Source organism: Candidatus Eremiobacterota bacterium, assembly GCA_031082125.1.
Classification (GTDB): Bacteria; Vulcanimicrobiota; CADAWZ01; order CADAWZ01; family Ess09-12; genus Ess09-12.
Window position 1 is genome coordinate 115,038 of record JAVHLM010000006.1, and the last position, 57,671, is coordinate 172,708.

Below are 57,671 nucleotides of genomic sequence, written 5' to 3' on the forward strand. Positions count from 1 at the left end.
CTTTCCTTCTACCTGCCCATAGTGCTTCTCAAGATGAGCGGCATCTATTACCGCGCGAGAACCAGGGTGACTGGCGGGAGCGGCAGGGGAAAAGCTCCCCTTGTGGCCCTTCTCCAGGCTTATCTCAAAGGGGCCGATGTGCTCATGGCGCCCATGGACCTGCTCTTGACACCCCTTTCAAGGCACCTTGAAAAGAGCCTGAAAGGTGAAGAGCTTGTGATAGTGGCCCGGCACTGCTCTGGGAAATGAAAAGAGGAGGCTTGAGGCCTCCTCTTTAACGTGCTGGTGACGGCGTCTACTGACCTGCGATGCGGAAGGGGATCTCTTCCGCCATCTTGAGGTACTCCTGGCCTTTCTCCTGGACCACGGCGCCTGCCTTGTCGGTCTGCACGCCCTTGTCAACCTCCTCGGTGCCTTCGCGCTTCTGCCTGGTACCGTCAGCAATCTTGGCTTCGCCTTCCTTGACCTTCTCCATACCCTCGTGCTCCTGGGCATCGCCGGTTTTCACCTTGCCGAGGCCGCCGGTCTGGAGGGCAATTCCCTCATCCTCAAGCTTGTCGCCCGAGGTCATCTGCTCCAGGGCCTTCTTCTTCGCCACGAGGGCAGCATCAGTCTCACCGCTCCCGGTCTTGACCTTCTCAAGCCCCTCCTTCTGCTTCCCGAGGGCATGGGCCTGCTGGCCGTGGGCTGCCGTTATCTTGGCGGCACCGGCCTGCTTCTGCTCAAGCCCCTTCGTGACGAGGGCATCGCCTGCCTCGACATCAGAGAGAGCCTTCTTCTGCTCAGCCTGGGCGCCCTTTTCCTTCTCAACGCCTGTTTTCATCTGCGTCTCGCCCGTGGTCTTGTCGGTCATGCCCTTGGCCATGAGCTCGTTGCCCTGCTTCTCTTCTGCTATGGCCTTCTTCCTTGTCTCGTTGGCCATCTTCTTCTTCTCCTGGGCGGTATCCTTGAGCTCGTTGGATTTGCCCATCTCATCTTTCGCTTCAAGGGCAAGCTTTTCAGCCAGGACGCGCAGCTCCTTCGCCTCCTGGGTGAGGGTTCCCGCCTGGGCCTGGAGCGCCTCGGCCTCTGTCTGCAGGGCCACGGCCTTCATATGGTAGGTTTTTGCCTCTTCGCCCCTCAGGGTCCCCACGTTCTGGAAGAGAATCCCCTCGGCAGTGGACGTGGCGCCTTCACCGGCAAAGAGAGGGAGCCCGGAGAGGTCCTGGCCTGCCTTCTTGTCAACCTCGGCCTTTTTCAGGAAGAGATCGGCCAAAAGATTTGTCTTCTTGCACTTTTCCTCTTCAACGATGGACTGTGCTATCTTTACGGCGCTGTCACCCTCTTTTTTCTGCGCCTCTTTTTCCTTCAGCTCGGCATTATAGACCATATTGTCGCTTTCCTTCTGCTTGGTGACTGCCGATTTTTTGAGGGTAAAACTCTCGGTGGCCGCAAGATTGCTCTCCTTGTCGAGGGCTTCAGCCTCGGCATAATCCTGCTTTGCAGCGGCCACGAGGGCGTCGCCCTTGGTGACGGTGTCAGAGCCGACCTTGAAGGTGCCCACGCCGGTATTGACATCCTGCTGCCCTGCCTTCTCGTTCCCGATGCCCAAGGCTACGCCCTTGAGACCTTCCTGCTCCTTGAGCACTCCCTGCTCGCCGACGACGATGCCTTCCGTAATGGCCGCTATGCCTTCCTTTTCGGTGGCGATGGCCTTCCCCTCGCATTCAAGAGCCCTTGCTATCTGCTCTGTGCCGCACCCTTTCTTGGCCTGCGCCTTGGCATCGGCCTTGAGGCCCTCCCCAAAGGCGGCAATGCCATCCTTTTCCAGCTTATGGCCTTCCTGCTGCTTCACCGATCCGGCCGTGATGTCCTGTACGCCTTCCTGTTCGAGCTTCTGGCCTCCGGCCACCTGCTGTGTGCCTTCATCGACCTTGGCGGTGCCCTGCTTTTCCTTCTCAAGGCCCTCCATCACGTTCTTGACTCCCTTGCCGATAAGGGCGAAGCCTTCCTCCTGGAGCTTCTGGCCCCGCGAGATCTCCTTGTCGCCGAGCTCCTTGAGCTGCTTCCCCGCCTCGAAGACATCAGTGGTCTCTATAAGCTCCTTTTCCTGAGGCGCCTGGGAGGGCGCCTGGGAAGGCCTGCTCTGCGAGGGAGCCGGTGTCCCCGTCACGTTCATATTTTGATTGATATTCATCGCATCATCCCCCTGTTCATAAAATATGAATAAACATGTAGTTTAATCTTATCAGATAGAGGGCCAAAATGCAATAAGAGAATGTTGCCAAGATGTTACCAAATCGGCACATTCAAGGGAGCGGGAGGACATTTTCCCCATTGGAAGGGTTTCCCCTCCCGGGCAAAGAACTATCAGGGATTATCGGCAAAACCTGCACACCGGTGCGTTCCAAGGGAGGTGGCCTCCATGATAGTGGAACTCGATCCATTGAACCCGCTTCAGAAGACAATAAAGAAAGTGGTGGAGCTGCTCAAGAACGGCGGAATCATCGCCTATCCCACCGATACCATCTACGGCATGGGCTGCGATCTCTTCAACAAGGCCTCGATAGAGAAAGTCTACCAGATAAAGAAGATGCCCCGGTACAAGCCTTTGAGCATCATCTGCAACGATCTGAAGGATATCTCAATCTATGCGCAGGTCTCCAACTCGGCCTACAAGATCATGAAAAAGCTCATCCCCGGACCTTACACCTTCGTGCTTCCCGCCACGAGGGTCGTTCCGAAGATCATGCTCACCAAGAGAAGGACGATAGGCATCAGGGTGCCCGACAACCTTATCTGTCTCTCCATCGTGAGGGAGCTCGGCAGCCCCATCATCAGCACGAGCGCCTCGGTGACGGCCCAGGAGATCATGAGCGATCCCGGTGAAATAGAGGAAAAATTCGGCCACATGCTCGACATGGTCATAGACGGCGGCGTGCTGGTCTCGGAGCCCTCTTCCATGCTGGACCTCACCGAGGAGGTGCCGAAAGTGGTCCGTGAAGGCAAAGGCGACGTCTCCATGTTCATGTGAGAGATGGCGGCGCTATGCCCTTCTTATGGCAGAAGGGTTCACTGCCTGGGCTCCTCCCGTTCCCGAGCCCTCCCATGGCCTGTTGGCCGCCATGGCCATGATCTGTGTCCCCATGCCCCCCGTGGCAGAATCGGCGCCGTAAAACCTCGATGTGGCCATTTTCCAGTCGCTTGAGGCTTCAAAGTTGTCCCTGAGGCGCCTCGCGGCAAACTCGATATTGTAGGCGGGGTTCTTGTTCCCGCGGGCCACGTCATAGTCGGGGTTGATGTCGGGATTCACCTGGACGGCGCCGCGGATGTCACTGTCGGAAGCCTGGGTGTTCACGTTGAACTTGCTGTCGTTCCAGGCGACGGCCTTCATTATCTCCTGGGGGATGCCATGCTTTGCCGCTACTTCTTCAAGCATCTGCTCCACCTGGGCCTGCGTGGCATTGGTGCCGTACTGGGAGACTTTCACGGTGGGATCGGGCTTCCGGCCGCTCATGTCAATGGGCCCGCCCGGCGAGGGCAATGACGCCACTACTTCCTTGGCCCGCTGCTCCTGGACCTCCTGGGCGCTCCCCCCCCCCATGGGCGCACCGGCGGGCGTACCGGCGGCATCTCCGCCTTCGCCCATCTTGAGCCCGGAGCCGCCGCCAAGCATGCCGAGCCCCATGAGGAGCCCGCCGTAATCGGTGGTGTTGGCCGAGGTATTGCCGGGGTTGTTCGAGGAGCTCCCTGATCCGCCCTGGCTTCCCGGGATCTGGCCCTTCATGGCCGTGTGCTCGTCAAGCAGCTGCTTCGCCTTGGCGAGCTTCACCTTCACCTGGGAGAGCTCGGCCCTCTTGTCGGCGAGGTCCTGCTTCTTCTCGGCGAGCTTGTCCTTCTTCTCGGCGAGGCGCTCCTCGATCTGCTGGAGCTTCTGATCAAGCTGCGCCACCTCCTGCTGGAGGGTGTTGATCTTGCTCTCGATGGGCTGGAGCTGGGTGTCAACCTGAGACTGCTGGGCCTGGTTCTGCTGGAGCTGGGCCTCCACCTGCTGGAGCTGGCATTCGGCCTGCTGCTTCTGCACCATGAGCTGGTTTTTCTGCACCTCCAGCGCCGCCGCCTGGGTATCGAGGGATACCGCTTCCGCCTCTGCCGCTACCGCCGCGGCAGCCGTGTAAGGGTTTGCCGCAAGTGCCGCCGCCTGGGCATGGAGCGATGCCGCCGAGGCCCTCATGGTCCCTATCTGGGCCGTCATCTGGGTAATCTGGGTCCCAAGGCTCGATATCTGCCCCTGGAGCGAAGATTTCTGTGACTGGAGCTGGCTCTCCTCGTTCTTGAGCTGGTTTTTCTGGTTCTGGAGCTTCTGCTGCTCCTGCTTTGCCTGGTTGAGCTCCTGGTCCTTCTGCTTCTTCTGGTTCTCAACCTCGCTCTTCTCGTTCTCGAGGGATTCTATCTCCTGCTCGAGCTGCGATATCTCCTGCTCGAGCTGAGAGATGATGTTCTCCAGCTCGCCCTTCCTGGATTCAAGCTGCTGGACGGCGCTCTGGAGCTGGGAGATCCTGTCGTCGAGTGAGCCCGAGAGGTTCAGGTCCGCGCCGTTACCGCCGAGGCTGTCCAGGAGCTGCTGGCTCTCCTTCTGCGAGGCATCCTTCTGGAGCTGGTCATAATCGGTGCCCTTGTTCCCCAGCCCCGGTATCATGGGAAGGCCGCCGCCGCCGCCGGGCATCTTCATCCCCTGCTCCGTTCCCGGAGGCATGAGCTGAGGGTCAGGGTTCACCCTTTGCATGTAATCATGGAACTCCGAGCAGAACTGCTGGTGGGCCCCTGGATCGTCAAGAAGCTTCATTATCTGGGGAAGCTGCTGATCCTGGGGAAGGGCCGCTATCTCTGATGAAGGCTGCTCGCCGGGAAGCCAGGCTAACTGCTGGGCCTCCTCCATGGCAGGCGTCATCTGGACTGCTTCCGATCCCGGGGCGGGCGCCTGCGCCACTTCTCCTCCCCCGGAGTAAGGGCTTACAGGCTGCATGGTGCCATACCCGTCAACGGACCTGATTTCCTCTGACATGTGACCAACTCCTTTTATGTGTACGTCCTGAAGGACAGAGTACCCCATATACTTATCACGACAAGGGGCCTCATGGTAAAGGGCTCTCTCTCTATTATACACTAAAATATACCCGAAAATCAGTGGACGTGGTCAAAAAGATCTTTCATTCTCCGGAAATGATACATGAAACGGTCGTGGCTCATCCTGTCGTTGAGGAGCATGTACCGCTCGCCGGTAAAAGTCCTCACGTCAATATCAAGAGAAGGCCAGTCCATCGCGAGGGGATCGATGAGGCCCCGATCCTTGGCGTCATGCCAGACGGGCGTGGCAGGGAAAGGCACAAGGGGGCTGAAGGAAAAGCTTTTCATGGTGCCCCTTGCAAGATTTCGCTCGATAAAACGGTAGGTCGCCTCAAGGTCCTCTTCCTCCTCGCCGGGGGCGCCGATGATGAAGGAGCCCACGGGCGAGAGGCCGGCGGCGCTCGCGACATCAAGGGCTTTCTGGTTCTGTGCCGCTGTCGTGGTGCCGCACTTCAGCTTCGCGAGAACCCTGTCCGATGCCGATTCAATGCCAATATGCACAAAGCCGGCGCCCATGGCCCTGAGAGCCCCGCAAAGGGACTCCGTTGCCCTGTCGGCCCGGAGGGTCACCGTCGAGGAGAAAGACGGGCCTGCCACCTCCTTGAGGGCGGCAGCGACGGCTTCCACCCGCTCCTGGCTCACGGCAAAGAGGTCATCCATAAAGATAAGGAATGGGGAATTGAAGCGCTTCACAAGCTCGCCTGCTTCCCTGGCCACGTATGCGGGGCTGTGAAGCCTGTATCCCCTCCAGATTGCCGACGATGCGCAGAAAGCGCACCGTGCCGGGCACCCCCGCGATGAAAAGAGCCACTGCACCTGTGAAACGACGCCGGTCCATGCCCGCTCGGGGAAGGGCAGGCTGTCAAGATCGGCGATGGGAGCGCGGTGCGGTGTCTTGCGCAGCGAAGAGCCGTCGTGAAAGACAATTCCTTCTCTCTCGATCAATGATGAAGGGGAAAGCTTCCCCTCTTTCAAAAAAAGATCGACAAGGGCGGCGAAGGTGGCTTCACCTTCGCCAATGACGCCGGCATCAAAGAGCGGCGCAAGGCTCTCAGGAAGGGTGCTTATATGGGCTCCTCCAAGGATCACGGGGATGCCGAGCTCCTCCTTCACTTCACGGGCCATGGCCACGGCAAAAGGTATGGCCGGCGAGGTGGACGAGATGCCCACCATGGAGGGTTTTGCCGACAGGAGCTCTTCACGGTCCCTGCAGATGCGCACCGAAACACCGCGGAAAGCCTTTTTCACATGGGATGCAAGTGAGGCAAGCCCGAGAGGGTAGAAGACACGGTCTTTCCTTGAAGGATCGTAGGCCTCAAAAAGGGCAATTTTCAGCATATCACCTCCGGGCTGCCACGGAGTAAATAAAGTCCTTGAAGGCCGCGTTGATTATGAGCTGGAGCCTGAAGACCGTCTTGCGGTATGCCTCTTCCAGCGCAGTGGGGGCCCCGGGGCCGGGAGGAAGGGGCTCAAGCTCGAGAAACTCCGGAGGCAGATACTGGCGATAGAGAAACTCAAGAGAATGAAACCCCGCAGCTTCAAGTATGAATTTCAAGGTGAGGGGATGGACAGGCGCCACATGGGTGGGATCCATGAAATAGGGACCGAGGCTGAAGAGGCAGCCCGGGTTGAGGGTCTCGGCGACAAAGAAGGAGCCTTCCGCAAGGACGCGGTGGCTCTCGGCGACGAGAGCCATGAGGTCCCTGGGATGGAGATGCTCTGCCACATGGGAGAGGAAAATACCTTCCAGGCTCCCCGAAGGGAGGCCTTTTAAGTGGGAAAGCCCTTCCTCACCAAGCACAGTGAGGCCCTTTTCCCCGGCATGAAGGCGCATCTCGTCATTTATCTCTACCCCGTAGGCGCTGGCGGCACCGCGCCCTACAAGAAGCTCAAGAAACTCGCCGCGGCCGCACCCGATGTCCACTATCCTTGACTTTCCCTCGAAAAAGCGAAGATACCCCTCCTGCTCGCGCTTCACCTGAGAGCTCGAGCCCCTGTGGCGGTTTTCAAACTCGAGGTAAGAGAACTCCATGGCATGCACCCCCTTCCATAGGAAAAGGGACCCCGAAAGGAGTCCCTTGTCATTCGCTCTCATCAGCCCCGATTACTTGTGGGAACGGTCAAGCCACTGGCTGATGCACCGCAGCGCACCCTTCCTCGTGGCAAGGTTCGGCATGGGGATGGGGAATACCTCGAATCCCTCTTTCTTGTAAGTGCCCAGCGCCTGATTGTCAAGCTCGGGGATATTGAAGATCGGCAGGAACACCCGCTTCACCCTGGTGCCGTCATCCTTGGTGAACTGCTCCTGGAGGCAGTTCGTATAGGTGACGTTGGGTGCGCTCCAGCTGGGCTCGGCGTAAGGCATGCGGACAGTCCTGAAGCCCTGCTTCTCGAGGTTTTTCGCATACTTATCAAAATCACGCTGCTGGTTGGGATATTCCCTGTTGTTCCCCTTTTCCGGATCCTGGAAATCGGCCTCGGTGAGGGTCTTCCCCACAATGTCCGACAATTTGCCGAGGACCTCGATGCGCCGCGAAGGCGTCATCTTGTCAAGAGCCCTCTTCACCAGGCTCGGGTCACCGACAGCCACCGTCTTTTCGTCAAAGGGGGTAATGGCCATGTCAAGGTGGTCATTGGCAGGACCCTCCACCTCGGGTGTCGAGGGGTCATCCTCGCCCATGACCACTATCTTCTGGCCGAACTCTTTCTGGAAGAGCTCTTTTGCCGCCTTTATCCACATGTCCCCCTCGGCCATCTGATTGGCCCGGAGCTCCGGCTTCTTGTAATCGGGGTTCACCTCGAGCTTGAAGGGATGCTCATGCATTCCCGGCTCCACTTCCCTCGGCACCATCTTCCAGGGGAAGAGGCTCTTGTCGTCGGCGGTGAGCACCTCCTTGCCGGTCTTCTTTTCGTAATGGTTCCTTATCAGCGATGCGAAGGATTCATCCTTTCTGCCGAGCTCCTTGAGCTTTTCGGCAGTTTCGGCAATGGAGAAGTTCCCGACAAAGGTCTCGTTCTTGGTGGACACCACCTCGCCGCCGTCGGTGACGATCCGCTTCTCCTGATCAAGGACGATGCTGGGATACTTATCAGCGATGTAGGGCGGCACAAGGGTATCCTCGTTATGCCAGCTATGGAAGGTGGTCTGGTTGAGGAGGGCCGTCTTGGAGTCATCGGCGGGGAAATACATGCCAATCATCTGGTCGCGGGCCCACACCGTGAGAGAAAGGTTTGGTGGCTGGATGAACTGGATACGCTCGGGATTGGGTATATTGTTGTCCTTGATGACTTTTTCAATATCCTTCCTGTCCCTGTCGCTCTCGACGACCATGGTGAACTTCGTGTCGGGCTCCATATTCTTGAAGACCGTTTTATAGGCAGTGAGCACATCGTTACGCATAGAGCCGCCCACGTAGCTTGAGAGCTGGAGCGCGAGGTGCTTTACCCTGCCAAAGTTGTCGGGGAGAATCCTTGTGTTCCCCAGGAGCTTCGACTCTCCGACGGGAGCTTCGCTGCAGAGCTTCTGAAGAATTGACTGGGTGAGCTCCTTGGTGTCATCGGCCCTGGTAAAGCCATCTGCCCGGGAGACTCCTGCACTTTCCTCCTTCGCTTTCTTTGCTTCACCTTTTTCAAGATAGGCGGGGAGAGGGGAGTGGGGCGTGAGACGTCCTATTGAATCTGCCATGGGTGCCAACCGTTCCTTTCATGGAAAATCTCTGTACGACCATATTATACCGCAAAAAGGGCTCTCTCGCGCATCTTGGAAAAAATTAACCTTTTGTTAACATGTCCGGGACCGACGAAAAAAGGGCAGGCAGGGCTCCGGCTCTCCGGGGCCGGGAGTCGGAAATGAGGCAGGATAAAGGCCCCCCGTCACGAAGTCTCTGGGAGCTTCCAAGGAGGACACCCCCATGAAAAAAGTCACCGCAACGCCAGCACCATGGCTTTCCAGCATTCCCCGCTACCCTTTCATCGCGCTCCGGGAAAAGAAGGAGGCCCTCAGGAAAAAGGGCGTCGAGGTCATTGATTTTTCCATCGGCGATCCCACGGCACCGACACCGGACTTCATCATTGAAGCCGCCTCATCGGCGATGAAGGAGCTTCGAAGCGCAGGCTACCCCGAGAACAGGGGAAGCCTGGACTTCAGGAAGGCCGTGGTTTCGTGGATGCGCAGACGCTTTGCCGTCACTCTTGACCCTGACAGGGAGCTTTTCCCCTCGCTGGGCGCCAAGGAGGCCGTCTTTGCCTTCCCGGGCTGCGTGACAGGGGGAGGCGTTCTGGTGCCCACGCCGGGCTATCCACCTTACTACAGCGGCGCCCTTGCCGCCGGCAAGAGGGTTCATCTCGTTCCCCTTCTCGAGGAAAAGGGGTTTCTCCCTGATCTCTCCTCAATTTCCACCGATGCCGCCAAGGACGCCAAGATCATATGGGTCAACTATCCCAACAATCCCACCACAGTGCTTGCCACAAGGAAATTTTACAATGAGCTGCTGGAGTTTGCGAGGGATTTCAACATAATCATCGCTTCCGACGAGTGCTACACCGAAATGTATCATGACGAGGCTCCTGAAAGCCTCCTTCAATACGGGAAAGAGGGCATAATCGTCTTCCAGAGCCTCTCGAAGAGAAGCAATATGACAGGATGGCGCGTAGGCTTCATGGCCGGCGATGCCGAGCTGATAAGGCTTTTCCTCCTTGCCAAGGAGAACATGGACTCGGGGTGTGCCACCTTTGTCCAGAAAGCGGCGGCGGCAGCCCTGGCCGATGATGACCACGTCGCCGCCATGAGAGAGGAATACCGCGAAAAGAGGAACATCCTCAAGGCCGCCCTCAAAGAGATGGGTCTCCGCGAGGGCTACTCAGGCGGCACCTTCTACCTCTGGCAGCCTATCCCCGAAGGCATACGCTCGGCGGAGTTCGCGGCGCGCCTGCTGGAGGAGGATGTCGCGGTCGTGGTGACGCCGGGACCGGCGCTCGCCGTACCGCTTCCCGACGGTACCAATCCCGGTGAAGGCTTTGTGCGCTTCGCCCTTGTGCCTCCCATTGAAAGCACGAAAACGGCGGCGGCAAGGCTGGTAAAAGCCTGCAAAACTCTCGTAAGGAAGTAAAGGAGCGCCCATGGAAAAGCAAAAGCCCGATCTGACCGTCTGGCAGATCATCAACATGAGCATCGGATTCTTTGGAATCCAGCATGGCTTCGAGATCCAGTTCGCCAGGATGAGCTCAATTTACGAGAAGCTCGGCGCCCAACCGGAGCAGATCCCCTTTCTGTGGCTTGCGGCACCCGCCACGGGCCTCATCATCCAGCCCATCATAGGCTATATGAGCGACAAGACGTGGATAGAGAGCCTCAAGATGAGAAGGAGGCCCTATTTCTTCACCGGGGCGCTTCTCGCCACCATTGCCCTGCTGCTCATGCCCAACTCATCGGCCCTCTGGATGGCCGCCGGGTGCCTCTGGATCCTGGACGCCTCCCTCAATATCAGCATGGAGCCCTTCAGGGCATTCGTGGCAGACAAGCTCAACACGAAGCAGCGCCCCACGGGATACGCCATGCAGAGCCTCATGATCGGGCTCGGAACGATTGTGGGCAACTATATTGCCTCCCTGGATCTGCTGAAGATGTACCCATCCCTTTCCTCAATAGGCCCCACGTCTATGCATCTCTCATTCTATCTCTGTGCCGCCATCTACCTTGTGTGCATCCTCTGGACCGTTTCCACCACGCCGGAATATCCTCCTGATAACATTGAGGAGATAAAGCAGAAAGTCCCTCCGGGCGAGGCTCTTGCCCAGTGGTTCAGGGAGACCAGGGAGTGCTACCTGGCCATGCCGCCGGTGATGAAGAGGCTCGCACTGGTGCAGTTCTTTACATGGATGGGCCTTTTCTGCATGTGGATGTTCTACACGGTGGCCGTGGCCCACTATGTCTTCGGCGCCTCAGATCCCCATTCAGAGCTCTATGACAAGGGCATCCGGTGGGGAGCCCACACCATGCTGGTGAAAGGCGTGGCGACGCCCCTCTTCGCGCTCATGATCCCCTTCTTCGTGAAATACCTGGGCAGGGTCCATACCCACGCCCTTGCCCTGCTGATATGCGGCATCGGGCTCTTCTCGGTGCCCTTCATCCACAACCCCCACCACCTCTATTTCCCCATGGTGGCCGCCGGGATAGGCTGGGCCTCCATTGTGGCCATGCCTTACGTGATCCTCGTGGAGCACCTCCCCAAGGCTCAGTACGGCATATTCATGGGAATATTCAACATGTTCATAGTGATACCGGAAATCTGTGTCTCCCTGGGGCTGGGAACATTGATTATGAAATTCCTCGGGGGAAACCAGGCGATGACCGTGGCCTTCGGGGGAATCCTGATTATTATTGCCGCCGCCATCACGCCGACGCTGAAGAAATTTGACGTCTAATGCTTCTTTGCTCCGGTGCGGAGCACTTTTTTCCACCAGGGCTTCCGCCGCTCCCTGAGCTCATGCATCGCCTCATCCATCTGGCACCTGAGGGCTTCTTTTGCCCGCTCTTCTTCCTCAAGCCTCTTTTTCAGCTCCGCCAGGGAGTGCTCGTAATCCTTCACCCTGGTCTCGTAATGCTCCCTGTTTTTCTCTTCATCGATGAAAAGGGTCGTGAGCTTGTTACCCAGCTCCGACACAAGAACATCCTTCTCCCTTGATTCTTCGGCAAGCTGGCTTTCAAGCTCCTCTATCTTTGCGCTCACATACTCGGGGGGCGCAGGGAGGACTTTCATCTTTCTGTCAAGCTCCTCAAACTTGAAGCGGTACATCATGAGGCCCTGCATAAGACCGTCGCGTTCCTTCTCCCATTCTTTCTGCCTGCGCTCATAGTGCTCAAGGGGAACAGAGGGCTCCACGAGATCATCCTGGGAGGGCAGGGTCTCGTCTTCAACGACATATATCCTCTTCTTTTCCCCGTCAACAGAGGCCTCAAGCATTTCTGACCCATGTCGCTCATCAGGGCTTTCCTGATCTTCCTGCCGGTGATATATGTCCGGCCTTTCCGGAAGAGCGTCACCTATGTCGGGATCGGCAAGACATATTTCTGCGCATATTGCCGGGTCGCCGCCGTTTTTCCTGAGGGTGCAGAGCTCACATTTTGCATTGGGAGCGTCGCCCTCTTTCACCCTGAGCACGTCGCCCTCTTTCACCTTGGGAAGGTCACCGGAGAGCTGCCCCAGGGCGTCGCGGTGGATGACCCAGTAGGATCTGCCCTGCTCCTGGACCTTCTTCACCCCGTCTATTTTTTTCCTGTGAACAAGAAGTCTCACGGCATTAAGACTCTTCCCTGTAAGCTCACTTGCCTCCTTGAGGGTAAGCCATTCTTTTCCTGTAAGCCTGGCCATTTCTCGTACCTCCCCGGGCTCCCGCCGGCGGGGCGGGAAAATAATCGTGCTAACATTCTCGCGCCACGGGAAAATTCCTGCCGGATTTCCGGGGACATATTTCGGGCCTGGGGTGATGGATGAGGTCATCGCTCTCGATAAAAGGCCGCGGCAGGGTGAAACAGGGAGAGGAGGGGGAAACAGGACGCAGACACAGGACCTGGCCATGAGACACAGACAATTGATACAGACACAAGACACAGACAGTGGATACAGACATGAGACACAGACAATTGATACAGACACAAGACACAGACAATGGATACAGACATGAGACATAGACATGGCGCACAGGCATGTGACATAGCCAAAGGACACAGACACAGGGCACTGAGAGGCCCGGGGAGAGGGGCCTAAGGGGCATCCCCTTTCCCTTCCCGCGCCTCGAGGAGTGCCTCGAGGAACTCCTCTCTCTTTCCCCTGAAGCGATCACGGGGAATGCGGCCCTTTGCCATGGCATCAAGAGTCCTGTAAAGAAATTTATTGACGGGGACCCGAACGCCAAGGCGCTCTCCCTCTCTCGCCACGGCGCCGTTCAGCACCTCCACCTCCGAAGATCCCGAGCCGCTTTCAAGGTCCAGGTAAAGGGAGGGCATCTTCGAGCCCCGCGACATGGATTTCTGGCTGTTCACGATAACCTCCAGCATGGTAGGCGAGGCAAGGGAAAAGAGAAGGGCAATGAGCCTCACGGGGTATGAGGGAAGGTCCACGGGGGCGATCTTCATTTTTTTCATCACTTCAAGGGCCTCCAGAAAGGCCTCCTTTTCAATTCCCGTGAGGCGCCTGTCGTAAAAGATCTCCTGAGGAGGCACGGCGAGCAAGGCTGATGCGGCGTTGCCCAGCATGTTGATGAGGAGCTTTGACCATTTCAAGGCCCTGTAGTCCCCGTAGATCCTCGTCACAAAGTCTGCCCTCTTGAAAAGGGTGAGCACTTCCTCGCAGGAATCGCCTTTCCTTACCGGCGCCACGCCGATTCCTCCCCTTGCATTGGCAATTTCCGGGACCCCTGCCGGGTTCCTTCCTACTGGAAGCGTGATGGCTCCAGAGAAGAGCTGATCGGCACCAAACCTGGAAATGAGAAACTCTTCATTTCCTACGCCGTTCTGGATGGTGAGAAGGGAGGTGAAGAGGCTCCTGTCAAGCTTCTTGACGGCCTCTTCAGTATGATAGGCCTTGACACAGAGAATGGCCAGGTCATAGGGCACCCGGCGAAGGCCACCGGAGAGGTCTCCATCGGTCCTCACCTGCGATACTCTGTGGGTTTTCCCGTCAACTACCATGGAAAGGCCGTCTTTTGCAAGGGCGGCGATGACTTCAGGGCGATCATGGTAGGTGACCTCCTTGCCTGAGAGCGTAAGCCTCACTCCCAGCATGGTGCCTATGGCACCGGCTCCGATTATAAGGATCCTCACCTTGATCCCTCCTTGAGAATATTTCCATGCTTTTTCCCCACAGGAGATATTTCTCCTCTTCCTTGGAGGAAAAAGAGGTGAAAAAGAGAAATTTCGCTTACCACGTCACTACAAGGGGGTACTATGGTGATTCAAAGGAAATGGGCCCACTGGTGCCTGGCCGTCATGCTGCTGGGGCTTCTCGCAGGGTGCGGCATGTTCGATCCTGCCGCCCAGGCGAAAAAACACATGAAACTGGCCCGGGAAAGCATCGCGAGCGGCTCATACGATAAGGCCGCCGAAGAGTTCAACGAGGTGCTGAAGTATTCTCCCGACAATCCGGGAGCCCTCCAGGGGCTCATCGAGTGCTACGAGAAAAAGGGCGATCTGGAGAAAGCCATCGAGGCGCAGAAGAGCTCCATGGAAAAGAGTCCCTCTCCAGGCCAGGCACAGAAGCTCGCCTCCCTTTATATCGCAAAGAATGATGCCAGGAACGCCCTTGACGTCCTCATGAAAGAGCTCGCCATCAGTCCTGCCGATGCCGAGATAAACAGGCTCATAGGCGAGGCACAGCTCTGTGACAAGAAGCAAGACGAGGCCCTCCGGTATTTCCTTGCATGCCTCCTCTATGACAGCACCTGCGACTTCGACTTTGAAAAGGCCAAGAACGAGCAGCCTTACTTTTTCTTCTTCAAGTACTTCCCCGTGCCCTATGGTGACTTCAAGAGCAAGGATATGGCCCGCGCCGTGATGGATAAAGCAAATAAGATTATTGCCTCACTGGGATCTGCGAAGGCTCCAGAGGGCAAGGACAAGCTCCCTCTCGATCTCTTTGCCGACAAGATGGTGACGCCTGGAGAAAAAATCGGGAGCATCAAGCTGGGGACACCCTTTGAGACCGTGAAAAATGACTTTGGTGAGGGCATGGCCCTTGCCGTGACAAAAGAGATGCTCTATACCCACAAGAAGTACCGCATACTCGCCTTTGTGGATGAAAAGGGGGCCATCAGCCAGCTGAGCTGCCAGGACAGGCGCTTCATCACCGAGAAGAGAATCATGGCCGAGGCATCAAGCCCCGGCGAGGTCATCGCCGAGTACGGAAGCTCGTACTCGCTTTACCCGGCGCCTCCGCAGGAGAAAGCCACCTTCAAGATGGTCTATGAGAAGGAGGGAATCGGCTTCTCCTTTACAGGGATAGCGGTGAGCGATATCTTCATCAGGCAGTCCTTCCCCTCAGCCACAGCCGCCTCACCAGGCGAGGAGACAAAATAAGAGCGATCTTCGTTCATTTGCTCGCCCGGGAGGACTTCCCGGCGGCATCCTGTATTCCTGCGGTGCCGGCATGCGGGGCTTTCATGGCCGCGACGGCGGCAAAGCGTGGATTCAGAAGAAAGCGATCGACCTTGAAAAAGAGAGCCTTTTCAGGGTCTTCATGCTTTGAGGGCGGCATAAGCTTCGCTGCAAGCTCGCCCTTCCTGAGCTCAAACTCATCATCACTCATTGCGCGGGCCTTGTCAATAGTCTGGGAGATGCTTTCCATAAAGGCCGGGATCTCTTTTTCCGGGATCTCCTTCTTGAGCTTTTTCTGGATGCGGGCTGCGGCTTTCTCCTTCATGCGGTGAAGCGCTTGTTCGGGAAGCTCGCGGGCCCTTGTGAGAAGCTTCACTGCTCCTTCATTGTCGCCAGACTGGCCGATGCGCTCGGGGTTCGAGATGCTCTTTACAGGGATGAGGCAGGGCTTGTATTCCGCCACGATTATCCTCTGGTTGTCCGTGAGGAGGGCCTGCACCTTCCCGTTGAGGCTTTTCATCGTGTCCCTGTAGGCTTCCTCCTCGCGATCGAAGCGGGATTTTATCACATTATGGAGCCTCTTGGTCTCCTCGCTCGCGTCGCCCGTCCTCATTACCTCGTCGCGGAGGTTCTTGAGCACCGGCAGGCTCTCACGGGCGAACTCCTCCTTCACCTGAGCGAAATGCTCTCTCTCTCTTTCGGCTTCCGCCGAGAGAGGGGCGATTTTTGCCACCTGTTCTGATGTAAGGTAGAGCCCCGTAAGGAGGTTGCCTATCTGCACCTCGTCATGGAGCGCCTGGAACTCGCCTGCCTGAGCCCCCCCCCCACTTTTCTTCTCGGCCGGGCATATGGGGAGCACAGCTACTGCCACCACAAGCACAAAAGCCATCAAAGCGCCTGCAAGAATCCTCTTTCTCATCAATGTCACCCCTCTCATCTTACTCTTATGGTAAGACCCTGAAAGAGAGATTTTGTTTCCGCGTTACTTGACGAACTTGTCCATGGGCTGGAAGAGGCTCTCGTCAAGGCCTGCGTTCACGGCAACTGCCTTGTAGACCACCACGCGCACCAGTGATTCATTCCTGAAGATCTCAAGCTTCATAGGGAAATAGCGGCCGTCCTTGGTCTGCCCTATCTGCTTGTAAAGGACCTTCTTGGTCACCTCGCCTCCCTTGTCCTTCTGCTTGAGGCTCACCTTCAGGGGTACCCATCGTGTCCTGTCAATACATGCGGTGACCTCCTCAGAGGGATTGGAGGGATTGGTGATTTTCACCACGCTTGTCTGTACGCCGTCAATAGTCTCGCTCCCTGAAACGGTGTACTGCTTGTCCACGTCCTGGGGATAGCGCATTACTCCGAAGGGCAGGTTGAGGGGGGCGCTGGGCTCGTCGGCTTTCTTTTTCACGGGATACTGGCCCGTTGAAAGGTAATGCCAGGCATTGATCCCGTCGCGGATGATTATCATGTTCCTCCCGTCAAAGGGTCCGCCGGGATCGATAAGGACCGAGTCAATCCTGAGCTTGTTGGGCGCCTTGAAATAGATCTTGTCCTTGCCTGACGGGACAAGCGAAGAATCGGCCGAGCCCGCTACGCTCTCCTCGAGCTCAATGACCAGGTCATGGACAGGCATCTGACCCGAGGGGATATAAAGGTGATCGACGAGCTGCCGCGCGTCAATATTTGAAGCGGCATGGGCATAAGGAGCAGAACACACTATGAGAAGCATACAGAGCCCTGCAAGATATTTCATGTCACGTACCTCCATGGTTCATAGTGGCAGAGGAGCCCCCATGGTGATTACGCCGCCGAGGGCCCCTTTAATCCCTTTCTCCAAAAAGAGAAGAAAACCTTTTATGGGAGGGTTTTATCGCAGAGAGGGAGAATTTGTGGTGACAAAGAAGCTCCTGGGAGGACTCCGTTGAAAGAGCAGCACAGAATCCTGGTAGTTGATGACGACGAGGTCATCCGCACCATGCTTATCCAGCTTCTTGAATCATCGGGCTTTCTCGCCCAGTCGGCCAGGGATGGCAGGGAAGCACTCGGCAGGGTGTCGGAGTATTGCCCCGATCTCATCATCCTGGATGTGAACATGCCCGAAATGGACGGCTACGAGGTGTGCCGGATACTTCGGAGCGGAGAGGAAGGCCACGAGATCCCCATTATCTTTCTCTCCGCGAAATCGGAGCTTGAAGACCGCATGATGGGCTTCAGAATGGGCGCCGATGATTACGTGGCCAAGCCTTTCAGCTTTGATGAGCTCCACGCGAGGGTCAAGGTCTCCCTCAAGAAGATGGAACGCCTTGACAAGGAGCGTAAAAGGCTGAAAATCCTCGAGGAGGAGGCAAAGCGCGATGAGACCACAGGAGTCTATACAAGGAAGTTCTTTGAGACAAAGGCCAGGGACGAGATAAAGAGGTCCCGGGATCTCTCCTCTCCCCTCTCCCTCCTTGCCATTGACATTGACGGGCTCCAGTCGATCAATACTGAGTATGGCTTCCAGCAGGGGAACAGGACCCTTACCCAGGTAGGGGAGACCCTGGCTTCCCATGTCCCTGCCAATGGAATACTTGCCCGCTACGAGGGCGGGGAATTTGCCGTGGTCCTTCCCGATACGGACCTGATGAAAGCCGAGGAGATTGCCGAGGTGCTCCGCACAGTGGTGGAGGCCCGCACTGTATCGCTCTTTCCCTCGGGCTTCATCCATGTGACGGTGAGCATTGGCGCCGCATTGCTTGGTCCCCGTGAAGGGATGGATCATCTCGTGAAAAGAGGGGAGCAGGCCCTCTCCAGGGCGAAAAGCACAGGGAAAAACAAGATCTGTGTCGCCTGAGAAGAGGGTGTCTAGGGCGTTTCAGCCATTTTAAGGTTCACCATGCCGCTCCTCCCCATGCGCCACACCTTGAGGGACACAGAATCACCCACTTTAAGGCCTTTCACCAGCTTCCTGAGAGCCTCGGCGTCTTTGAGGGCCGTGCCATTCATCTCGGTGATGATATCCCTGATCTGGAGGCCTGATGCCGCCGCAGGGCTTCCAGGTGCCACTCCGACGATAATGATGCCTTCCTTGAGCGGAAGCCTGTAATACCGTGCGATCTGCTCGTTGAGATCCTGCATCATGATGCCTATATAGGGACGGCTCACCTTGCCATGGGCAATAAGCTGCTCCATGATGTTCTTGACCGTATTGATGGGGATGGCAAAGCCGATCCCCTGGGCGTAGGGAATGATAGCGGTGTTGATGCCGATAACCTCCCCCCTGGTGTTGACGAGAGGGCCTCCCGAGTTCCCTGGATTGATGGCGGCGTCAGTCTGGAGGAGATCCTGGAAGTCCTTGGACTGCTCGGAGATGCTTCTCCCCCTGCCGCTTAAGACCCCCACCGTCACCGTCTGCTGAAACCGGTAAGGGCTCCCGACGGCCACGACACTCTCGCCTATCCTGAGATCATCGGAGTTGCCGAGAACAGCCGCCTTGAGGGCCTTTGCATCAACGACCAGCATGGCAATATCAGAGAGGATATCGGCACCTTTCACCTTTGCTGGGAAGTGCTGCTCATTTGAGAGGGTCACAAGTATCTCGGTGGCGCCATGGACCACATGCTCGTTGGTGAGGATCAGGCCCTCTTCACTGACTATTACGCCGGAGCCGCGCCCTTCGCGGGGCACTACCTGCGAGCGGTTCATGGGAAAGCCGAAAAGATTCCCCAGAGGATCATTCGAGGGGGATACTACTTCAGCAAAAGCCTTGGTGTCTATATAGACGACTGACGGCAGGATTTTATCCACGGCGGCAGTGACTGACGAGCCGCTCTCCAGGTGCGTCACCAATGAGGGGGAGGGGAGCGGGGAAGGCGCCGCAGGGGCTCCCGGCATCCTTGCGAAGAGATGAAGATAGGCAATGACAAGAAGGGCCCCCACAAGGGCGCCTGCAAAGCCTGCAACAAAAGTTCTGTTCATACTGGTTCCTCCTTGGATGTGAAAGGATCTACCCTTTTGAGGTCTGTGACGGGGACGCCTGAAAGCGCTTGGCGCTGAGGGACCGGTGGTACTTCGCCTTGAGCTCCCGGTAGGAGGTCTCGTTTATTTCGCCGAGAATGAAGCGCTCTTCAAGAGACTCAAGGAGTTTTTGTATCTTCTCGCGCTCCTTCTCCTCTTCAGAGGAGGGTGACTCCTGCTCCCCGGCCTTCTGAGGCGCTGCAGATGCGGCAGGGGAGGCCGCCTGGAGCGATGGCTGCTTGTCCTGGAGCTCTATCATCCGCTCAATGGCCTGCTTTTTCTCCTGGTACGCCTTGTCGTCAACTATTCCCATCACAAGGTGGAGCTTGAGGGTCTCCAGCATCTGGAAAAGCTCGGTCTTGTCAGGAATCTTGACCACCGGAAGGGAGGTTGCGCCGGCCTCTTCCTCAGCCGGTTCCTCGGCAGGCTCAGGAGCCTGAGGCGGGGAAGAGGTATCCTCAAGGGTGATAAACTCATCGCGGGAAGGTTTTACAGGTTCTCTCTCTAAAAAAAACTCTATTGCCGAAGGCCTTTTCAATGAATGGGGCCTCTCGGGAGCTTCCCTGAGGGGGGAAGTCGAGGGAACCTCATATTTAACCGGCTGCTCAACAGGAGCCTGCTCCTCGGCCTGCTTCTTCCTCATCACCAGCTCAAAGCGCCTTATCTCGGTAATGAGGGTGCTCATGTCGGTGATGAAGTGATAGAGCTGATCATCTTTCAGATAGAGAAGGCTCATGGTGTCCCTCGCATTGAAGAGAAGGGCATATTCCACCTTGTGCTGTTCAAATATGGAGAGGTTATTAGTGATAAGTTCTCTGTCATCAAGGGATTTTACTATGAAGGCGGGGGGGCGGTGCACATGAAAGGCCACAAAGCTCCTTCCCAGGTGAAGAATCTCCGCATCGGTCGGCCGTTGAATATTATAGCTGTTCGCATCCTTCGTGACCACAAGAATGTTTTCCACACCGCGCTTTGAAGCCTCAAGGAGGGCGGTGCCCTCGTTGTTAACCCTGATTGACCGCACCTCGGTATCCTGCAGCTCGAAGCTCCTCACCGTTTTAAAGCTCTGCGTGTCGATAATCGAGTACTTGACGCTTACGCCCGAAGGGATCTTCCTGGGATTCCCCAGGACCAGGTAATTGAAATCCCTGGAAATGCTCCACTTCACGTATTTTTCCATGGAGAGGGGGTGCACCATTTTATGAAGCGTGTGGGCCGACTCAGAGGGGATATCATAGAAGATGAGCTCGAACTCCTTGAGTCCCTTTTCCGTGGGAGCCGAGGAAAGGGCCCCGAAGAGCTTCTCGGTGACCTTGCTCTTGCCGGAGACCCTCATGTACACAAAGGAAGAGCCCTCGTCGTTATAAAAAATATCGGAAAGCACCGACTCCGTCTTCTGAAAGACCGAGGTCTGAAGCTTTTTCAGCGCTTCAGCCCTCACGCGCTCGCCGGGCCTGAAAAGATAGACGCCCTCCTTGAACCACATGGCCACGCAGGAATTGGAGCCCACTCCAAGCACCTCGAAGTCGGTGTGAATGAGATCAGTGCTCCACATGACCTTATCTTCATGATAGAGGGTGACATGCTTGTCCTGCACGGTGAGAAAATAACGGGCGTTGCTGCTTCCATAAAAACGGATCATAGACAGGTCATTCCTCCACGTCACATCAAGAAAGATTATACCAAAAAAATTCCGCGAGGACAACTCGTCCCTGCCGGGCTCTCTTCACTTCCCGGCTTTCCGCGGCGGGGCCTCCTCCTTTCGGTCTTTCACTTTTTCCTTCAGTTCTTTGATGTACTCCTCAGCCTCCAGGCAGGCGAATTGCTCCGCAGGAAGGTTCTGCGTCTGCACATCCCTTATGCTCATCAGAGTATCCAGGGCATCCTGGTTGCTTCCCTCGCTGCGAAGGAGAAGGCCTCTGAAATAAAGATCCACCGCGGGATTCCCCGACATCGCCTCGTCAAGCACGCCCTTGTAGAGCCTCTGCGCCTCGGCACTCTCCCCCCGGGCTTCAAGGAGCTTTGAGACCACAAGCGCCGCCGAGATATCCTGAGGGTTCTCCCTGTAGTACCTCTTCATCATGCGCAGGACGGGCTCCTGGTTCTTCTCCTGGTAGAGCCAGGGGGCAAGGACCATCCACTGCGAGAGGTCAAAGCGGACCTTGAGTGCCTCCTCAAGGGAGGAAAGGGCCGATCGGTCATCGCCGAGAGAGAATGAGCAGTACGCCATCTTTACGTACATTTCATCACGCTTTTCCCTTCTGAGCTTCATCTCGCGCCTGAGAACCCCCAGCGCCCCGTCGCACTTGCCCTTTTTTATCAGGCCATTGGACTCCTGAATGAGCTCCATGATCTCCCTCATATGGCCCTCCTCATAGACACAGACAAGGGGATCGGAAGCCTTCTCCGAGAAAAAGCCCAGGTCGGAGACAATCTGGGGAGTATCGGGAGGACCGAGATGGTTGGTGCCCTGGCAGGCGAGAAAATACATCGGCGGCAGGGTGATGGCGTAATAGGACGCCTTGTATGTGTTACGGCGGGCCTGAGGGCAGAGAGGGAATTCCTTGAGATAACGGGGAACGAGCCTGTCAAGCTTATCGGGGTAAAGACCCCTGTGATCGCGGGCATATTCCTGGAGAGCTTTCTCTATAATGCAGAGGGAGTGGTAACACTGGGAATAATTCCTCTGGATCTCCTGCTCGCGCCTGTGGCGGAAATGGCCCCAGACGATCCTCCCGACCACTGCAAGAATGAGGACTACGGTGATTATCACAATGATGCTGGTGCTCCCCAGGGTTTTTCTCCTGGAGGGAGCCTCGGGAGTGAGGGCCATAGGCTGAGTTCCTTCCCTGCACCTGCCTGTGAGCCCCTGGCAGGTGCCTAAATAGATACCATATTATATGAAACTGAAATTATACCTTCTTTTCCCTGAGGTGACAGGAATGGCAGCCGCGCGGCAGGAGAAGGAGAAGCGGTGGAGAAAAGGGGAATTTGTTGTGCCCGAGGTATTTTTCCCTCAAGGAGGTTTCCCATGCACATCACGCCATCGCAGAGGGCGAGCAAAGTGACTTATGCCATAAGAAACATCGTCCATGAGGCCAAGAAGGTCGAGGCCCTTGGAAAGAAAGTCATCTACTGCAATATCGGCGATCCCAACAAGTTTGACTTCCGTACCCCACCTGCCATGATTGAGGCTGTCCACCAGGCGATGCTGAAGGGCGAGAACGGCTATGCCCCCTCAAGCGGCATCCAGGAAGCCCGCGAGGCGGTGGCGCGGCACGCCAGGGAGCATAACGGCATCGACACCAATCCCGAAATGGTTTTCATCACCGCCGGGGCAAGCGAAGCTATAGAGATTGCCCTCACAGCACTTCTTGACGTGGGAGACGATGTCCTCACCCCTGCGCCGGGCTATCCTCTTTACCATGCCGTGGTCACCAAGATCGGCGCCCGCCTCAACCCTTACTACCTTGACGAGGCCCGGGGATGGCTCCCCGATCTGGAGGACATCAAGGCAAAGATCACTCCGCGCACCAAGGGCATTGTCATCATCAACCCCAACAACCCCACGGGGGCCGTGTACGACAGGGAGACGCTGCTCAGCATCATAGAAATTGCGAGATCCCGCAGGCTCATCATCTTCGCCGACGAGATATATGACAAGCTCATCTTTGACAAATCCCATATCTCCCTCGCCTCCCTCTGCGATGACGTACCGGTCATCACGCTGAACGGCCTCTCCAAGTCTTACCTCGCGCCGGGATGGAGAACGGGGTGGATGATCATCAAGAACCTGAAGGCCACCGATGAATACTTTCTCACCATCAGGAAGCTCCTTGATGCCCGCCTCTGCAGCGTGGGCCCCCAGCAGTTCGCCATCAAGGCCGCCCTCGAAGGCTCCCAGGACCACATCAGGGAGACCCTCGCAAAGCTCCGGGAGAGGCGGGACCTGATCCACTCGCGGCTGAACTCCATCGGGGGCATTAGCTGCGTGAAGCCCGAGTCAGCCTTTTATGCCATGCCGCGCCTGGATTCGGAGCGCTTTGCCACCGACGAGGACTTTGTACTGGAGCTTGTGAGGGAGACAGGGGTTCTCTTCGTCCATGGCTCAGGCTTCGAGATAAAGCCGGGGAAAAAGTATTTCCGCGTGGTCTATCTTCCCCAGACAGCCCTCCTCAAAGAGGCCCTTGACCTTCTCGAGCACTTCATGAAAAAGAAGGGCTAGACTTTTGTCTAGATTATCATCCTGGGGAGCAGGGGATTGATTCTTGTCGTCACCTCGTAGTTGATGGTACCGATGAGCTCCGCCATGGCATCGGCGCTTATGGAGGCGCTCTTGCGGGTGCCCAGCAGAATCACCTCGTCTTCTACTGAGGCACCGGGAATATGGGTGATATCGGCCATGCACATGTTCATGCATATCCTTCCCACCAGAGGCGCCTCCTTGCCCCTGATGATCACCGATCCCCTGGAGGAGAGCTTCCTGTCGTAGCCGTCGGCATAGCCCACGGGAAGAACCGCAATCCTGGCAGGGCGCGTCACTCGGTATGACCTGCCGTAGCCCACGGTATCGCCGGGCTTCACTTTTTTAATCTGGATGATTCTGGACTTCCATGTAAGAACAGGCTTGAGATTCAGGACATGCTTCTCGGTCTCCAGGGCAGTGATGAGCGTCTCCTTTGAGGGCCACATCCCGTAAAGTCCTATGCCCACCCGGACCATTTCAAAATGGGTGCCGGGGAACAGGAGCGTTGCCGCCGTGCATGCCGTATGGCGCAGCACTTTTCCCTGGTTCATGAAGGGTGCCGCCATTTTCTGAAAAAGGGCAAGCTGTGAGCGGGCGAACTCGTGGTGAAGGGTGTCCTCTATGTTGGCAAAGTGGGTGAAGAGCCCTTCCACTTCAATGCCGGGAGTGCTCCCGATGAGGCTTTTTACCAGGGGTAGCTCTGAAAGCTTGAAGCCGAGCCTGTGAAGGCCCGTGTCCAGCTTAAGATGGATACGGGCCTTCATCGTGCCTGCCAGGGGCAGAAGGGCTTCAAGGGTCTCCCTTGAGGCAACGGCAAAAGAGAGATCGAGGGCCGCCGCATGGAGAAGGAGCGAAAAGGGGATATATCCCATCACCAGGACGGGGCTCTTCACCCCCCACTCCCTGAGGGCCTTCCCCTCCTCGAAGGAGAATACGCCAAGTGAGTCTGCGCCTGAGGCGAGGGCTATCTCAGAGACAGGTCGCATGCCATGGCCGTAAGCATTTGACTTCACGATCACCATGAGCTTTCTCTCTTTTCCCACAAGGCGCCTGAAGAGCCTCACGTTGTGCTCCAGGGACCTCTTGTCAATCTCAACCCAGTTGAGTGTCTCCGTTCTGTCCATGATTCTACTTGCTCCTCTCTTCGTGCTCCGGGGCAAGGGGAAGGGTGAACGAGAAGGCGCATCCCTCGCCGGGGGCGCCGCTCACCCAGATTTTTCCCCCCAGCGTCTCAATGATCTGCCGCGCAATGGCAAGCCCGAGGCCTGAGCCGCCGTGGTCGCGGGAACGGGCCTTGTCAACGCGGTAAAAGCGCTCAAAGACCCTCTGCTCTTCTTCAGGAGAGAGGCCCGGCCCCCTGTCCTTCACCTCCACCTTCCCGAAGGCTCCCTCCGGGGTGAGGAATATGTCAACCTGCGAACCCCGGGGCGAGTATCTGAGAGCGTTATCTATGATATTGATAAGGACCTGTTCTACCCTGTCGGAGTTTCCCATGACCTTGAAGGGGCTCGAGGCTTGCACCGCAATGCTGACCCTGAGGGCCTGAGCCTGCGGTGAGAGCTTTTCCACCACGCCCCTCACAAGCCCTGCAGGGTCAATGACCTGAATCTCCATTTTCACCAGGCCCGACTCCATCTTGGAGAGATCAAGAAGGCTCTTCACCAGGCGAGTGAGGCGGTCGACCTCGTGGTTGATGGAGGTAAGAAAGCTCTCGGCACGGCCGTGATCCTCAAGGGCGCCGTCAAGGAGGAGCTCGGCAAAGCCCTTGATGGAGGCAAGGGGTGTCTTGAGCTCATGGGAGACATTGGAGACGAACTCCGTCTTCATCTCGTCAAGCCTCTGGAGCTCCGTGATGTCATGGAGCACCATCACAAGGCCCAGGGACTCTCCGCGCTCGCGCCCCAGGGAGGAGTAGCTCACCTCCACAACCCTCTGGCGGGCAAAGCCCTTGAGGACCTCGGCGCCTTCCGGGCCATGCAGCGCCGCCTCTTTCACTATTCTTCCCAGCTCCATGAAGGGTGAAACGGCACTCTCCAGGAGCTCCCTCACGCGCCCGAGGTCAAAGACGCCAAGGAGCAGGCAGGCTGCCCTGTTCACCATCATGATCCGGCCCTGGCCGTCAAATACAAGCACCCCGTCAGCCATAGTGGAGATGACGGCCTGGAACTTGTTTTTCTCTCCCACCAGCTCTCCCAGGGTAATCCTGAGCTTCTCGCGCATATAATCAAAGCGCCTCGCAAGCTCACCTATCTCGTCCTGGCGGCTTCCCGATATCCTGTAGGTGAGATCTCCCTCGGCAATCCGACCCGCCGCCGCCGTGATCTCCCTGAGAGGCCCGGCGATGTAAGCCGAAAGGGCAATGCTCAGCAGGGCCAGGGCCATCACGGCGAGGATAATGCCGGCGCCGTACTCCTTTTCTATGCTTCCCATAAGCTCCTTGACGTACACAAGAGACCGTGTCATGACCACCGCGCCGGCTATCTCCTTCCCGCCCGGTGTGCCTTTCATGATGGTGACGGGATAGGCGACCAGCATAAGGGAAGAAGTGCCCAGCGCCGAGGAAGGAACAATCGAGATGCGCTCTTCTCCCTTGAGGGCCCTGGCGAGATCGGGGGAATCGTCGGGCATGGCATGGATTCCCTGGCCTGTATCCATGAGAATATGGCCCTGCCGGTCAATGATGCGCACCCTGCCGGCCGACTGCCATGCAAGGCGCTCCGTGGCCATCTTCATGAGGCGCTGCTCCCTCATGGAGAGCGACTTCTCGATAAAATAGGGCTCCCAGAACCGCGCGATCACCCTGGCGTTGGAGCTGAGCGTTGACTCAAGAGTGCTGATAAAGTGGCTCTCCAGGGACTTGAGAAGGAGGAAGCCGATTATCCCCATGGAAAAGAGGATCACCAGCAGGTAGGAAAAGATGAGCTGCCAGATAATCTTGCGGAACATAGCTTCCTTTGGCTGTCAGGATTTTGGGGGGCTTCCGGGATCCTGAAACATGTATCCTACGCCTCGGTGAGTGACGATCAAGCGAGGGTTGGCCGCATCGCGCTCGATCTTTTCACGGAGCCTCGCCACCGTCACATTCACTATCTTCGCATCACCGTAATAGTCATAGCCCCAGATGTGGTCAAGGAGCGTCTCCCTGGTAATCACCTTTTCCTTGTTCTCAACAAGGAACTGGAGAAGATCAAACTCCCGCGGCGTGAGGTCCACCCTGGCGCCGCCGCTTGTCACTTCCCTCCTGTTGAAGTTGATCGTGAGGGAGCCCGAGCGGTATTCGCCGGAGGGCGGGGAAGGGACTTCCATATGGCGGATCCGCGCCGACCTGCGCAGGTGAGCGCGCACGCGGGCAACAAGCTCCCTGGGACTGAAGGGCTTCGTGAGGTAATCATCGGCACCCAGCTCCAGGCCCAGCACCTTGTCTATCTCCTCATCCTTTGCCGTAAGCATGATAATCGGCATGCCCATCTCCGTGGAAAGCTGCTTGCACACCTGGTAGCCGTCTATCACGGGGAGCATCACGTCCAGCACCATGAGATCGGGCTTGAGGGCCCGGGCTTTTTCGATGGCCTCTCTGCCGTCATAGGCCTCGGCCACGTCAAATCCCGCCTTCTCCAGGCTGTACTTGATTATCTCCACCATGTTCCTTTCATCATCCACCACAAGGATTCTGTGGACCCCGGCGGGCGCCTGATCAATTCCCTCCATCGTGCCCTCGCTTCCTGGCATTGTTCAGAACCGCTCTTCTACGCGGCGCACCCTCTCCTCGTAGTCCCTTGCACTATCCTGCTCCCTGGAAGAAGGCCTCTTCGGGGCCCTGGGTGTCGCGCCGGTAATGGAAATGGTCCTTGCCGCAGGATCATAGATCGAGAGCAGCCCAAGGCCCTCCACGACCTCCCTGAGGGGAAGAAGGGTCCTTCCTTTCCAGGCAAGCACCGCCCTGCCCTCAGAAGCTCCCTCACTGCGGAGTGGAAGCTCAAATTTTCTGTCATTTCTCGTGATCTGGTAAACCCCTCTGGCCTCATCGGCCTCGATCTGCCCCCCCAGGGGCCCCAATACATCGCTTGTGCAATAGATTTTTCCCTCCCTCATGACGAGGGGGAGTGAGAGCCTGAGAGGCTGCTCATTGATCCTGAGGGCCACGTCAATCCCGAGGAGGGGGACAGGAAGGCCTTTTTTCGAGGCAAGAGCGGCCTGGGCAGGGGCATGGTCCACCATGCCCTCGAGCTCGAACTTTCTGAGCCTGGCCTCAAGGGCCTCCTTCATATCTGGTACAGTGCCGTACACGTCGGGATAGCAGGAAAGGTAGATTATGCCTGTCTCGGGGTGCTGCCCCAGCAGCAAGGGCTCATAGATTATCTTGACGGCCATGCCTTCCTTGACGCGGTCATAGAGCTCATGGACATCGCGGGGATTCATCCTGAGGCACCCATGGGAGGTGGCCATTCCCACCGTGAGAGGCACATTGGTGGCATGGATGCCATAACCAGGTATGGTGAGGCCAATCCACCGGTCTCCCAGGGGATTGTCGGGTCCCGGCGCCACGGGGTCCTCCTTGTCGGCCCACTCGGGGGGAAGCCATGTGGGATTTTTGGCCTTGTTGGCAATCTTCACGTCGCCGACGGGAGTCTTCCATTTCCCCGGGGCTCCGATGGCCACGGGGAACCATCCCGCAAGCTTCCTGTTCTCAAAAAGGTAGAGCATCCGCTCGGGAAGGTTCAGCACGATGCCGTTGTCAAGATAAGCGGGGACAATTCTCATCGAGGGCACCGTGAGGACCGTGCCGGGCGCCACCTCAAGGGTGCTTATTCCGTTGGCCATCATGAGATGGTCAATGGCCACGTGGTACTTGAGCCCTATGGTATAGAGGTTCTCGCCGGGTGCGACAGTATGCTTCTTTATCGTTCCCGCCATGGGCAGAAAGGGGGCCTCCTCAGCCCGGGCCGTCACAGGCCCAGAGAGCAGGAGAGCAAGAAGCACTGCGAGGGAATAAAGAGATCTCATCGGTGTTCTCATTTCTTGCTCCTGAGCTGCAATCCCTTTTCATAGACCGATCTCCGCGAAAGCCCGAAGCGCCGGGCTACCAAATCCCGGGCTTCCCTGAGGGTGACGCCCTCTCTCATAAGGCCTGCGAGGTACTCCTCAGGCGCCATGAGGGCTTCGGAGCTGCTGCTGCTTTCACCCTGCCGGGGCGCAGCCCCCCCCTTTATGACAAGGGTTATCTCCCCCTTCACCACACGGCCCGCCATCAGGGCTCCAAGCTCGGCGGGAGTGCCCCAGAGCCTTTCTTCGAATTTCTTGGTGAGCTCCCTGCCAAGAAAGGCCTCCCTGTCAGGAATGATCCCGGCAAGCTCGCCAAGCATTTTCACGATCCGGTGGGGCGCCTCAAAGATGACGGCCGTGCGGCATTCCGCGGCAAGAGCCTCCAGGACCTCCCTCCGTTTCCTGGTCTTTCTGGGAAGAAAGCCGAGAAAAAGAAAGGAATCGGCGGGATACCCCGAGAGGGCCAGGGCCGCGAGAAGCGATGAGGGCCCGGGAATGACCTCGACGGCGAGCCCTTCGCGGCGGGCCTGCGCCACAAGGGAGGGCCCGGGGTCTGCCACACCGGGCATCCCGGCATCAGAGACAAGGGCCACCTTTTTTCCTTCCCTCAGAGCCGAGAGAATGGCCGGGGCAAGCTCCTCATGGCCCTCTTCGCGGTAGCTGATAAGGGACTTCCTGATGCCGAAATGCGAGAGAAGCCCCAGGGTGCGGCCCCTGTTCTCGCAGGCCACAAGGTCAGCTTCCTTAAGAACCCTCAGGGCCCTCAGGGTGATGTCTTCCAGGTTCCCTATGGGAGTCGCGCAGAGAAAGAGCGTCCCCGGGGCCATAGGTTCTCCCCCTTTCAGAATTTTACCGAGAGCGCCGCGGGAATAACGGAAATCTCGGCAGGAGTCCATCCGACAAGCTCGCCGTCGGCTTCCACCATCACCCTGGGCCGGGCCTTGATGGTTATCTTCTTCCCCCTGAAATACCGTATCTCCGGGAGCTTCAGGTGCATCCCCAGGAAAGCCACCATCACCTGGAAGATGATGCCCAGGTACGTGGTCTTGGGGAACACGCAGACATCCAGAAGGCCGTCATCTACAGAAGCCTTTGGCGTGACTTTCACCTTCCACCCGTAAGAGGGGATATTCCCGATGATGATGAGCCAGAAATGGGTCACCAGCGTCTCCTCGTCAATGTGAAGGGTGGCCTTCGGCGAGGCTTTCCGGTATTTCCAGGCCATCCTGAGGCCCGTGAGAAAAAAGGCCAGGCTCCCGAGCTGCGCCTTGAGCCGGGAGGGGACCTCCGATACTGCCTGGGCATCGAGTCCCACGCCTGCGAAGGAGAGAAAGAAGCGGTCCTTGACTTTCCCCACGTCAACGCGGCGGACGGCTGCCTCCTCGATAAACTCGCAGGCCCTGCCGACATCAAAAGGTATTCCCATTTCCTTGGCAAGCACATTCTCCGTGCCCAGCGGGACAAGAGAAAAGATCACCTTGGAGCCTACCAGGCCGTTCACCACCTCGTTCACGGTGCCATCACCGCCTGCGGCGATAACCATGTCAAAACCCCGCGTCACCGCGCTCTCTGCGGCTCTGGTGGCATCGCCCCGGGCCTGTGTCTCCTCCACCTCCACCTGGTGGCCATGGGACTGAAAACTGGCCTGGATCACCCGGGCGGGCGGAAGAGCGGCCCTCTTCCAGTCCTGCCCTGCAGCAGGGTTTATGATAAGGAGTATGCGCATCGGGAGCCTGCCCTCTCTATATCCACTGCGATGCCACAGGGCTATGGTCCTGCAGTTCCTCCCCGCTGAAAAATATGGGTATCTCCCTCTGGGCGCTTTCAGGGGAGTCGGAGCCATGGACGCAGTTCCTGTCCACACGCTGCCCGAAGTCTCCCCTGATGCTCCCCGGGGCGGCATCGCGAGGATTGGTGGCGCCCATGAGGGCCCTCACCTCGCTGATGACGTCAAAGCCCCTGAGCACCATCGCTACTATGGGGCCCGAGGTCATATACTGGACGGTGGGCTCGTAAAAGCCCTTGCCCTTGTGGGGGGCATAGAGGGTTTCCGCCTGGGCTCTCGTCATCGTGAGAAGCTTGAGGGCGGCGACCACCAGGCCTTTCTGCTCTATTCTCCCCGTGATGGCCCCGATAAGGCCGCGTCCCACGGCATCGGGCTTGATAAGCAAAAGGGTTCTCTCTTTCATGGTATCCTCCTCGCGTGCAGTAGAAAACCTTATTCTGTTCTCCAGCGTGCCCTCTTATCCTGCATTGAAAAAGCGGATGGCGCAACGGAGGATAAGAAAGATTGAGAAAGAATAGGATTTGATGAGGTACTGAAATGGCCTATCTGTCTCTTCTCCAGGACTGGCACCTTCTCCTTATCTGCATCATCGCAAGCATAGTGAGCCTTCTCACCTGCACCACTGTGGCGACGAGGATGGCTGCCGTCACCACGCGAAGGGTGGCCATGGCCTTCACCATCTACAACATCTTTTTCATCATCACCCGCTTTGCCAACCTTTTCTACCTCCCCTACATGGGAATCTTTGTTGACAAGGCGGAGCGCACGGGGAACATGGAGCTCCTGCTGATGCAGCTGCGCATGGTAGTGGCCTGGGCGGCCGTGGGAAGCATTGTGGCATGGCTTCTTCTGCCCACATTCGTAGAAATTTACCGGCGGGGCATCGCGTCACTGGAGCGCCACCAGTCCATGGTAAAGGTGCTCATCAGGCTCCTTCACCCCTCGAGGTGGCTCCATGTGGTGACCTCCTTGAGAAGACCGGGAAATTTCGGCGTGAGCCTGCTCCGGCTTGAAGGGGTCCCCTGGAAATTCCTCGTCTTCAATGTCTTTGCCACCGCGGTGTGGACCGTGGGTGCCCTTGCGGCCATCTACGTGAGCGCCCTCCACCCCGAGTGCAAGCGCACGGCCGTGCTGCTCTCAGGCCTCGTGAACTCCGTGGCGGCCATCTTCTTCAGCCTCATCGTCGATCCCAAGGCGTCGCTCATCACCGACCAGGCAATCAACGGCGAGCGGCCCGAGCGCCATGTCTCTATCATGTCGGTCTTCCTTATGGCGGGGAATGTTCTGGGTACTTTCCTCGCGCAGTTCGTGCTGCTACCGGGAGTAAAGGTCATCGAGCTTGCCACCCTTGCCCTCTCCGGCAACGAGATCGTGGGAAATATCGCGCTCCTGGTGCTCTTCAATGCCATCGTGACCATGAAGGCCTCGACAACGGTTTCGGCCCGTATCGCCGCCGTGCTCACCAGGAGGGTGGCGACGGCCATCGCCATCTATAACTTCTTCTTCCTTATCACGCGCATTGCGCAACAGATTTATGCCCCCATAATCGGTTCGATAGTGGACACTGCCGTCAAGAGGGGCGCCATCACCCTCATCGAGGCACAGTTCAGATGGATTATCGGCGGCGCCACCATCGGCGCGCTGCTGGGCTGGATATTCATGCCCACCTTTGTGGAGATCTACCGGAAAGCCATCAACGGGATGGAGCGCTTCGGCTCACTGCCGAGGCTCCTCTATGTCACATGCTTCTCTTTCCAGGCATGGAAAAAGGTCATCGCCTGCCTGAGGCCGCCGAGCATGATGGGAGTGAGGCTCAGCGATGTCAGGCAGATCCCCCGGAATTTCCTCGTGGGGAACATCATTGTCATCTCGATACACACCATCGGCGTGCTGGCCGCGACTTATGCGAGCGCCGCTTATCCCGACGCGCGGGGCGTCACCCTCCTCTCGGCCGTCGTGAACGGCATCGCCACCATCCTGCTCTCCATCGTCGTCGATCCCATCACGGCCCTCATCACCGACGAGGCCGTCGCAGAGAAAAGGCCCCTCTCTCATGTGAAGACAATGGCCGTGTTCCTCGCGGCAGGCACGGTGCTGGGGACCCTTCTCTCCCAGGTGCTTTTTCTCCCCGCCGCTGACTTCATCAAGTTCTGCTCGGGGCTCATGGGAAAGCTCTGATCACTTTTTTATGATGACGTAAGGGGGCCTCCAGTAAGGGTTATAGGGGTCCAGGATGCTGGGGACATACTGGGTGAACACGCAGCCATTCTGCCCGTGGTATTTGTTGCAGGCGGTGCACCAGAGGAAAGGCGACTGGGGCATCACGACGGCTCCATAGGGATACCCGAGGGGGATATAAGGATAGCCATAGGACGAACCCGTCGAGAAAACCGTCAGCGTCGAGCCGGAGCTTCCCGCCTGGAGCGGGTTTCCATCGACGGTGATGGGCTGTGAGGCGGCTCCCTGCGATGAGGAGGACGATGGCTGCGGCGCCGACGACTGCGATGACTGCGGTGATGACTGTGACGACGATTGTGACGACTGCGGTGATGAAGACGAAGATGCCGTCGAGGATGACGATGAGGAAGCCGAAGAAGGGGCCGCCGAATCGTGAGTCACGGCAAAAGAGGTGGTGACGGCATGCGTATCCTCGGTGCCGTACCCCGACCACCCTGTCACGAGGTAGCTCGCTGCAGGGATATAGACCACCTTTCCCACCGTGGGCCTGTCATCATACATCACGCTGTGGTTTGCCGCATTGACGATCCTGAGCCTGTTCACAATGGGAGCCACGGCGGTAATCTTCATATAGCACTGGTTTCCCCTGTGGTTGAGCTGCACCACGTATCCTGAGGGCGTCGAATTGGCGCCGAACTGCACCATTTTTGCCTCATCGGCGGCCTGCAAGGGGATTGCGAGTGAAATCATAAGGGCCACAAGATATACCGGCAGGAGTTTCATGGGGCACCTCCCTTTCTTCACCTTCATTGTACCTCAAAGAACATGATCCGTCAAATCGTATTCTCCAGAGACACTTCTTTCCTGAATCGAGGCATCAGTGCAGGGTAAAAAAGTGTCTCTCCCCAGAGAGGGGAAAAAGCGTGGACGTTGAATAGTACCTTATTCCCTGGAGAGACGTGAAAAATAAAGGAGGTTTGTCCCATGGCGACCGGCGAAGCAATTCAGCTTGAATACAAGATGAAGAAGGGAGAGGAGATCCGTTACAAGACCACCGTTGACTCTGAACAGACCATCAAGGAAGGCGATCAGAAGCAGGAGATGGTCTCCCACCTTGAAATGGTGATGCTCCAGAAATGCTCGGACGTGGCAGCTGACGGCACCATGACCGTTGATGTGGTGATAGAGTCGGGGACACTGAAGCGCGAAGGTGCTGAAGAGCCTATCCCCAACGTGGGCCAGGTCATCTCTATGAAGATGAAGAAGAACGGCGAGATTTCACAGACAAGCGTGCAGATGGACTTCACCCAGCCTGCCTTCCCCACGAAAAAGATCGCCAAGAAGGAAAAGTGGACTGCCGACAGCAAGGTGAACATTCCCGGGAGACCGGAGCCTATAAAGCTTGACTACAACTATATCCTCTGGGATTTCGTGAAGAAGGAAGGCCATGAGACCGTGGAGATCAAGGTGAGCTGCCCTGACACCAAGATAGAGCTCCAGGAAGGCGTGGAGCAGGTCCTCTCGGCAACGGGCACCACCTATTTCGCCCACAAGGAGGGCATGCTCATCATGTCAGAGGTGGAGACCAAGACCGATATCTCGGCCCCCAAGGAGAACGCCGCCATCAACACCCATATCAGGGTCCGCGTGGAGCTTGTTGATGCCAAGAAGGGTTCGGGCGTCTCGGCAGGGGCTGCCGACGACTTCCAGATAGCAAAGTAAGGTTTCTGCGAAGGAACTATGAGAGCCCTCTTCACCAATGAGAAGGGGGCTCTTTTTATTCTCTCCCGCGGAACATCAGCCGGGATTCTACGGGCGGAGGAGGGCCCGCACGGTCTTGCGGGTGAAAAGCTTCACCTGTTCCGGCGTGAGGATCTCCCGCACCTCGAAAAACTCGTCAAGAAAGAGCTTCTGCCGGGAGCCCTCGAGGGCGTTAAGCTCCTTGAGCCTTGTCTCTATCTTTTTCCTGTCGGGGCTCTCCTCGCGGAAGAGCTTCACCATCTCTATCTTCTTTGCCTTCATGGAAAGATCAAGATCCTCCTGCTTATCTTCGAAGCGGGCCCTTATCTTCTTGAGCTCTGCCTTCTGCTCGGAGGTGAGGTTCAGGGCGCCATCGCGCTCCACCATCCTTGTGAACTTCCCCTCAGGCGCTTTTGTCTCCTGGGGAGAGGCCTTTTCCTCCTGGGCAGCGGCGCCGCATGAGAGCATGAGGGCCACCCATGCGGCAAAGAGCGCCAGAGAGAGCAGTCTTCTGAATCCTCTATTCGCCATGGTCACCATCCTCTCTCGATCTCGCTTATGACCTCGTGGGCACCCTCGAGGACATCGCGCCTCTCATGCCCGGTAAAAAGCTCGGGGAGCTCCTCGCAGGGCGCAGGCTCCTCCTCAAGGTAATCGGGAAGCCTGAAGGCACCCTTCGAGGGGGCCAGGGCAAGCAACTGGCGCTCTTCCAGTGACGCCACGTAGTGGTGGGCCCCTTCAAGGGGTCCCCCACGCCATGCCATGTAAGTTCCGGAAAAAAGATCGTCGCCACTCTGCCGGGGGGCCATGGTCAGTGACCAGAAAAGCACAAGCACCGCGAGGAGGGCCAGGGCCACGGCAGGCCTCCAGGCCGGGGCGAAAACTCTTTCGAAAAAGCCCCTTTTTCTGCGGGCCTGCTCCCAGAACCGCGCCCTGTACGAAGGATGAGGCTCAATGTCGCCATAAGCCCCGAGAAGGTCCCAGCTCTTCTCATGGGCCTCCTTCTCACGGCGGCAGGCATCGCAGGCCGCAAGGTGCCTTTCCAGGGCTTCTCTCTGCCCTGGGGGCGCGTCGCCTGAGAGCAACTCCCCGAGCTTTTCCCTTACTTCCTTACATTCCACAGGCCCACTCCCTTTCAAAGATTTATCCTTCCACGTAGGGCGCCAGCATCTGCCTGAGGGAGAGCTTTGCCCTGTGGAGGCGCGATTTCACTGCGGGAAGCGTGATGTTGAGGATCTTGGCTATCTCCTCGTAAGGGAGATCGTGGTAGCGGTGGAGGATCACCACGCTCCTCTGCTCTTCCGGCAGCGTCGAAAGCGCTTCCTGCACCACTTTCGCGAGCTCCTCCTTCCCGTAGCCGGCCTCCACGGGGTCCCGTTCCTCACCCCGGGGGGGCTTTTCCTGGACCTCCTCAAGCGAAGTCCACTCCCTCCTTTTCCGCTGCTCCCTTTTCTTGAGGCAGAGGTTCATGGTCACCTTGTAAAGCCAGGTGAAGAACTGTGACCTCCCCTCGAAGCGCGCCAGGCTCCTGTAGATCCTCATGAAGACCTCCTGGGCCACGTCCTCGGCCTCGTCGGCGGTGCATCCGTAGAAGCGGTGCACCACGTTGAGGACCGTCCGGTAATAGCGGTCCATGAGGGCGCTGAAGGCCCCGTGATCGCCTTTCTTCGCCTTCTCCACCAGTTCCCTGTCGACGTCTTCGCCGTCCATTCTCTTAATAAGACCCCCGTGAACGAAAAAAGTTTCTCTCTTGTACAACAAAAGAGCCCCGCTTTCGCGGGGCTCTCTCTTTACTCACGCGTAAAGATTTAGAACTTTACCTTGAACTCCGTCATGATCTGCACGCCATTCCAGCTGAAGGGATTGGTGTTTCTCCAGTTTGAGTATGACGAGCCGACAGCCGTCGTGACATTCGTCGTGGGCTGGAGGCCTGCGCCGATCCTGTCGGTGGTGTTGAAGAACTGAATGTTGAGGCCCCACTCGGTGTTCTTGTTGATCTTGTAGTCGAAGCCAAGGTAAGGAATCGACTGCACGGTATCAACATTGGTGAACCCTGAGCTGCCAGTGGCAATCGCGTAGAGCCAGTAAATGTTGTTGGGATCATAGTGGCCGATGAAGTTGGTCCAGTCATAGCCGATCCTGCCGGTGAATCTCTCGTTGAACGGATACTGGAGGCCGAGATGGAAGCCCCTGAGCGAGAGGTTCACATTGTTGGCGCTCGGTGCGGCACCGACGTTATAGGCGCCGGAACCGAGGTTGTAGAGACCGTTCACGACAAGGCCTGTTGACCTTCTGAAGTTGGTGTCGTAGTAGTTGGCTTCAACAATGAGGCCTGACTCGGGGAACTTGTAGTCCACGCCGAGGCCCCAGTTGTTCTGGAAGCCTCTGGGATCCTCAATGGGAGCGCCCCAGTTTGCCACTGCAGCCGGTGCAGCTGAGTTCCAGTTGTAGTAAGTGCCCATTGCGTAAGGAGTGAACACGGGGTCAATGAAGCCCGGGGTGTAACCCATCACGAGGCTGTTGGGCACCAGGTTGACAGCGGCCACGCCGCTGATTGCGCCTGTGTAGTATCTCACGTCATAGACGCTTGTGTTGACCTGCTGAAGGCCTTCGTACCAAGCCCACATCTTACCCTTCTCGTCGGGGAAGCGGTAGGTGACCTTGAATTTCCAGCCCATCCTGTTGTTGGGGTAGGTGTCTGAATCGTGGAGCTGATACATGTTCGGGAAGTAGGACATGTTCGGGAATCTCCACATTGAGTTCACGCCCACGGGATAGCGGAGGGTGAACGGATCATACCAGGCCTGGGCTGACTTGTAGGTGAGGTCCAGGTCCAGTTTGCCCTGGGCGAGGGTGGCGCCGAGGCCGGCCCTGCCTGCTCCGCCCGTTCTCGAGAAGGAGGAGCTCATGTTAGGTCTCCAGGTGCTCGCGGCGTACTCGATGAAGAACCGGAGCTGGCTGGGATCCCACTTGTAGCTGAACTTGGCGTTCCAGTTGGTGGTCTCCTGGGGGCCGTAGCCGCCCATTGCGCCGTCGTTGCCGTTGAGGTGCGGGGTGTTCACGTTGGTGCCTGCACCGTAGGTGAAGATGGGGGACTTGTTGATCCAGCCGGGATCAGACACTACGCTGGGGGCTGTGCCGCCGGGGTTGCCGCCGGCGAGCTGCACTGAGTACCAGCCTGAAGGATTGACCCATCCGAAGGGATTGGTCTGGCCGTTGAAGCCCGTAGGATTGATGAGCCCGTTGGCGCCGGTGTAGGTGTAAATACCATTGGTGCCGTAAGGACCGGCGCCAGTGGTGGCTATGCCGGCAGCGCTGCCCAGGAAGCCGCTCCCGAAATTGGAAACCATGTCATTGGTGGCTCTCAGGAAGCCGAGCTTGAAATTGCCGCCGCCGAAGCGCCAGCCAAAATCAACACCGTAGGCCCAGTTGTTGTAATCGCTCCCGTACTGGGTGAGGTTCTGACCGATAAGAGCGGGGAATATCGCAGTGCTGTTCAAAAGGCCGGCTCCCCTGTAAGGATCGGCATCAGCAAGCCTGGTGGCGAAGACTTCCCAGTCCATGTCAGCGAGGAAGTGGCAGGAGCCAAACACCCTGAAGCCGTAGTTGTTGAGGTACTGGGGGCCGTTCACGTTCGGGTTGGGAACGCCGGCGTAAAGGATGTTGTCCATGCTGAGCTCGCCGAAGGAGCCGCCGATGAGCTTGATCCCTGAAGTCTTGTGCTTTACCCAGAAGTTGTCGAGGACCATCCTGGTCCAGGGCTGGTTGCTCGAACCCTGGCCGGTCCATGATGAACCCTGGTTGAGGATCTGGGCGGTGAACGGGTTGCAGAGGTAAGGAGCTGACACGCCGTAGAAGGCATCCACTACGGGGTCGCCCATCGAGGTGTAAGCGGCAAGCTCGAGGCCTGCATCGATCTCGTCATTGATCTTGGCATTGATGCCGAGGGTGGCTTTCATTGAGAAGCCGGTCCCGCTGGTGAGGGGCCTGCCGTTCCTGTAGTCAGCCACGGGGAAGTTGCCATACCAGTAAGGCGAAATGTTGGCGCCGCCGACATTGCCGACCAGCTGGTTGTATGTGTGGTTCGCGCCGTTGAACTGGACACCGTTGTTATAGCTCGTGAAAGCGGGTGCCACTGTCGGGTTGGCGGGTATGTAGCTGTAAAGAGGCATATAGTTCGGTGCCGTGCTGGCGTAAAGACCGGAATTCACCGACTGATTCCACTGCTGATAGTAAGTGGTGGCAGCGGGAGCAGTAACTGTTCCGGTAACGGTATTGAAGCCAAGTGTCGGGCCGAAGGCATTGGTGCCGACGTGGTACTCGGCCCTGCTTGAGCCCCAATTCTGGAAGCCTTGGGTCACGAGGATGCTGTCAATTTCGCCGTAGAAGGTGATTCTCTCAAGCTCGGTGACTCTCTTGTCGAGTTTGCTTACATTTTCTTCCAAGTTTGTCACGCGGACTCCCAGAGCATCTAACTCATCTTTCAGCTGCATGACGAGCTTCCTGAGCTCCTCAAGGTCTGCCTTGGTGGCGAAGGTTGCGTGCTCCTGATCGTTCTTGGCAAGGAATCTTGCCACGACCATCGCGAGTTCGTAACGGGTTGCGGCTCTGTCGCCTTTGAAGGTCCCATCGGGATAGCCTTCCACTAAGCCTTTCGCTGCGAGATTGGCCACAGCGTCTCTCGCCCAGTGTTCATCGGGTACATCGCCAAAAAGCGGTGCAGCATAGAGAGGGGTCATCAGCATGAAGACCATTGCTGCAACCAGAAGCCAGGTATACTTCTTCATATTTAACCTCCTTGGTTATTTTGTGATTCGTTTTACTACTTTGGCCCGCGGGGGTCCTGAAGGAGTATCCTGGTTAGCTCCTCTTTTCCCCTTGAGGCCTTCTCGAAAAGCGCACCGGCGCCCGGGAGTTCTCCCTTACCTGCGCCTCCTTTCTTTCCCTTATTTGCACCAGGTGCAGTATTATGCTCTTCTAGAGCATCTGCCCATAGAAAGCAAAAATTTCAAGATATATTCTTTGCAGGGCGATCCGATTCCTTCTTTACAAAAATTTTTTTTGCAAAAATTTTTCATAAGCCTTCATGGATTATCCATGATCCTATAAATATCCTGTAAAGATAACACGAATTCCACGAATTTTCGGAGAGCGGCATGGGGAAGGAGGTGCCCGTCTCTAGCCGGCGATGGCCTCCTTCTCAAGATAAGCCTGGATGAAGCCGTCGAGGTCGCCGTCAAGGACTCCCTGGATATTCCCGTTCTCCCAGGAGGTGCGGTGATCCTTCACCATGGTATAGGGATGGAGCACATAGGAGCGTATCTGGTTCCCCCAGGCGATATCCTTGTGCTCGCCGCGGAGCTCCACGAGCCTCTTCTCCTGCTCCTGCCTTTCGAGCTCAAAGAGGCGGGCCTTCAGGATCTTCATGGCCGTGGCCCTGTTGTAATGCTGGGAGCGCTCGTTCTGGCACTGCACGATGAGGCCCGAGGGGATGTGGGTGATCCGCACGGCCGAATCGGTCTTGTTGACATGCTGCCCGCCGGCGCCGGAGCTCCGGTAAGTATCTACCATGATATCATCGGGGTTGATCTTTATATCTATCTTGTCGTCGCGCTCGGGGATCACCTCCACGAGGGCGAAGGAGGTGTGGCGCCTGTGGGCGGCGTCAAAGGGGGAGAGGCGCACGAGGCGGTGGATTCCCCGCTCGGCCTTCAGGAGGCCGTAGGCACGGAGCCCTGAGATCATCACGGTGGCTGACTTGATGCCGGCCTCCTCGCCCCACGAGGTGTCGGCCACCTCGGTCTTCATGGCCTTGGTCTGGGCCCACCGGAGGTACATCCTGAGAAGCATCTCGGCCCAGTCCTGGGCGTCGGTGCCGCCGGCACCGGCGTGGACGGAGAGAATGGCGTTGTCACTGTCATACTCACCCGAGAGGAGGGCTTCCCGCTCGCACAGGGCGAGCCTTTCCATGAGAGCTTCATATTCCCTGTCAAACTCGAGGACCGCCGAGCTGTCGCCTTCGGCGACAAGCTCCTGGTAAAGCTTTATATCATCGAGGCTTTTCCCCAGGGTCTCGCAGGTCTCGATGACGCTTTTCGAGCGGTTGAGGGCCTCGTAGAGATCCTGGGCCTTCTTCGCGTCATCCCAGAGGCCGGGGGCGTTGAGCTCGCGCTCAAGCTTCGCCGCCTGTGCCTGTGCGCCCGCCAGGTCAAAGATACTCCTTGATGCGCAGGATTTTCTTCTCGAGTGTCTCCAGATCTTTTTCCAGTGGTGTGGCCATTGCTACCTCCCGCAGCACTTCTTGTATTTCTTCCCGCTCCCGCAGGGGCAGAGCTCGTTTCTTCCCACCTTCTGCCCGCGCCTCGCCATCACCGGGACCCCTCCGTCTTCGCCCCTGTTGATACGCGTCTCGCGGGCCTTGCGCGTTTCCTTGAGGGGGCCCACCTGGACCTGCACGCGGTAGAGAAACTTTATGGTTTCCTCCTGGATCCTCTCCTTGAGGGCCTCAAAGGCATCGAAGGCTTCGTTGATGTACTCGATCCGGGGATCTTTCTGCCCGTAAGCCCGAAGGCCAATTCCCTCGCGGAGGATATCCATTGAGTAGAGGTGGTCAATCCACTTCTCATCGAGGATCCGAAGCAGGGCGAAGCGCTCAAGCTGGCGCATCACGTCGCTTGTGAGGGTTTTCTCCTTGTACTCGTAAGCATCGCAGGCCCACTTCAGCAGAAGCTCCCTGAGCTCCTCGACCTTGCTGGTGGCAAGGTCCGTGAGCTTTACCGGGAAGGGGAGAGGGAAGGCATCCTTGAAGCTCTTGAGGAGGGCTTCACGATCCCACTGGTCGGGATGGACATGGGCGGGAGCATAAAGCTCCACCATGGCATCGATTGTCCCCTCCCGCATGCCGATGATGGTAGGTCCCAGGTCTTCTCCGGTGAGGATCCTCCGCCGCTCGTTATAGATGGTCTCGCGCTGCTTGTTCATCACGTCATCGTACTCAAGGACATGCTTCCTTATGTCGAAGTGGTGCATCTCCACCTTCTGCTGGGCGTTCTCTATGGCCTTGGAGATCCACTTGTGCTCGATGGGCACGTCCTCCTCGATGCCCAGGCGATCCATGAGGCCTGAGATCCTCTCGGAGCCGAAAAGCCTCATCAGCTCGTCTTCAAGGGCCACGTAGAAGCGCGACGCCCCGGGGTCCCCCTGGCGTCCCGAGCGCCCCCGGAGCTGATTATCGATGCGCCGCGACTCGTGGCGCTCCGTGCCAAGGATAAAGAGCCCCCCGAGGCCTATTATCTCCTGGGCCATCGCGGCGTCAGGCGGATTTCCCCCCAGCAGGATATCCACGCCGCGGCCCGCCATGTTCGTGGCGATGGTGACGGCGCCCCTGCGGCCCGCCTGGGCGATGATCATGGCCTCCTTCTCGTGGTATTTGGCATTGAGAATCTGGTGGGGGATGCCCTTGCGCTTCAGCATGAGGCCAAGGACCTCGGACTTTTCTATGGACCGGGTCCCCACCAGCACGGGCTGGCCCTTCTCATGGAGGCGCGTTATCTCTTCCACGGCGGCCTCGAACTTGGCCTTCTCCGTCTTGTAGACCAGGTCGGGCTGATCGGCGCGGACCATGGGCCTGTGGGTGGGAATCACGACGACGTCAAGGGTGTAGATGTCCCTGAACTCCTTCTCCTCGGTAATGGCCGTGCCCGTCATGCCGGCGAGCTTTCTATAGAGCCTGAAGTAATTCTGAAAGGTGATGGAGGCGAGGGTCTGGTCCTCAGATCGGACCTTGAGGCCTTCCTTGGCCTCGATTGCCTGGTGGAGGCCGTCGGAGAAGCGCCGGCCGAACATGAGGCGCCCCGTGAACTCGTCCACGATAACGATCTCGCCGTCCTTGGCAACGTACTCCACGTCCTTCTTGTAGAGCTCCTCGGCACGGAGGGCCTGGTTTATATGGTGGGCAAGCTCCATATGCTCGTTATCATAAAGGTTGGTGATGCCGAGCTCCCTCTCGACCTTGGCCACGCCCTCCTCGGTGAGGGGCACCGAGTGGGCCTTCTCATCGACGGTGTAGTCATTCTGCTTGGTGAGGCGCTTCACAAGGCGGGCGAATTTTATGTAGAGCTCGGTGCTCTCGGTGCCGCGGCCCGATATGATGAGGGGAGTCCTTGCCTCGTCGATGAGGATCGAGTCCACCTCGTCAACGATGGCATAGTGGAGGTCGCGCTGCACGCAGTCCTCTATGGAGAGCACCATGTTGTCCCTCAGGTAGTCAAAGCCGAACTCGTTGTTGGTGCCGTAAGTGATATCGGCCATGTACGCGAGGCGGCGGGGGACAGGCTCAAGCGACTGAAGGCTCTCGTCTTCATTCTCATAGCTCGGGTTGTAGAGAAAGGCCGAGTCATGCTGGATGCAGGCCACCGAGAGGCCCAGGGAGTAATAGACAGGGCCCATCCACCGGCAGTCGCGCTTGGCCAGGTAGTCATTGACCGTCACGATATGGACGCCTTTGCCCAGGAGCGCGTTGAGGTAGACGGGAAGCGTCGCCATAAGGGTCTTGCCCTCGCCCGTCTTCATCTCGGCTATCCTTCCCTGGTGGAGCACCATTCCCCCTATCATCTGCACGTCAAAATGCCTGAGACCTATGGTTCTTATCGAAGCCTCGCGCACGACGGCAAAGGCCTCGGGGAGGATCTCGTCAAGAGAGTCCTCCTCCTTCACCAGCCCTGCAAGCTCCCTGGTCTTCGCCCGGAGCTCCTCATCGCTGAGGGCCTTGATGGCGGGCTCAAGGTCGTTTATCTTCAGGACCTCGCGCTCCAGCTTCTTGACTTCGCGCTCATTTCCGTCAAAGAGTTTTTTTACCAGTTGCAGCATAGAAAGCACTTCCTTACTGTTCGGGGCCGGTAAGGGCCCCCGCGGTTTCCCGCGGGCTCTCCCGCCCGTGACCTATTATTGTTCTTTGAAATTCAGCAAAGTCCTTTTCACGCACCATGGGGGCGGGGTGGGCGGGGGTGGGCGGGCGGGTCAGGGCCTCACGGCGATGCCGAAAGGCCTGCTCACCGTCGAGGCTGTCGTGGTCTGGATGGCGCTGTTCACCTCGGTATTGATGACCGTCACGGTGCCCTCCAGGTTGTTTGCCACGAAGACCCTGGTGCCGCTCGAGGTAATCCCGAGGCCCATGGGGCCCTTTCCTGTGTTGACGGTTGCCACAACGGCGCCCGAGCGGGCGTCAATGACAGAGACATAGTTGGATCCGTAATTGGTGACATAGACCCTGTCGCCTCGCGGCGACGCCACTATCCTCATGGGCTGCACGCCCACCCTGATCTTTCCCAGGTGGGCCATGCGGGCCGTCTCCACCACCGAGACATCGCAGCCATTGTAATTGGCCGTGAAGAGGTACTGGCCGCTGGGCGTCATGCAGATTCCCTGGGGGAAGGCTCCCACCTCGCAGGCCCCGATGACGGACCCTCCCACCCTGTTCAGGGCCACCACTTCACCGGCAGAAGTCGTGGCAAGGGCCACGTAGATACGGTCAGCTCCCACGACAAGGGCCCTGGGCTGGGCATCGCTCCCGATGCGGGTTGCCCTCACGCGGTAATAACTGAGGGCGGTGTTGGTCTGCGCCGAGATGACCAGCACGCCGGGGTTGGTGCCCGACACGGAGACATAGACGTTCCCGTCGGGGCCCCTTGCGATGTCCGTCACGATGCCGCCCGTGGGGACGGAGCCCAGGACCTTGTTTCCGTTGGGCACATCAATGACGGTGATGTACTGGGTTTCGGTGGAGACGAAGAGCTTTGAGCCCGAGTTGTCAAAGGCCACCCAGTAGGGCTTGGAGGCGAGGTTCACGAAGGTCATCTCCTTCGGCGCGTTGGGGTCCATCACGGTGATGCTGTTGGGATGATAGTTTACCGGCGTCTGGAAGCTGTATGCCCCGCCCGGGTTCATATGCATCTCCGGCGGGGCGAAGCCCGTAAGGGAGTCGGGATCGGCACCGGCGGCGATGGCAGATCGGTATTGAAGGGTTGACATGTTGCTCCCGGGTCCGGGAATCCCGGTCTTGCTCGACGCGCTTGATCCCGGCGCGGTGATGGCTGCAAAAGCCACGTACACGGCATTGGGGATCGTCACACGGGAGCTCTCGTACGTGCCCCCGCCCCCCGAGAGGGAGGGCGCCTGCCTCTTTGCCGTGAGCACTATGGTGACGCTCGCGGGAGAGCGGCCCTCGACCTTCACCTGCTTGGTGACGGGATAATATCCCTCCTTGATGGCGGCAATATTGTAAACACCGTCGGGGAGGTCGTTGAACCAGAACCACCCCATGATGTTGGTCCTGGTCTCCATCTTGGTGCCTTCCACGACGACAAGTGCCGCCTCGACGCCCTTGCCGAACTTGTACTCATCTTTCGTGATGCCCAACTGCTCGGCACCCGCCGACTCCATGATGTAGCCTATGATGGGCGCCGCGGCGGCGCGGGGAGACGCGCAGGCCACGATGGCCAGAAAAAGCAATGCCATCACTGCCGCTTTAGGCACTGTTCTCATTTCTCTTCACCTCGCCGAAATATTTTTCCGCAAGCACGATGGCCGCGTAATCATCATAGGCCTTCGGGGGAACCTGCAGCGTCGTCGGTATGAGCCTCCACAGTCCCCGGGGAGGATTCTCCCGGAAATACTTTCTCCTCGCTTCCTCGGTGGAGTGCTTTTCATCGATGACCTCCAGCGGAAGGGTGATGGCGCTCCCCTTGATAAGGCTCCTGAGCTTCTTCGAGAAGGTCCCTGACCCTATAAGGATCTTCCGGGGCCCGTACTTTTTTATGAGGGCCTCGAGCTCATCGAGAATCGCCGAGGTCTGCACCACTCTCCTTGCCTTGACCAGAAGGGTCTCCGACACGACGGCAAGGCCGCACTTTTCCTTGCCGGGATCAAGGGAAAGGATCACTTCCTCTGCTTCCTTCATGGTGTGGGGACCTTCAGAAACCTTCTCATTGAATACCTCAGCCATGGCGTTCCTATTCCCCGCTTTATTCTTTACCGACGCATATTATATACTATATATTCCCCAGCAGACAGTTCCGGCCTCCATACTGACGCACCTCAGACTCTTTACTATAGTATAGAGGAAAATCTCGGAAAATACAAGTAACGCTCACTGGGGCGTGATCTTGAGGATGAAGCTCAGGGGCCCCGACGCGGCAAGGTCGTTGCGGGCCAGGGCCGACACCTCCACCCAGGTGCCCCATCCCCTTATCTCCTTGACAGCGGCAAGCACCTGGGCCATCGGGATGTCCACAAGGGGCTGAGACTGGGGGACTCTCACCATGCCCCGGCGCTCGGCCCGGTATTCCACCTGCCTCATGAAATCCAGCAGATCGAAAAAGACCTTCTCTTCCGTTGCCTTGCCCTCGAGGTGAGCCACAAAGAGCTTCTCGCCCTTTTTAAAAAGGATACGGTTGGGGTAGCGCACGAACCGCAGGGAGACTTTGTCGCCGTAATAAGCATTGTTCCCCGCGCAGGCAAGGACCACCTCGTTCTCCGTGGCCCTCGAGAGGTCCTCCATGAGGCGTTCCCGCTCAGCGAGGGAGAGGGTGACAAGATCCTTCCTTTTCCCTCCCGGAAGGAGATTGGCCTTGAGAAAAAGGGCCTGCTGGCTGTTCCTGCGCTCCACCTCCCTTGAGGCGGCCTCGATAAGGCCTGCCACGAGCCTTTCCCGGGCCGAATCGCCCTCGCCCCGTGGCACGACAGTCAAGGCAAAAGGCTCGTTCATGCGGAAAAGGGCGGCGCTTCCCCTGCCCTTGTTGAGCTCCTCAATCTCCGCGAGAAGGAGGGCTCTCTGTGACTCAAGCTCCCTGATGCCGAAAAGAGCCATGCGGGCCCTCTGAGAATAAAAGGAGATGACAGTAATGGTGAAGAGGGTGACAAACATTCCCACCAGCACTATGATGAGGAGCGACGTATAGCGGGGCCTGAGGCCCAGGAAGCTGATCTTGCGGCGGGCCACACGTCTGCCGAACTCACTCCCCAGGTACGCAAAGATCCCGCCGACACACATCACAAGGGCAATTATCAAGATGCCTCTTACCATAGCATTCCTTCCATCAGGTTTTCGCCGCCTTGAGGAGCATCCCAAGGCCAAGGCCCCCGAAGATGACGTTGGGCGCCCACGATCCCAGCCAGGCAGGGAGCGTGCCGTTCTCTCCAAGGGCCCTCCCCACTGTCATCAGGACATAAAAGAGAAGGATAAAGACCAGGGAGAGGCCCAGGCCGATGGAGGTGGTGGCTCTGTGCGGACGCAGGCCCAGGGGGATCCCGAAAAGGCCGAAGACCATGCAGGTGAAGGGAAGGGAGAGCTTCTGGTGAAAAATGACCATCATCCGCCGGTACGTCCGGGAGTATGTGTCATTGGAGCCGGACTTGGCAGCCACGACTTTCATGACCTCCAGCTTTCTCTTCAGACGGGTCCTGTTCATCTCCTCGGGCTTGCGGTCCCTTTTCGCAAGCTCTGACGGGCCCACGTCGATGGGCAGGCGCCCCACCTCCGACCTGGACTCGTACTTAATACCCTGGTTCTCATCAAAATCATAGGTTCTCGGGTCAATGAGCCTCCAGATGTTGTTCTCCCATACGGCCTTGGGTGCATAGACCTCCCTGAGACGGTGATTGTTCCTGAAGTAAAAGATGACGACGCCGCGCAGAAGCCCCCGCTCCTCATCAAGGCTCTTGGCGAATATGCGGCGCTCGGTGCCCTCTTCATCAACATCGGAGATGATGAGGTTCTCCCTCTCGCTCTTGGCCTCCTGCACGATCTGCCTTATGAGAATATTGGTGGCAGTATAATTGGCATCGGGCACGACATACTCGCCAAGATAAAAAGAGACCAGGGAGATGACAAAGGTGAGGAAAAGGCCCGGTATGCCTATGCGGACAAGGCTTATCCCGCCGGCCTTCATGGCGATTATCTCGCTGTCGCCCGAGAGCCTGCCGAAGGCAAGGAGCGTCGAGAGAAGGACGGCCATGGGAAAGGTATAGACAAGGACCTGCGGCATGGAGCAGAGGATGTACCTCATGACAAGGGAGAGATTCTGCGAGCCCATGGCAATCATGTTCGAGATGATCTCGCTTGAGGAGACTGACATGAAGAGCACCGTAAAGGCGGCAACACCGTAGAAGAAAGGAAAGATCATCTCTGAAAGAACGTACCGGTCAAGAATTTTCATGGTCCACCGTGCTCCAGGCATCAAACCTGAACCGCTCGCCCAGGTAGTATTTTCGCGCAATGGGGCTCTCGGCTACTTCCTTTGAATCGCCCGACACAAGGATTCTGCCGTCCCTTATGATGTAGGACCGCTCGGTGATGGCAAGGGTCTCCCTCACGCTGTGATCGGTAATAAGGATGCCTATCCCCTTTCCCTTCAGATTCATTATTATCTCCTGGATATCGGAGACGGCAATGGGATCGACGCCGGTGAAGGGCTCGTCGAGGAGTATGAAATCCGGGTCCGTGGCGAGGGCCCTCGCAATCTCGACGCGCCTGCGCTCGCCGCCCGAAAGGGAATAGGCAGGCTGCCTGATAAGGTTCTGGAGGCCGAATTCCTCCATAAGCCTGGGAAGGCGCTCGTTCTGCGCTTTCCGGGGCACATCCCTCATCTCCCAGATGACCCTGATATTCTCCTCGACAGTGAGGCGCCTGAAGACCGAGTTTTCCTGGGCAAGGTATCCCATCCCCATGAGGGCGCGGACATGCATGGGATACCGCGTGATATCCCTGCCGTTGAGAAGTATGGATCCCTTCTCCGGCATGACCAGCCCGACAGACATGTAAAAGGTTGTCGTCTTCCCTGCGCCGTTGGGGCCAAGAAGTCCCACTATCTCGCCCTTCTCGATATAAATGCTGACGCCGTCAACGACCCTGCGGCCCCTGTATGATTTCACAAGGCCTTCCATCTCAAGCTTCAAGGATTCCCCACTTCCTGGCGCTCCCTTAAGAGCGCCCTCTCCGCCGTAATGACCCTGTCTTTACTCACAGAGGCCCGGGCTTCCAGAGGACCTGTACATCTCTGAGGATTTCAAAGTAATTGCGGGAGGGATCACCGGTGAGATCGGTGCCGGTGAGCACCAGGGTGCCCTTGGTAATGGTCACCCTGCCATAGCCGAAAATTCTCTTCTTCTTCCCGTCCCATTTCAGCTTCGCCACCTCAAGCTTCTCGCCGGAGGTGAGGCTTCCCTTCACCCTTCCCCTGAACATGAGGCTCTCGGTCTTGAGATCTATATCGGCACCGCTCGCATTGAACGTCATGGCCGTTTTTCCCTTCTTATCGTAAAACATGCAGCTGATATCTGAAGCGTCGCCTTTCCTGGTCACCTGGTTCACCTTGATCCTGCCGGCTTTAAGCTCCCAGTGCTTCGTGCCCCCCTTGCGGGAAATCATGTTGGTAAGCTCAAGCTCCACATTGTCCCTTGAAGGCGATGAGGCCGAAGGTGACGGCGAGGATCTCCCGGGCTCCTCCTCGTCGGCGGGCCCCTTGTCAAAGAGCCCTCTTTGAAAAAACAGCACCGCGAGAAGGGCCACCACCGCAAGGGCAGTGACAACCCTGAAAAACTTCTTCACCTTCTCCATCGGCACCTCTCATCGGCGGGCACTCTAAAGGCAAGTATACACCATTTCCCTCCCCATGACAAGATTGCACAGAATCCCGGCCCTCTCCCGAAAGAGCCCCCGACAGAAGGAGTTTTTCGCGGGAAGCAAGAATACCCTTACAACACATTCCATCTGCACCAGAGTCTATAAAAAGGAGTAATGCTATGAAAAAAAGGCATATTTTCATCGCTCTTGTGGGGATCCTGGTCATCATGAGCTTTATCGCTTTTATGCCCATCGGCTGCGGCTACCAGGGAAATCCAGACTCTTCATACAATCTTTCCGGCAGCTCCATGACTGGAAGGTACAACGTTTCAGGGAAGCTCACGACGGCCAACGGCACGACCCCCGTGGCACAGGCCACATGCACCCTGACCGGCGGCTCAAAGAGACTGCAGGCGCGCTTCAGCGGCACCTGCGTCACCGACTCGGCAGGGAACTACCTCTTTGAAAATGTGCCTGTCGGCAACTATGTGATGCAGGTGACAGGAACCGACTTCATCACGACGAGCTTCAACTTCGCCGTGGGAAGCGCCAGCACAGTCCTCAACTCAACGGTTTACAACACCAGCGACTGGAACAACATCATGGGCAACGATCATCCCTATGATGCAAATTACGGCTATATCACCGTGGCATACCAGACGACGAGCGGCACGGCCATTTCGGGAGCTATAGCGACGGCAAATCCTCAGGCCGCTGCAAGCGGCTATTACAAGACGGGAACGCCCTCGGTGGTGGACTGGAATGCCACGGAGACCACTGCCACCGGGAAGGCCTTTTTCTACAAGGTCGATCCCGGCCAGAGCTACTTCTTCACGGCAACAAAGACCGACTACGCCTTTGAGTCCCTCACGGGAATAACCCCTGTGAAAGGCCAGATGGCCGTCTATATAGTAACCGGTGGAAGCACTGCCACGCCGACAGCGAGCCCGTCAGGGAGCCCGACCGGAAGCCCGACCGGAAGTCCGACTGGGACCCCGACCGGGAGCCCGACGATGACCCCGACCGGGAGCCCGACGATGACTCCGACCGGGAGCCCGACGATGACCCCGACCGGGAGCCCGACGATGACCCCGACCGGGAGCCCGACGATGTCGCCCACCGGCTCACCGTCAGGTGGGGCCGCCCAGGCCGCGGCGCCCGCCCAGTCCACCCAGACCACCTCGGGACAGGTTCACCTCGCCTGGGGACTCCTTCTTTTGGCAGCCCTTGCCGGGATTATCGTGGTAAGGGACAGGAAAAACTTGAGCTAGCAGGTACTGAGGGCATGTGAGAAAATTACTTGAGACCCTCTTTCTCTTGAGCCTCCTCCTTATCGGATGGGGAACGCTGGAGATCAAGTGGGGAGGAGACACGCTCTTCACTCTTTACGGCACCACGTGGGAATCCTTTTTCCCACTCTTTTTTTTGTACCTGATCTGCCGCATTTATAAGAAAGACTGGAAAAAGGGGGCACCCTGGAAAGACCCCTTCCTGCTCTTCGGCCTCTTTGCGGCGTTATCGGCGCTCTGGAATCCCATCCATGACTGCTCCATGGTGCTGGACTACTACCTGCCGGCTCTTGCGGCTTTTATCACCTTCCGCTACCTCCTCTCGTGCGATTTTGCCGCCATGAGCTCGCGGTTCTGGCCTTACTATCTCGGGGCCCTCGCCCTCACCGTCCTCAGGGGAATCATTGAGAAGCCCGCACTGCTCTCCAACCTTCCCTCCCTCTACCTGCCGTACCAGCAGAACACCCACCTGGACACTCCTTTTTTTCACCACAACCACATCGCCATGAACCTCGTGCTGGGCATCCCCCTCGCCCTGGGCTACCTGCGCCTTGAGCCCAGAAAGAGGGTCTTCACGGTGGCAATGCTCCTTATCATGCTTGCCGGCCTCATCCTGAGCAACTCCAGGAGCGGCTGGGTAGCCTTTGGTGTCACCGCGGCCTACCTTATCCTGCGCCTCAGGGTGAAGAACCTCCGCTTCGCGGTCCTTGCTTTCACTGCCGTCTTCCTTGTGCTCATGTGCAGCTTCTCGCTCACCCGGTCCCGGCTTTTCTCCCTGGCCCACTTCACGAATGACAGCAGCCTCGGCTGCCGTATGCGCATGTGGGTGATCTCGCGGGAGCTCTTCCGTGATCATCCCCTGGTGGGGATCGGGTTCTCCAACAGAACCTTCTCCTCCCTCGAGATTCTCTATTCCCGGGACCTGAGCGCCAGCGGGATCATCTCCCAGGATACCATGTTCGATCCCCATCCCCACAACCTCTATATCCAGATCGCCGTGTACCTGGGCCTGGCAGGCTTCATCATCTTCCTCTGGATGGTCCTGGAGGTCTCCTGCGCCCTCATCACCATCGGCGAGAACGATCAGAATCCCCTCATGCTCCCTTTCTTCGTGGCGGGCTTCCTGGGCTTTCTCACGGCCAATCTTGCCGACACGGTCTTTTACAATACCCAGACCACGCTCCTGTTTCTGCTCATTCCCGCCTATGCCCTGGAGTGGAGCGCACGATCCCGGGCAGGCGCCGGTTCGGCTCCCTCCCTGAAGGGTAAAGAGGGGACTGTGCCGAAATATCCCTGACATTTCGCCTCGGAGCCTGACCACCTATGAAGCTTTTTCGCATTCCCCTCCTGATGGCGGCGGTGCTGTTATTTCTTATCATTGCAGCGCTCCCGTCAGCGGCCCGCCCTGACTTCATACCCGCAGCCGAGCTGAAAAGGGGCATGAAAGGTTACGGTCGCTCGGTTTTTTCAGGCACAAAAATCGAATCATTTCCCGTGACCATCCTGGGAGTGATAAGGCACTTCATCGCGGACCGCGATCTTATCCTTATCCGCATCGACGGGGGACCATGCCTCAAGAGCGGAATAATTGCGGGAATGAGCGGCTCGCCCGTCTATGTGAACAACCGCCTTGCCGGAGCCATCTCCTACGGGTGGAGCTTTTCAAAAATTCCCATTGCCGGCATGACGCCTGCAGAAGACATGTATGAGGAGCTCTTCACGGCGCAGCCGCCAAAAGGCCGGGGCGGGGCTGCAGGGACCCCGCTGAAGGCTCCGCTTTCCGAAGCGGTGGTCATCAAAGGGAGGCGCTATTCCCATGCACAGCTCATCACGCCGGGGCTTCGAGGCCTCGAAAAAGAGGGAATCATACCGCTCTCTCCCGTAAAAAGCCTTGTATTCGCAAGGGGCTTCAGCAGGGAAAGCCTTGCCTCCCTGGAGAAAAGCCTCCCTGCCTGCCAGATCATGACCTCTGTGACGGCCCTCAGTGAGGGGAAAAATGCCCCCGCGCCCCCCATGGTGCCCGGTGCCGTGCTGGGCGTGGAGCTCCTCTCAGGGGACCTCGAGGTTGCAGGGGCAGGGACCCTCACCTATTGTGAAGGAAGCCGCTTCATGGGCTTCGGTCACTCAATGGCACAGTTTGGTGACGTGGAAATCCCCGTCACCTCGGGTGCTGTCGAGGAAATTCTCCCCTGTGTGGACCACTCCGTGAGGTTCACCTCCTCAAGGGGTGTCGTGGGAGCCCTTACCCTCGATAGGGCCATGGGAGTGGGGGGCGTCCTCGGGAAAAAGGCGCCTTCCGTCCCCTGCGAGATAGCCCTTCGCGATTCCTCGGCCCACAGGACCTTCCGCGTAAAAGTGATCCAGCATCCCTACCTCACGGCTTCCCTGCTCTCCGATGTCCTCAGGGAGGGAATAGGCTCAAGGACGTCCACCCTCAGGGACGCCACGGCGGAAATACACTATGCCGTGGAGCTGAAAAATCACAGGGCGCTGGAATTCACCGACGTGGTCACAGGCTCATCTATTAACAGCGCCGTGACCTCACAGTTCACCAGATATCTCTCCCGTATCATGCAGAATGACTTCTCACGGGTCATGATCACAAGGCTCTCTATGGACGTCAACGTGACCGCGGGAAAAAAATCTGCCACCATAAGGGCCATAAGCACAGAGAAAGACCGCTACATGCCGGGCGAGACCATGGTGGTGAAGATACAGCTCTCGCCTTACAGGGAAAAACCGGTCACCAGGGAGGTGGTCATTCCCATTCCCGCCGATTACCCGCCGGGAACCATACGCATTGGCGCCTGCGGAGGCGAGGGCACCCTGAGGATGAGAAAGTCTCTCCTTATCCCTGTGCCGGCGCCTTCGAGGATTGAGCAGGCACTGCGCTTCGTGGAAGAGGGAGAGAAAAACAACGAGCTTGTCGTCAAGGCAGTCTTTCCCCGGGAAACCTCCCTGGTGAGCGATGATGAGTTTTTCTTCCTGCCCCCCTCACGGGCGAAACTCTTCGCCGCCGCACCGCAGAGCACCATGCAGGCCTCAAAAGACGTGTTCCTGTCAAGGCAGGCCGAGCCATGGGTCATCAACGGCATGGAAACCCTCAAGGTGGAGATAGGCGAGAAAAAAGCCAGGCAGGACTCCCCGGAAGGCAAGGACAGCACGGCATCATCCGGAGGCTTCGCGTCGATCCCCTTCTCTTCCCGGCAGGAAAAGCCCGCCAGGACGTCTGACGACCTCTCATTGACGGCACCGATTCCGCCACCGCGGGAACCCGAGCCGCAGCCTTCAAAGGCCCCTGACGCCCGGGCGGGAAAGCAGGATCAGGGCACCGGGAAGAGTGATGAAGGCGAAAAGGAGAGCGCTCTTGTTCCGGAACCGCTGCAGTGGTCATTGAGCGAGCGGAGCGATCTGGCGCGGGGCACCTTCCACAATGTGGCTCTCTCTTCAAAAGGTGAGCTGAGGCTTGCCCCCCTCTCGAGGGAGATACCTGCCAATGGCAGGCTTTCATTCCTTGCTCTTGCCTGGGACAGGGCTTCCCGCACCCTTTTCACGGCGGGGAGCGGCGGCAAAGTTTTCTCCCTCACCGAGGGTGCCTCGTCTCTCCAGCAGTATGCAGATATCGACGAGCCCCTCATTACCTCCCTCTGCGCGGGCAAGGACGGCTCCCTCTATGTGGGAACCGCGCCCCATGGAAAGCTCTTCAGGGTGACAAGGGACTCCCGCTGTGAGCTGGTCCGGATCTTCCGAGAGCCCTATCTCTGGGCCCTCACCGCCGAGAGCGACGGCTCTCTTCTTGCGGGGACCGGCAGGCCAGGGGCCATTTACCGCGTGACGCCGCAGGGAGAGGCCGAGCTCCTCGCCCGGACCTGTGAGGACCACGTCCTCTGCCTTGCAAGGAGCCCGGGAGGCCGCCTCCTCGCGGGAACGGGAAACAGGGGGCTCGTCGTCGCCGTGAAACCGGGAGGCACCACTGCACCGCTTTTTGCCGCAAAGGGAGAGTGTGTCGATGCAATGGCCCTCGGCCACGAGGGGACCATCTGGTGCGCCTCAGGCAATGCCCTTTATGCCATCGCACCTGGAGGCTCCCTAAAAGAGCAGTATCTCCCCGAGGGACCGGTCCTCTCCCTTGCCGCTGACGGCAAGGGAGCTGTCTACGCCGGCACAGGCGACCGCGGGGGCCTTTACAGGGCAGGAGGCGGGTACCCCGCCGAAAGGATCTATGCCGCCTCCTCAGGGGCCTTCACGGCACTTCTCCCCTCCGAAGAAGGGGGCCTCTGGGCCGCCACGGCACACCCCGCAATGCTCGTGCACATGAGCGGGGAGCAGGCGGAGCGCGGCGAGTACCTGTCGCCGGTCCTGGACCCGAAAAGCCTCTGCCGCTGGGGCATGGTCAAAAAGACCCTCCGCGATGACAAAAACGGCTCTGTGAGCTTATTCACCCGCTCAGGCAGGGCACCGGTACCAGACAGCACCTGGAGCGAATGGTCACCGCCCCACCCCCAGGAGCACCTTGAAAAAATCACGAGCCCCGAGGGCAATTTCCTCCAGGTGAAAGCTCTTCTCCAGTCGGCGATGCCCTCGTCATCGCCCATCCTCGAGGGAATCTGGCTCTATTATGCAAAAAGCGGCATAACACCAGCCGTCCGCATCATCGCACCTTCAGGAGGCGAGCGGTGGGGAGGGAAAAAGGAGATCACCTGGTCCGTGGAACACTTCCCTTCCGAGTGGCTTTCCTTTGACATCCTCATATCCCGCGATGAGGGCCTTACCTGGAAGGCTCTCAGGAGGCATTTCAGGGAGCCTGCGAAGAAAAAGGACGCCATCAAGGGGAAAGGCGACATCCGCTTTGAATGGAGCACAGGGGAGGAAAAAGACGGGCCGGTGAGGATAAAAATCTCGGCGGTGGTGCCGGGAGAAAGCCTGGGAGCGCAGGGGGTGTCCAAGGGCTTCGTGCTCTGCAATACTCCCCCCTCGGTGACCGTCGAGAAATGCGCCATGGCCTCCGGAATGATAACCCTCGAGGGGAGAGCCACCTCTGCCCTGGCCGTGATTAAAGGAGTGCTGGTGAGAGTCAACAAAGATCCATGGATAGCCGCCATTCCGCGCGACGGCATCTTTGACTCGCAGGACGAGGCCTTCAGCCTCACCATGGAAGCCTCTTCAAAAAACGTGGTGGAAATCAGGGCCATAGATGAAGCCGGCAACAGGACCGACGTGGAAAAACGGCTCTAAGCGAGGACCCTCACGTCGCCATTGCGCTTCGTGTAATGGATATTGTCCATATGCTCCAGCAGGGGGATGACATATTTCCTCGTGGTGCCCAGCAGATCGCGGGCTTCCGCCGCCGTCACCGACCCCTTGCTCCTTATGCGGTCACCGATGAGTTTCTTCGCCTTGTTAAAAGTGCTTTCATGGATGAGGAACTCCGGAAGAACCTTCCGCAGGATCCCCTGGGATATAAGAAAATCCTCGACAAGCCTGAAGCTCTTCTCGTCACACTGGAGCTTCTTTACGAGCTCCGGCCTGAAATCAGGGGAGAATCCCCCCCCCTCCAGAAGCTTTTCCAGCTTCTGCCTGAGGGCCTCATGGGCTCCCGAAAGGCGCGGCCTATGACTCTGGCGTGCCATGAGGCCCCCGCGCACCGCCACAAGGCCCTCAGCGACAAGATCCTCCATGATCCTCTCTAGAAGATCGGGGTGCGCTTTGCATGCCATCTTCATTATCTCCTGGCGGCTCCAGCCGCTCTTCGATGGTGAGGCCTCCTCAAGGCGCCCCAGGCCCTCCAGGACGCTTTCCCTGGCAGAAGAGTAATCACTCTGGCGCACAAAGCTTCCCTTCCCGGGGAAATGGCGGAGGATCTCCTTCTGCACCAGAGCCTGGAGTGCCTTTTGAAGGTCCTCTTCGCTTATCTGGAGAGCCCTGGCAAGATCCTTCTCCAGGAGCGCGGTCATGGCCGCCTGGGAGAAGTGGCCCATCAGGACCTCTTGATAATCGGTACTTTCTTTTTTCCTGAGCACTTCGATAACGTCGCCCTTCCCTTTTTTATGGAGCCCGGGATAGGGATCAAGGACCGTGCCTCCTCCCAGGGTGAAAAGGGCAGAGGCGTTTCTCAGTATAAAACGGTCTCCTCTCATGGCCACTGCGGGCTCTGCGAAAAGAAGCTGCACAAATCCCTCTTCTCCCGGCACGAGCTCCGCCTTCTCAAGGAGCCTCGCCTTCCCCAGGTACTCGGCGGTACCCATGTAAATCCTCACAGGAATATTGTTCCTGAGCGGATGGGGGGCTCTCGGAATCACTTTCATCTTCACGTCCACCATGGTGGTGGGCTTCAGAAAACCGGGGGGGGAGAGCTCGAAGCCCCTCTGCACTTCATGGCGCTCAAGGCCGGCAAGGTTGATGGCCACGCGCTGCCCTGCCACCGCCCTGGCAACCTCTCTGTTGTGAACCTGGATGGCCCTCACCTTGAGCTCCCTCCCCGGCGGGATGAGAGAAACGCGGGCGCCTTTGTCCAAGGTCCCCGAGAGAAGGGTTCCTGCAACGATCGTTCCAAAGCCCTGCTTGGAGAAAATCCTGTCAATGGGGTAGCGGTATTCCTTGTGCTCGTCACGGGGCGGCGTCTTGCGGGCAATATCCTCCAGGACGGCATCAAGGTCCGCCCGCCCATGGCCGGTCACGGAAGAAAAGGCCACCAGGGGTGCCCCTTCCAGAAAGGTGCCCCTCAGCAACTCGCTGAACTCCTCGCGGCGTTTCTCCACAAGCCCATCCGGCGCGAGATCGGCCTTGCTGATGACGACAGCGCCCCGGCCCACGCCAAGAAGCTCGAGAATATCGAGGTGCTCGACGGTCTGCGGCTTGATTCCCTCGACGGCATCTATGACAAGCATCACCATGTCAAAGCCGCCCACGCCGGCAAGCATGTTCTTCAGGAAGCGCTCATGGCCCGGCACATCAACAATGCCAAGGACATGGCCCGAGGGAAGGGTCATGTGGGCGAACCCGAGATCGATGGACATTCCCCTCTCCTTCTCCTCGGGAAGCCTGTCGGGGTCTATCCCGGTGAGAGCCTTGATAAGGGTTGACTTGCCATGATCGACATGGCCTGCCGTGCCCATGATGAAATTCGCCATAGAAAAAGGCTCCTTTCATGAAAAGATGGTCCTGCGGGGGAGAGGCGGGGCATGGTGAAAAGATGGCGGGAGCGGGAAGGAGTCGAACCTTCCAGGGATGTTACCCCCCCGACGGGTTTGAAGTCCGTGAGAGCCACCGGGCCCCATCCACTCCCATCTTTATTATTCTTCCTTCTTCGGTGGCTCTTCCTTCTTTGAGGGTTTCTTTTTTTCTTTTTTTTCGGTCCTGTCATACTCATGGAGGAGCATGGGGCGGTACCCGAGACTGTAGAAAGCCTTTCCCTGCTTGAAATAGACAGCGTATTCCGGCTTCGAGAAGAGGACCTTTTCCTTGAGATCCCTCACGGTGTTCTTGGCATTCTTGCCCTCGAGAGAGACGCTCCCGTAGCCTGAGAGGCCTGCCTCGGAAGCCAGGGGCGCCAGGTCAATCTTGGAGCCCCACTTGTGGAT

The 57,671-nt window shown here is 57.9% G+C and carries 46 protein-coding genes and 1 tRNA gene (2 of these 47 cut by a window edge); 12 read left to right on the forward strand and 35 right to left on the reverse strand.

Translation table 11 applies throughout. The features are described from left to right. On the forward strand, window positions 1-249 hold the end of the coding sequence (locus RDV48_08710) for a class I SAM-dependent methyltransferase (GenBank protein ID MDQ7822859.1). Its footprint begins 687 nt before the window's first position; only the last 249 of its 936 coding nucleotides appear in the window; its start codon lies beyond the left edge, outside the window; it ends in the stop codon at window positions 247-249. A 46-nt stretch (window positions 250-295) separates the two neighbouring features. On the opposite strand, the gene RDV48_08715 is transcribed toward RDV48_08710, so the two are convergent. Next, on the reverse strand, window positions 296-2,176 hold the full coding sequence (locus RDV48_08715; protein ID MDQ7822860.1) for a hypothetical protein: 1,881 nt from the start codon (window positions 2,174-2,176) through the stop codon (window positions 296-298). A gap of 228 nt (window positions 2,177-2,404) precedes the next feature. On the opposite strand from RDV48_08715, the gene RDV48_08720 reads away from it, so the two are divergent. Further along, entirely contained in the window at window positions 2,405-3,013 is a 609-nt protein-coding gene (locus tag RDV48_08720; GenBank protein ID MDQ7822861.1) for an L-threonylcarbamoyladenylate synthase, read from the forward strand. Window positions 3,014-3,025: 12 nt separating this feature from the next. On the opposite strand, the gene RDV48_08725 is transcribed toward RDV48_08720, so the two are convergent. The 4 genes from RDV48_08725 to RDV48_08740 all read right to left on the reverse strand — a co-directional run bounded on the left by RDV48_08725 (window position 3,026) and on the right by RDV48_08740 (window position 8,791). Next, window positions 3,026-5,044 carry a hypothetical protein gene (locus RDV48_08725; GenBank protein MDQ7822862.1) on the reverse strand — a complete coding sequence of 673 codons (2,019 nt, stop codon included), beginning with the start codon at window positions 5,042-5,044 and terminating at the stop codon, window positions 3,026-3,028. Between the two features lie 119 nt (window positions 5,045-5,163). Beyond that, window positions 5,164-6,444, reverse strand: a complete 1,281-nt coding sequence (locus RDV48_08730; protein ID MDQ7822863.1) for a radical SAM protein — start codon at window positions 6,442-6,444, stop codon at window positions 5,164-5,166. Window position 6,445: 1 nt separating this feature from the next. Then, window positions 6,446-7,138: a class I SAM-dependent methyltransferase gene (locus RDV48_08735; protein ID MDQ7822864.1), complete on the reverse strand. Its 693-nt coding sequence runs from the start codon at window positions 7,136-7,138 to the stop codon at window positions 6,446-6,448. 72 nt (window positions 7,139-7,210) lie between these two features. After that, window positions 7,211-8,791 (reverse strand): hypothetical protein, encoded by a 1,581-nt coding sequence (locus RDV48_08740; protein MDQ7822865.1) that lies wholly within the window; start codon window positions 8,789-8,791, stop codon window positions 7,211-7,213. Between the two features lie 226 nt (window positions 8,792-9,017). Here RDV48_08740 and RDV48_08745 point away from each other — a divergent pair, with 226 nt between their 5' ends. Continuing rightward, window positions 9,018-10,214 (forward strand): aminotransferase class I/II-fold pyridoxal phosphate-dependent enzyme, encoded by a 1,197-nt coding sequence (locus RDV48_08745; protein ID MDQ7822866.1) that lies wholly within the window; start codon window positions 9,018-9,020, stop codon window positions 10,212-10,214. Between the two features lie 10 nt (window positions 10,215-10,224). Beyond that, complete coding sequence (locus RDV48_08750) at window positions 10,225-11,529, forward strand: MFS transporter (protein MDQ7822867.1); 1,305 nt, start codon at window positions 10,225-10,227, stop codon at window positions 11,527-11,529. Here RDV48_08750 and RDV48_08755 read toward each other — a convergent pair. Both RDV48_08755 and RDV48_08760 read right to left on the reverse strand, forming a co-directional pair. Next, window positions 11,526-12,476: a helix-turn-helix domain-containing protein gene (locus RDV48_08755; GenBank protein MDQ7822868.1), complete on the reverse strand. Its 951-nt coding sequence runs from the start codon at window positions 12,474-12,476 to the stop codon at window positions 11,526-11,528. The genes RDV48_08750 and RDV48_08755 overlap by 4 nt on opposite strands. A gap of 392 nt (window positions 12,477-12,868) precedes the next feature. After that, window positions 12,869-13,927, reverse strand: coding sequence for a 2-dehydropantoate 2-reductase (locus RDV48_08760; GenBank protein MDQ7822869.1), 1,059 nt, complete (start codon window positions 13,925-13,927; stop codon window positions 12,869-12,871). 123 nt (window positions 13,928-14,050) lie between these two features. On the opposite strand from RDV48_08760, the gene RDV48_08765 reads away from it, so the two are divergent. Beyond that, window positions 14,051-15,178 (forward strand): tetratricopeptide repeat protein, encoded by a 1,128-nt coding sequence (locus RDV48_08765; protein MDQ7822870.1) that lies wholly within the window; start codon window positions 14,051-14,053, stop codon window positions 15,176-15,178. Between the two features lie 13 nt (window positions 15,179-15,191). On the opposite strand, the gene RDV48_08770 is transcribed toward RDV48_08765, so the two are convergent. Beyond that, on the reverse strand, window positions 15,192-16,115 hold the full coding sequence (locus RDV48_08770) for a hypothetical protein (protein ID MDQ7822871.1): 924 nt from the start codon (window positions 16,113-16,115) through the stop codon (window positions 15,192-15,194). Between the two features lie 63 nt (window positions 16,116-16,178). After that, the gene (locus RDV48_08775) at window positions 16,179-16,946 is read right to left on the reverse strand and encodes an outer membrane lipoprotein-sorting protein (protein MDQ7822872.1); all 768 of its coding nucleotides are present in this window, start codon (window positions 16,944-16,946) and stop codon (window positions 16,179-16,181) included. Window positions 16,947-17,114: 168 nt separating this feature from the next. Here RDV48_08775 and RDV48_08780 point away from each other — a divergent pair, with 168 nt between their 5' ends. Beyond that, a complete protein-coding gene (locus RDV48_08780) occupies window positions 17,115-18,026 on the forward strand; it encodes a diguanylate cyclase (GenBank protein ID MDQ7822873.1) in 912 nt (303 codons plus the stop codon). Window positions 18,027-18,037: 11 nt separating this feature from the next. On the opposite strand, the gene RDV48_08785 is transcribed toward RDV48_08780, so the two are convergent. The 3 genes from RDV48_08785 to RDV48_08795 all read right to left on the reverse strand — a co-directional run bounded on the left by RDV48_08785 (window position 18,038) and on the right by RDV48_08795 (window position 22,022). Further along, window positions 18,038-19,150 carry a trypsin-like peptidase domain-containing protein gene (locus RDV48_08785; GenBank protein MDQ7822874.1) on the reverse strand — a complete coding sequence of 371 codons (1,113 nt, stop codon included), beginning with the start codon at window positions 19,148-19,150 and terminating at the stop codon, window positions 18,038-18,040. A 28-nt stretch (window positions 19,151-19,178) separates the two neighbouring features. Further along, window positions 19,179-20,831 carry a hypothetical protein gene (locus tag RDV48_08790; protein MDQ7822875.1) on the reverse strand — a complete coding sequence of 551 codons (1,653 nt, stop codon included), beginning with the start codon at window positions 20,829-20,831 and terminating at the stop codon, window positions 19,179-19,181. Between the two features lie 84 nt (window positions 20,832-20,915). Further along, on the reverse strand, window positions 20,916-22,022 hold the full coding sequence (locus tag RDV48_08795; protein ID MDQ7822876.1) for a hypothetical protein: 1,107 nt from the start codon (window positions 22,020-22,022) through the stop codon (window positions 20,916-20,918). A 198-nt stretch (window positions 22,023-22,220) separates the two neighbouring features. Between RDV48_08795 and RDV48_08800 the strand changes: the two genes are divergently transcribed. Further along, window positions 22,221-23,414 carry an aminotransferase class I/II-fold pyridoxal phosphate-dependent enzyme gene (locus tag RDV48_08800; GenBank protein MDQ7822877.1) on the forward strand — a complete coding sequence of 398 codons (1,194 nt, stop codon included), beginning with the start codon at window positions 22,221-22,223 and terminating at the stop codon, window positions 23,412-23,414. Window positions 23,415-23,422: 8 nt separating this feature from the next. Here RDV48_08800 and alr read toward each other — a convergent pair whose 3' ends face one another. Genes alr through ndk form a run of 7 tightly spaced genes read right to left on the reverse strand, consistent with a single transcriptional unit; the run spans window position 23,423 to window position 30,667 of the window. Next, window positions 23,423-24,559, reverse strand: a complete 1,137-nt coding sequence (gene alr / locus RDV48_08805; GenBank protein ID MDQ7822878.1) for an alanine racemase — start codon at window positions 24,557-24,559, stop codon at window positions 23,423-23,425. 4 nt (window positions 24,560-24,563) lie between these two features. Further along, window positions 24,564-26,381 carry an ATP-binding protein gene (locus tag RDV48_08810; GenBank protein ID MDQ7822879.1) on the reverse strand — a complete coding sequence of 606 codons (1,818 nt, stop codon included), beginning with the start codon at window positions 26,379-26,381 and terminating at the stop codon, window positions 24,564-24,566. 15 nt (window positions 26,382-26,396) lie between these two features. After that, window positions 26,397-27,164 (reverse strand): response regulator transcription factor, encoded by a 768-nt coding sequence (locus tag RDV48_08815; GenBank protein MDQ7822880.1) that lies wholly within the window; start codon window positions 27,162-27,164, stop codon window positions 26,397-26,399. Window positions 27,165-27,167: 3 nt separating this feature from the next. After that, window positions 27,168-28,451 carry a L,D-transpeptidase family protein gene (locus RDV48_08820; protein MDQ7822881.1) on the reverse strand — a complete coding sequence of 428 codons (1,284 nt, stop codon included), beginning with the start codon at window positions 28,449-28,451 and terminating at the stop codon, window positions 27,168-27,170. Then, entirely contained in the window at window positions 28,448-29,305 is an 858-nt protein-coding gene (rsmI, locus tag RDV48_08825; GenBank protein MDQ7822882.1) for a 16S rRNA (cytidine(1402)-2'-O)-methyltransferase, read from the reverse strand. Before rsmI ends, RDV48_08820 begins: the two co-directional genes overlap by 4 nt. A gap of 14 nt (window positions 29,306-29,319) precedes the next feature. Then, window positions 29,320-30,204, reverse strand: a complete 885-nt coding sequence (locus RDV48_08830) for a diacylglycerol kinase family lipid kinase (GenBank protein ID MDQ7822883.1) — start codon at window positions 30,202-30,204, stop codon at window positions 29,320-29,322. Window positions 30,205-30,220: 16 nt separating this feature from the next. Next, window positions 30,221-30,667 carry a nucleoside-diphosphate kinase gene (gene ndk / locus RDV48_08835; GenBank protein MDQ7822884.1) on the reverse strand — a complete coding sequence of 149 codons (447 nt, stop codon included), beginning with the start codon at window positions 30,665-30,667 and terminating at the stop codon, window positions 30,221-30,223. 134 nt (window positions 30,668-30,801) lie between these two features. Here ndk and RDV48_08840 point away from each other — a divergent pair, with 134 nt between their 5' ends. Continuing rightward, window positions 30,802-32,442 carry a DUF2837 family protein gene (locus RDV48_08840; protein ID MDQ7822885.1) on the forward strand — a complete coding sequence of 547 codons (1,641 nt, stop codon included), beginning with the start codon at window positions 30,802-30,804 and terminating at the stop codon, window positions 32,440-32,442. Here RDV48_08840 and RDV48_08845 read toward each other — a convergent pair whose 3' ends face one another. After that, window positions 32,443-33,225, reverse strand: a complete 783-nt coding sequence (locus tag RDV48_08845) for a hypothetical protein (GenBank protein ID MDQ7822886.1) — start codon at window positions 33,223-33,225, stop codon at window positions 32,443-32,445. It abuts the gene before it with no gap. Between the two features lie 201 nt (window positions 33,226-33,426). On the opposite strand from RDV48_08845, the gene RDV48_08850 reads away from it, so the two are divergent. Continuing rightward, window positions 33,427-34,164 (forward strand): hypothetical protein, encoded by a 738-nt coding sequence (locus tag RDV48_08850; protein MDQ7822887.1) that lies wholly within the window; start codon window positions 33,427-33,429, stop codon window positions 34,162-34,164. A gap of 87 nt (window positions 34,165-34,251) precedes the next feature. Here RDV48_08850 and RDV48_08855 read toward each other — a convergent pair whose 3' ends face one another. The 12 genes from RDV48_08855 to lptC all read right to left on the reverse strand — a co-directional run bounded on the left by RDV48_08855 (window position 34,252) and on the right by lptC (window position 48,796). Next, window positions 34,252-34,713, reverse strand: coding sequence for a periplasmic heavy metal sensor (locus RDV48_08855; GenBank protein ID MDQ7822888.1), 462 nt, complete (start codon window positions 34,711-34,713; stop codon window positions 34,252-34,254). A 2-nt stretch (window positions 34,714-34,715) separates the two neighbouring features. Continuing rightward, on the reverse strand, window positions 34,716-35,303 hold the full coding sequence (locus RDV48_08860) for a zf-HC2 domain-containing protein (protein ID MDQ7822889.1): 588 nt from the start codon (window positions 35,301-35,303) through the stop codon (window positions 34,716-34,718). A gap of 22 nt (window positions 35,304-35,325) precedes the next feature. Continuing rightward, window positions 35,326-35,892: an RNA polymerase sigma factor gene (locus tag RDV48_08865; GenBank protein ID MDQ7822890.1), complete on the reverse strand. Its 567-nt coding sequence runs from the start codon at window positions 35,890-35,892 to the stop codon at window positions 35,326-35,328. A 98-nt stretch (window positions 35,893-35,990) separates the two neighbouring features. Further along, window positions 35,991-38,969 carry an S-layer homology domain-containing protein gene (locus tag RDV48_08870; GenBank protein ID MDQ7822891.1) on the reverse strand — a complete coding sequence of 993 codons (2,979 nt, stop codon included), beginning with the start codon at window positions 38,967-38,969 and terminating at the stop codon, window positions 35,991-35,993. Window positions 38,970-39,360: 391 nt separating this feature from the next. After that, a protein-coding gene (gene prfB / locus RDV48_08875) for a peptide chain release factor 2 (protein MDQ7822892.1) occupies window positions 39,361-40,462 on the reverse strand; the annotation gives its coding sequence in 2 pieces (ribosomal slippage) (window positions 39,361-40,392 and window positions 40,394-40,462; 1,101 coding nt in all). A 2-nt stretch (window positions 40,463-40,464) separates the two neighbouring features. Continuing rightward, window positions 40,465-43,050 carry a preprotein translocase subunit SecA gene (secA, locus tag RDV48_08880; GenBank protein MDQ7822893.1) on the reverse strand — a complete coding sequence of 862 codons (2,586 nt, stop codon included), beginning with the start codon at window positions 43,048-43,050 and terminating at the stop codon, window positions 40,465-40,467. Between the two features lie 150 nt (window positions 43,051-43,200). Then, window positions 43,201-44,724 (reverse strand): carboxypeptidase regulatory-like domain-containing protein, encoded by a 1,524-nt coding sequence (locus RDV48_08885; GenBank protein ID MDQ7822894.1) that lies wholly within the window; start codon window positions 44,722-44,724, stop codon window positions 43,201-43,203. Continuing rightward, window positions 44,708-45,184 (reverse strand): pre-16S rRNA-processing nuclease YqgF, encoded by a 477-nt coding sequence (locus tag RDV48_08890; protein MDQ7822895.1) that lies wholly within the window; start codon window positions 45,182-45,184, stop codon window positions 44,708-44,710. The genes RDV48_08885 and RDV48_08890 overlap by 17 nt, the downstream gene beginning before the upstream one ends. Before the next feature lie 144 nt (window positions 45,185-45,328). Then, window positions 45,329-46,264, reverse strand: coding sequence for a DUF3084 domain-containing protein (locus RDV48_08895; protein ID MDQ7822896.1), 936 nt, complete (start codon window positions 46,262-46,264; stop codon window positions 45,329-45,331). Window positions 46,265-46,277: 13 nt separating this feature from the next. Next, the gene (locus RDV48_08900; protein MDQ7822897.1) at window positions 46,278-47,396 is read right to left on the reverse strand and encodes an LptF/LptG family permease; all 1,119 of its coding nucleotides are present in this window, start codon (window positions 47,394-47,396) and stop codon (window positions 46,278-46,280) included. Next, the gene (gene lptB / locus RDV48_08905) at window positions 47,383-48,123 is read right to left on the reverse strand and encodes an LPS export ABC transporter ATP-binding protein (GenBank protein MDQ7822898.1); all 741 of its coding nucleotides are present in this window, start codon (window positions 48,121-48,123) and stop codon (window positions 47,383-47,385) included. The genes RDV48_08900 and lptB overlap by 14 nt, the downstream gene beginning before the upstream one ends. Before the next feature lie 76 nt (window positions 48,124-48,199). Further along, window positions 48,200-48,796 carry an LPS export ABC transporter periplasmic protein LptC gene (gene lptC / locus RDV48_08910; GenBank protein ID MDQ7822899.1) on the reverse strand — a complete coding sequence of 199 codons (597 nt, stop codon included), beginning with the start codon at window positions 48,794-48,796 and terminating at the stop codon, window positions 48,200-48,202. Window positions 48,797-48,981: 185 nt separating this feature from the next. On the opposite strand from lptC, the gene RDV48_08915 reads away from it, so the two are divergent. From RDV48_08915 to RDV48_08925, 3 genes are read left to right on the forward strand one after another with little or no spacing between them, the layout of a single operon-like run. Then, window positions 48,982-50,073 carry a carboxypeptidase regulatory-like domain-containing protein gene (locus RDV48_08915; protein MDQ7822900.1) on the forward strand — a complete coding sequence of 364 codons (1,092 nt, stop codon included), beginning with the start codon at window positions 48,982-48,984 and terminating at the stop codon, window positions 50,071-50,073. Between the two features lie 16 nt (window positions 50,074-50,089). Next, entirely contained in the window at window positions 50,090-51,388 is a 1,299-nt protein-coding gene (locus RDV48_08920) for an O-antigen ligase family protein (GenBank protein ID MDQ7822901.1), read from the forward strand. 26 nt (window positions 51,389-51,414) lie between these two features. Continuing rightward, window positions 51,415-55,326, forward strand: coding sequence for a hypothetical protein (locus RDV48_08925; GenBank protein ID MDQ7822902.1), 3,912 nt, complete (start codon window positions 51,415-51,417; stop codon window positions 55,324-55,326). On the opposite strand, the gene selB is transcribed toward RDV48_08925, so the two are convergent. The 3 genes from selB to RDV48_08940 all read right to left on the reverse strand — a co-directional run. Further along, a complete protein-coding gene (selB, locus tag RDV48_08930; protein ID MDQ7822903.1) occupies window positions 55,323-57,221 on the reverse strand; it encodes a selenocysteine-specific translation elongation factor in 1,899 nt (632 codons plus the stop codon). The genes RDV48_08925 and selB overlap by 4 nt on opposite strands. A 63-nt stretch (window positions 57,222-57,284) precedes the next feature. After that, window positions 57,285-57,376 (reverse strand) — tRNA-Sec (locus tag RDV48_08935). A 7-nt stretch (window positions 57,377-57,383) separates the two neighbouring features. Continuing rightward, window positions 57,384-57,671 carry the 3' end of a hypothetical protein gene (locus tag RDV48_08940; GenBank protein MDQ7822904.1) on the reverse strand. Its footprint extends 567 nt past the window's final position, so only the last 288 of its 855 coding nucleotides appear in the window; its start codon lies off the right edge, out of view — the gene reads right to left on this strand; it ends in the stop codon at window positions 57,384-57,386.

Bases quoted from the DNA above. Each gene is read 5' to 3' on its own strand.
- RDV48_08715 (MDQ7822860.1), bottom strand. From the start codon at position 2,176: ATGAATATCAATCAAAATATGAACGTGACGGGGACACCGGCTCCCTCG.
- RDV48_08720 (MDQ7822861.1), top strand. From the start codon at position 2,405: ATGATAGTGGAACTCGATCCATTGAACCCGCTTCAGAAGACAATAAAG.
- RDV48_08725 (MDQ7822862.1), bottom strand. From the start codon at position 5,044: ATGTCAGAGGAAATCAGGTCCGTTGACGGGTATGGCACCATGCAGCCT.
- RDV48_08730 (MDQ7822863.1), bottom strand. From the start codon at position 6,444: ATGCTGAAAATTGCCCTTTTTGAGGCCTACGATCCTTCAAGGAAAGAC.
- RDV48_08735 (MDQ7822864.1), bottom strand. From the start codon at position 7,138: ATGGAGTTCTCTTACCTCGAGTTTGAAAACCGCCACAGGGGCTCGAGC.
- RDV48_08740 (MDQ7822865.1), bottom strand. From the start codon at position 8,791: ATGGCAGATTCAATAGGACGTCTCACGCCCCACTCCCCTCTCCCCGCC.
- RDV48_08745 (MDQ7822866.1), top strand. From the start codon at position 9,018: ATGAAAAAAGTCACCGCAACGCCAGCACCATGGCTTTCCAGCATTCCC.
- RDV48_08750 (MDQ7822867.1), top strand. From the start codon at position 10,225: ATGGAAAAGCAAAAGCCCGATCTGACCGTCTGGCAGATCATCAACATG.
- RDV48_08755 (MDQ7822868.1), bottom strand. From the start codon at position 12,476: ATGGCCAGGCTTACAGGAAAAGAATGGCTTACCCTCAAGGAGGCAAGT.
- RDV48_08765 (MDQ7822870.1), top strand. From the start codon at position 14,051: ATGGTGATTCAAAGGAAATGGGCCCACTGGTGCCTGGCCGTCATGCTG.
- RDV48_08770 (MDQ7822871.1), bottom strand. From the start codon at position 16,115: ATGAGAAAGAGGATTCTTGCAGGCGCTTTGATGGCTTTTGTGCTTGTG.
- RDV48_08775 (MDQ7822872.1), bottom strand. From the start codon at position 16,946: ATGAAATATCTTGCAGGGCTCTGTATGCTTCTCATAGTGTGTTCTGCT.
- RDV48_08785 (MDQ7822874.1), bottom strand. From the start codon at position 19,150: ATGAACAGAACTTTTGTTGCAGGCTTTGCAGGCGCCCTTGTGGGGGCC.
- RDV48_08790 (MDQ7822875.1), bottom strand. From the start codon at position 20,831: ATGATCCGTTTTTATGGAAGCAGCAACGCCCGTTATTTTCTCACCGTG.
- RDV48_08795 (MDQ7822876.1), bottom strand. From the start codon at position 22,022: ATGGCCCTCACTCCCGAGGCTCCCTCCAGGAGAAAAACCCTGGGGAGC.
- RDV48_08800 (MDQ7822877.1), top strand. From the start codon at position 22,221: ATGCACATCACGCCATCGCAGAGGGCGAGCAAAGTGACTTATGCCATA.
- alr (MDQ7822878.1), bottom strand. From the start codon at position 24,559: ATGGACAGAACGGAGACACTCAACTGGGTTGAGATTGACAAGAGGTCC.
- RDV48_08810 (MDQ7822879.1), bottom strand. From the start codon at position 26,381: ATGTTCCGCAAGATTATCTGGCAGCTCATCTTTTCCTACCTGCTGGTG.
- RDV48_08815 (MDQ7822880.1), bottom strand. From the start codon at position 27,164: ATGCCAGGAAGCGAGGGCACGATGGAGGGAATTGATCAGGCGCCCGCC.
- RDV48_08820 (MDQ7822881.1), bottom strand. From the start codon at position 28,451: ATGAGAACACCGATGAGATCTCTTTATTCCCTCGCAGTGCTTCTTGCT.
- rsmI (MDQ7822882.1), bottom strand. From the start codon at position 29,305: ATGGCCCCGGGGACGCTCTTTCTCTGCGCGACTCCCATAGGGAACCTG.
- RDV48_08830 (MDQ7822883.1), bottom strand. From the start codon at position 30,204: ATGCGCATACTCCTTATCATAAACCCTGCTGCAGGGCAGGACTGGAAG.
- ndk (MDQ7822884.1), bottom strand. From the start codon at position 30,667: ATGAAAGAGAGAACCCTTTTGCTTATCAAGCCCGATGCCGTGGGACGC.
- RDV48_08840 (MDQ7822885.1), top strand. From the start codon at position 30,802: ATGGCCTATCTGTCTCTTCTCCAGGACTGGCACCTTCTCCTTATCTGC.
- RDV48_08845 (MDQ7822886.1), bottom strand. From the start codon at position 33,225: ATGAAACTCCTGCCGGTATATCTTGTGGCCCTTATGATTTCACTCGCA.
- RDV48_08850 (MDQ7822887.1), top strand. From the start codon at position 33,427: ATGGCGACCGGCGAAGCAATTCAGCTTGAATACAAGATGAAGAAGGGA.
- RDV48_08855 (MDQ7822888.1), bottom strand. From the start codon at position 34,713: ATGGCGAATAGAGGATTCAGAAGACTGCTCTCTCTGGCGCTCTTTGCC.
- RDV48_08865 (MDQ7822890.1), bottom strand. From the start codon at position 35,892: ATGGACGGCGAAGACGTCGACAGGGAACTGGTGGAGAAGGCGAAGAAA.
- RDV48_08870 (MDQ7822891.1), bottom strand. From the start codon at position 38,969: ATGAAGAAGTATACCTGGCTTCTGGTTGCAGCAATGGTCTTCATGCTG.
- secA (MDQ7822893.1), bottom strand. From the start codon at position 43,050: ATGCTGCAACTGGTAAAAAAACTCTTTGACGGAAATGAGCGCGAAGTC.
- RDV48_08885 (MDQ7822894.1), bottom strand. From the start codon at position 44,724: ATGAGAACAGTGCCTAAAGCGGCAGTGATGGCATTGCTTTTTCTGGCC.
- RDV48_08890 (MDQ7822895.1), bottom strand. From the start codon at position 45,184: ATGGCTGAGGTATTCAATGAGAAGGTTTCTGAAGGTCCCCACACCATG.
- RDV48_08895 (MDQ7822896.1), bottom strand. From the start codon at position 46,264: ATGGTAAGAGGCATCTTGATAATTGCCCTTGTGATGTGTGTCGGCGGG.
- RDV48_08900 (MDQ7822897.1), bottom strand. From the start codon at position 47,396: ATGAAAATTCTTGACCGGTACGTTCTTTCAGAGATGATCTTTCCTTTC.
- lptB (MDQ7822898.1), bottom strand. From the start codon at position 48,123: ATGGAAGGCCTTGTGAAATCATACAGGGGCCGCAGGGTCGTTGACGGC.
- lptC (MDQ7822899.1), bottom strand. From the start codon at position 48,796: ATGGAGAAGGTGAAGAAGTTTTTCAGGGTTGTCACTGCCCTTGCGGTG.
- RDV48_08915 (MDQ7822900.1), top strand. From the start codon at position 48,982: ATGAAAAAAAGGCATATTTTCATCGCTCTTGTGGGGATCCTGGTCATC.
- RDV48_08925 (MDQ7822902.1), top strand. From the start codon at position 51,415: ATGAAGCTTTTTCGCATTCCCCTCCTGATGGCGGCGGTGCTGTTATTT.
- selB (MDQ7822903.1), bottom strand. From the start codon at position 57,221: ATGGCGAATTTCATCATGGGCACGGCAGGCCATGTCGATCATGGCAAG.